General features: G+C 71.9%; 49 protein-coding genes and 2 pseudogenes (1 of these 51 cut by a window edge). 21 read left to right on the top strand and 30 right to left on the bottom strand.

What is annotated here, in order from left to right:
- Positions 1-878, bottom strand: the 5' portion of a protein-coding gene (locus ACFY2Z_RS24425) for an OFA family MFS transporter (RefSeq protein WP_390746228.1). The gene continues 448 nt to the left of window position 1, outside the view; only the first 878 of its 1326 coding nucleotides appear in the window; it begins with the start codon at positions 876-878; the stop codon falls past the left edge of the window.
- 248 nt (positions 879-1126) lie between these two features.
- Between ACFY2Z_RS24425 and ACFY2Z_RS24420 the strand changes: the two genes are divergently transcribed.
- The 6 genes and pseudogenes from ACFY2Z_RS24420 to ACFY2Z_RS24395 all read left to right on the top strand — a co-directional run bounded on the left by ACFY2Z_RS24420 (position 1127) and on the right by ACFY2Z_RS24395 (position 8472).
- Entirely contained in the window at positions 1127-2098 is a 972-nt protein-coding gene (locus ACFY2Z_RS24420; RefSeq protein ID WP_390746227.1) for a 2-dehydropantoate 2-reductase, read from the top strand.
- Positions 2095-4014 carry a molybdopterin oxidoreductase family protein gene (locus ACFY2Z_RS24415; RefSeq protein WP_390746226.1) on the top strand — a complete coding sequence of 640 codons (1920 nt, stop codon included), beginning with the start codon at positions 2095-2097 and terminating at the stop codon, positions 4012-4014. The genes ACFY2Z_RS24420 and ACFY2Z_RS24415 overlap by 4 nt, the downstream gene beginning before the upstream one ends.
- Before the next feature lie 4 nt (positions 4015-4018).
- The gene (locus tag ACFY2Z_RS24410) at positions 4019-5842 is read left to right on the top strand and encodes an NADH-ubiquinone oxidoreductase-F iron-sulfur binding region domain-containing protein (RefSeq protein ID WP_390746225.1); all 1824 of its coding nucleotides are present in this window, start codon (positions 4019-4021) and stop codon (positions 5840-5842) included.
- Positions 5839-6699, top strand: coding sequence for a 2Fe-2S iron-sulfur cluster-binding protein (locus ACFY2Z_RS24405; protein WP_390746224.1), 861 nt, complete (start codon positions 5839-5841; stop codon positions 6697-6699). The genes ACFY2Z_RS24410 and ACFY2Z_RS24405 overlap by 4 nt, the downstream gene beginning before the upstream one ends.
- A 7-nt stretch (positions 6700-6706) precedes the next feature.
- Positions 6707-7555, top strand: coding sequence for a formate dehydrogenase accessory sulfurtransferase FdhD (gene fdhD, locus ACFY2Z_RS24400; RefSeq protein ID WP_390746223.1), 849 nt, complete (start codon positions 6707-6709; stop codon positions 7553-7555).
- Between the two features lie 201 nt (positions 7556-7756).
- Positions 7757-8472 (top strand): annotated as a pseudogene (locus ACFY2Z_RS24395) (SDR family oxidoreductase).
- A gap of 36 nt (positions 8473-8508) precedes the next feature.
- Here ACFY2Z_RS24395 and ACFY2Z_RS24390 read toward each other — a convergent pair.
- Together ACFY2Z_RS24390 and ACFY2Z_RS24385 are read right to left on the bottom strand one after the other, a co-directional pair.
- Positions 8509-9036, bottom strand: a complete 528-nt coding sequence (locus ACFY2Z_RS24390; RefSeq protein ID WP_390746222.1) for an isochorismatase family protein — start codon at positions 9034-9036, stop codon at positions 8509-8511.
- 19 nt (positions 9037-9055) lie between these two features.
- Positions 9056-9496: a MarR family winged helix-turn-helix transcriptional regulator gene (locus ACFY2Z_RS24385; RefSeq protein WP_390746221.1), complete on the bottom strand. Its 441-nt coding sequence runs from the start codon at positions 9494-9496 to the stop codon at positions 9056-9058.
- A gap of 81 nt (positions 9497-9577) precedes the next feature.
- On the opposite strand from ACFY2Z_RS24385, the gene ACFY2Z_RS24380 reads away from it, so the two are divergent.
- The 3 genes from ACFY2Z_RS24380 (at position 9578) to ACFY2Z_RS24370 (ending at position 13777) form a co-directional block, all read left to right on the top strand.
- A complete protein-coding gene (locus ACFY2Z_RS24380; RefSeq protein ID WP_390746220.1) occupies positions 9578-10495 on the top strand; it encodes a zinc-binding alcohol dehydrogenase family protein in 918 nt (305 codons plus the stop codon).
- Positions 10496-10656: 161 nt separating this feature from the next.
- Positions 10657-12534, top strand: coding sequence for an exo-alpha-sialidase (locus ACFY2Z_RS24375; protein WP_390746219.1), 1878 nt, complete (start codon positions 10657-10659; stop codon positions 12532-12534).
- Positions 12535-12544: 10 nt separating this feature from the next.
- Positions 12545-13777: a hypothetical protein gene (locus ACFY2Z_RS24370; protein WP_390746218.1), complete on the top strand. Its 1233-nt coding sequence runs from the start codon at positions 12545-12547 to the stop codon at positions 13775-13777.
- Here the strand turns inward: ACFY2Z_RS24370 and ACFY2Z_RS24365 are convergent.
- On the bottom strand, positions 13716-14756 hold the full coding sequence (locus ACFY2Z_RS24365) for a bile acid:sodium symporter family protein (protein WP_390746217.1): 1041 nt from the start codon (positions 14754-14756) through the stop codon (positions 13716-13718). The genes ACFY2Z_RS24370 and ACFY2Z_RS24365 overlap by 62 nt on opposite strands.
- Positions 14757-14891: 135 nt before the next feature.
- Between ACFY2Z_RS24365 and ACFY2Z_RS24360 the strand changes: the two genes are divergently transcribed.
- From ACFY2Z_RS24360 to ACFY2Z_RS24350, 3 genes are all read left to right on the top strand, one after another.
- A complete protein-coding gene (locus tag ACFY2Z_RS24360) occupies positions 14892-15755 on the top strand; it encodes a LysR substrate-binding domain-containing protein (RefSeq protein ID WP_390746216.1) in 864 nt (287 codons plus the stop codon).
- A 337-nt stretch (positions 15756-16092) separates the two neighbouring features.
- Positions 16093-17919 (top strand): AMP-dependent synthetase/ligase, encoded by a 1827-nt coding sequence (locus tag ACFY2Z_RS24355; protein ID WP_390746215.1) that lies wholly within the window; start codon positions 16093-16095, stop codon positions 17917-17919.
- A gap of 83 nt (positions 17920-18002) precedes the next feature.
- Positions 18003-18875: a helix-turn-helix domain-containing protein gene (locus ACFY2Z_RS24350; protein WP_390746214.1), complete on the top strand. Its 873-nt coding sequence runs from the start codon at positions 18003-18005 to the stop codon at positions 18873-18875.
- A gap of 29 nt (positions 18876-18904) precedes the next feature.
- Here the strand turns inward: ACFY2Z_RS24350 and ACFY2Z_RS24345 are convergent, their stop codons facing one another.
- The 14 genes from ACFY2Z_RS24345 to pqqA all read right to left on the bottom strand — a co-directional run bounded on the left by ACFY2Z_RS24345 (position 18905) and on the right by pqqA (position 36445).
- Positions 18905-20095 carry a thiolase family protein gene (locus ACFY2Z_RS24345; protein WP_390746213.1) on the bottom strand — a complete coding sequence of 397 codons (1191 nt, stop codon included), beginning with the start codon at positions 20093-20095 and terminating at the stop codon, positions 18905-18907.
- Positions 20092-20742 (bottom strand): CoA transferase subunit B, encoded by a 651-nt coding sequence (locus ACFY2Z_RS24340; protein ID WP_390746212.1) that lies wholly within the window; start codon positions 20740-20742, stop codon positions 20092-20094. The genes ACFY2Z_RS24345 and ACFY2Z_RS24340 overlap by 4 nt, the downstream gene beginning before the upstream one ends.
- Before the next feature lie 43 nt (positions 20743-20785).
- Entirely contained in the window at positions 20786-21544 is a 759-nt protein-coding gene (locus ACFY2Z_RS24335; RefSeq protein WP_390746211.1) for a CoA transferase subunit A, read from the bottom strand.
- Positions 21545-21552: 8 nt separating this feature from the next.
- On the bottom strand, positions 21553-23331 hold the full coding sequence (locus tag ACFY2Z_RS24330) for an FAD-dependent oxidoreductase (RefSeq protein ID WP_390746210.1): 1779 nt from the start codon (positions 23329-23331) through the stop codon (positions 21553-21555).
- A 16-nt stretch (positions 23332-23347) separates the two neighbouring features.
- Complete coding sequence (locus ACFY2Z_RS24325; RefSeq protein WP_390746209.1) at positions 23348-25279, bottom strand: maleylacetate reductase and hydroxyquinol 1,2-dioxygenase domain-containing protein; 1932 nt, start codon at positions 25277-25279, stop codon at positions 23348-23350.
- A 232-nt stretch (positions 25280-25511) separates the two neighbouring features.
- A complete protein-coding gene (locus tag ACFY2Z_RS24320) occupies positions 25512-27542 on the bottom strand; it encodes a PQQ-dependent sugar dehydrogenase (protein ID WP_390746208.1) in 2031 nt (676 codons plus the stop codon).
- Positions 27543-27568: 26 nt separating this feature from the next.
- A complete protein-coding gene (locus tag ACFY2Z_RS24315; protein WP_390746207.1) occupies positions 27569-28912 on the bottom strand; it encodes a glycoside hydrolase family 27 protein in 1344 nt (447 codons plus the stop codon).
- Positions 28909-32148: a glycosyl hydrolase family 28 protein gene (locus ACFY2Z_RS24310; protein ID WP_390746206.1), complete on the bottom strand. Its 3240-nt coding sequence runs from the start codon at positions 32146-32148 to the stop codon at positions 28909-28911. Before ACFY2Z_RS24310 ends, ACFY2Z_RS24315 begins: the two co-directional genes overlap by 4 nt.
- An 11-nt stretch (positions 32149-32159) precedes the next feature.
- Entirely contained in the window at positions 32160-32981 is an 822-nt protein-coding gene (locus tag ACFY2Z_RS24305; protein ID WP_390746205.1) for a heparin lyase I family protein, read from the bottom strand.
- The gene (locus ACFY2Z_RS24300; RefSeq protein ID WP_390746204.1) at positions 32978-34195 is read right to left on the bottom strand and encodes a glycoside hydrolase family 105 protein; all 1218 of its coding nucleotides are present in this window, start codon (positions 34193-34195) and stop codon (positions 32978-32980) included. Before ACFY2Z_RS24300 ends, ACFY2Z_RS24305 begins: the two co-directional genes overlap by 4 nt.
- On the bottom strand, positions 34192-35286 hold the full coding sequence (gene pqqE, locus ACFY2Z_RS24295) for a pyrroloquinoline quinone biosynthesis protein PqqE (protein WP_390746203.1): 1095 nt from the start codon (positions 35284-35286) through the stop codon (positions 34192-34194). Before pqqE ends, ACFY2Z_RS24300 begins: the two co-directional genes overlap by 4 nt.
- A complete protein-coding gene (pqqD, locus tag ACFY2Z_RS24290) occupies positions 35283-35537 on the bottom strand; it encodes a pyrroloquinoline quinone biosynthesis peptide chaperone PqqD (protein ID WP_390746202.1) in 255 nt (84 codons plus the stop codon). Before pqqD ends, pqqE begins: the two co-directional genes overlap by 4 nt.
- The gene (pqqC, locus tag ACFY2Z_RS24285; protein ID WP_390746201.1) at positions 35534-36286 is read right to left on the bottom strand and encodes a pyrroloquinoline-quinone synthase PqqC; all 753 of its coding nucleotides are present in this window, start codon (positions 36284-36286) and stop codon (positions 35534-35536) included. Before pqqC ends, pqqD begins: the two co-directional genes overlap by 4 nt.
- Before the next feature lie 18 nt (positions 36287-36304).
- Positions 36305-36445, bottom strand: a complete 141-nt coding sequence (gene pqqA / locus ACFY2Z_RS24280) for a pyrroloquinoline quinone precursor peptide PqqA (RefSeq protein WP_390746200.1) — start codon at positions 36443-36445, stop codon at positions 36305-36307.
- Between the two features lie 294 nt (positions 36446-36739).
- Here pqqA and ACFY2Z_RS24275 point away from each other — a divergent pair, with 294 nt between their 5' ends.
- Entirely contained in the window at positions 36740-37576 is an 837-nt protein-coding gene (locus tag ACFY2Z_RS24275; protein ID WP_390746199.1) for an aldo/keto reductase, read from the top strand.
- Positions 37577-37840: 264 nt separating this feature from the next.
- Positions 37841-38536 carry a glycoside hydrolase family 75 protein gene (locus tag ACFY2Z_RS24270; protein WP_390746198.1) on the top strand — a complete coding sequence of 232 codons (696 nt, stop codon included), beginning with the start codon at positions 37841-37843 and terminating at the stop codon, positions 38534-38536.
- Positions 38537-38653: 117 nt separating this feature from the next.
- On the opposite strand, the gene ACFY2Z_RS24265 is transcribed toward ACFY2Z_RS24270, so the two are convergent.
- Positions 38654-39592: a class I SAM-dependent methyltransferase gene (locus ACFY2Z_RS24265; protein WP_390746197.1), complete on the bottom strand. Its 939-nt coding sequence runs from the start codon at positions 39590-39592 to the stop codon at positions 38654-38656.
- A gap of 169 nt (positions 39593-39761) precedes the next feature.
- On the opposite strand from ACFY2Z_RS24265, the gene ACFY2Z_RS24260 reads away from it, so the two are divergent.
- Positions 39762-40532: a phytanoyl-CoA dioxygenase family protein gene (locus tag ACFY2Z_RS24260; RefSeq protein ID WP_390746196.1), complete on the top strand. Its 771-nt coding sequence runs from the start codon at positions 39762-39764 to the stop codon at positions 40530-40532.
- 381 nt (positions 40533-40913) lie between these two features.
- On the opposite strand, the gene ACFY2Z_RS24255 is transcribed toward ACFY2Z_RS24260, so the two are convergent.
- The 3 genes from ACFY2Z_RS24255 to ACFY2Z_RS24245 form a co-directional block, all read right to left on the bottom strand.
- Positions 40914-41660, bottom strand: a complete 747-nt coding sequence (locus ACFY2Z_RS24255; RefSeq protein WP_390746195.1) for a class I SAM-dependent methyltransferase — start codon at positions 41658-41660, stop codon at positions 40914-40916.
- A 13-nt stretch (positions 41661-41673) separates the two neighbouring features.
- On the bottom strand, positions 41674-41979 hold the full coding sequence (locus tag ACFY2Z_RS24250) for a 4a-hydroxytetrahydrobiopterin dehydratase (protein WP_390746194.1): 306 nt from the start codon (positions 41977-41979) through the stop codon (positions 41674-41676).
- Positions 41980-42070: 91 nt separating this feature from the next.
- The gene (locus tag ACFY2Z_RS24245) at positions 42071-43135 is read right to left on the bottom strand and encodes an ADP-ribosylglycohydrolase family protein (protein ID WP_390746193.1); all 1065 of its coding nucleotides are present in this window, start codon (positions 43133-43135) and stop codon (positions 42071-42073) included.
- Between the two features lie 28 nt (positions 43136-43163).
- On the opposite strand from ACFY2Z_RS24245, the gene ACFY2Z_RS24240 reads away from it, so the two are divergent.
- Positions 43164-44003, top strand: a complete 840-nt coding sequence (locus ACFY2Z_RS24240; RefSeq protein WP_390746192.1) for a helix-turn-helix domain-containing protein — start codon at positions 43164-43166, stop codon at positions 44001-44003.
- Here ACFY2Z_RS24240 and ACFY2Z_RS24235 read toward each other — a convergent pair.
- A complete protein-coding gene (locus tag ACFY2Z_RS24235) occupies positions 43989-44705 on the bottom strand; it encodes a hypothetical protein (RefSeq protein WP_390746191.1) in 717 nt (238 codons plus the stop codon). The two genes, ACFY2Z_RS24240 and ACFY2Z_RS24235, sit on opposite strands and share 15 nt — an antisense overlap.
- A gap of 271 nt (positions 44706-44976) precedes the next feature.
- Here ACFY2Z_RS24235 and ACFY2Z_RS24230 point away from each other — a divergent pair, with 271 nt between their 5' ends.
- Together ACFY2Z_RS24230 and ACFY2Z_RS24225 are read left to right on the top strand one after the other, a co-directional pair.
- The gene (locus ACFY2Z_RS24230; RefSeq protein WP_390746190.1) at positions 44977-45840 is read left to right on the top strand and encodes a helix-turn-helix domain-containing protein; all 864 of its coding nucleotides are present in this window, start codon (positions 44977-44979) and stop codon (positions 45838-45840) included.
- Positions 45841-45898: 58 nt separating this feature from the next.
- A pseudogene (locus ACFY2Z_RS24225) lies at positions 45899-46063 on the top strand (SAM-dependent methyltransferase); the annotation flags it as partial.
- A 24-nt stretch (positions 46064-46087) separates the two neighbouring features.
- Here ACFY2Z_RS24225 and dnaK read toward each other — a convergent pair.
- From dnaK to ACFY2Z_RS24205, 4 genes are all read right to left on the bottom strand, one after another.
- Positions 46088-47959, bottom strand: a complete 1872-nt coding sequence (gene dnaK / locus ACFY2Z_RS24220) for a molecular chaperone DnaK (RefSeq protein WP_390746189.1) — start codon at positions 47957-47959, stop codon at positions 46088-46090.
- A gap of 173 nt (positions 47960-48132) precedes the next feature.
- Positions 48133-48558 (bottom strand): OsmC family protein, encoded by a 426-nt coding sequence (locus ACFY2Z_RS24215; RefSeq protein WP_390746188.1) that lies wholly within the window; start codon positions 48556-48558, stop codon positions 48133-48135.
- Positions 48559-48704: 146 nt separating this feature from the next.
- Positions 48705-50792: an alkaline phosphatase family protein gene (locus ACFY2Z_RS24210; RefSeq protein ID WP_390746187.1), complete on the bottom strand. Its 2088-nt coding sequence runs from the start codon at positions 50790-50792 to the stop codon at positions 48705-48707.
- A gap of 115 nt (positions 50793-50907) precedes the next feature.
- Positions 50908-51360 carry a hypothetical protein gene (locus tag ACFY2Z_RS24205; RefSeq protein ID WP_390746186.1) on the bottom strand — a complete coding sequence of 151 codons (453 nt, stop codon included), beginning with the start codon at positions 51358-51360 and terminating at the stop codon, positions 50908-50910.
- 85 nt (positions 51361-51445) lie between these two features.
- Between ACFY2Z_RS24205 and ACFY2Z_RS24200 the strand changes: the two genes are divergently transcribed.
- Both ACFY2Z_RS24200 and ACFY2Z_RS24195 read left to right on the top strand, forming a co-directional pair.
- Positions 51446-52219: an MBL fold metallo-hydrolase gene (locus ACFY2Z_RS24200; RefSeq protein WP_390746185.1), complete on the top strand. Its 774-nt coding sequence runs from the start codon at positions 51446-51448 to the stop codon at positions 52217-52219.
- A gap of 82 nt (positions 52220-52301) precedes the next feature.
- Complete coding sequence (locus ACFY2Z_RS24195; protein WP_390746184.1) at positions 52302-52925, top strand: DedA family protein; 624 nt, start codon at positions 52302-52304, stop codon at positions 52923-52925.
- Positions 52926-52934: 9 nt separating this feature from the next.
- Here ACFY2Z_RS24195 and ACFY2Z_RS24190 read toward each other — a convergent pair whose 3' ends face one another.
- From ACFY2Z_RS24190 to ACFY2Z_RS24180, 3 genes are all read right to left on the bottom strand, one after another.
- Positions 52935-54014 carry an MBL fold metallo-hydrolase gene (locus tag ACFY2Z_RS24190; protein ID WP_390746183.1) on the bottom strand — a complete coding sequence of 360 codons (1080 nt, stop codon included), beginning with the start codon at positions 54012-54014 and terminating at the stop codon, positions 52935-52937.
- On the bottom strand, positions 54011-55258 hold the full coding sequence (locus ACFY2Z_RS24185) for an aminotransferase class I/II-fold pyridoxal phosphate-dependent enzyme (RefSeq protein WP_390746182.1): 1248 nt from the start codon (positions 55256-55258) through the stop codon (positions 54011-54013). The genes ACFY2Z_RS24190 and ACFY2Z_RS24185 overlap by 4 nt, the downstream gene beginning before the upstream one ends.
- A 192-nt stretch (positions 55259-55450) precedes the next feature.
- The gene (locus ACFY2Z_RS24180) at positions 55451-55588 is read right to left on the bottom strand and encodes a hypothetical protein (RefSeq protein ID WP_390746181.1); all 138 of its coding nucleotides are present in this window, start codon (positions 55586-55588) and stop codon (positions 55451-55453) included.
- Positions 55589-55591: 3 nt separating this feature from the next.
- On the opposite strand from ACFY2Z_RS24180, the gene ACFY2Z_RS24175 reads away from it, so the two are divergent.
- Entirely contained in the window at positions 55592-56167 is a 576-nt protein-coding gene (locus ACFY2Z_RS24175; RefSeq protein ID WP_390746180.1) for a hypothetical protein, read from the top strand.
- The last annotated feature ends 190 nt before the right edge of the window (positions 56168-56357 follow it).

Below are 56357 nucleotides of genomic sequence, written 5' to 3'. Positions count from 1 at the left end.
AGGTCGGAGGCCGAGGACCAGCCGATGCGGCCCGCCATGTTCGCCGCCGACAGCAGGGCGACGAAGCCGGCGGCCGCGGAGACCGACACGGGCGTCGAGGTGTCCGCGAAGAAGTCCGTGATCATGGGGGCGGCCTTCTCCAGGATGCCGATGCCGGCGGTCACGTTCATACAGAGGACGACCCACAGGCACCAGAACTGGGGGGTGCGCACGGCGCTGCGGGCGGAGACCTGCACGCCGTCGACGACGCTCGGCCCGTCCGCCACGGGCTGCTCGGTGCGCGGCACCCGCACCAGCAGCACGCCCAGCGACATGAAGACGGCGTACGCGAGGCCGTGCACCAGGAAGGCGAGCGCGATCCCGGAGTGGTCGGAGCCGAACGACTGCAGCATCTGCGCCGACCAGGGCGAGGCGATGAGCGCGCCGCCGCCGAAGCCCATGATGGCGATGCCGGTGGCCATGCCGGGCCGGTCCGGGAACCACTTGATCAGCGTGGAGACCGGCGAGATGTAGCCGATGCCTAGGCCGATACCGCCGACGAACCCGTAGCCGAGGACGATCAGCCAGTACTGCTCGCTCGCCGCACCGAGCGCGGAGATCAGAAAGCCGGAGGAGAAGCAGACGAGGGCCACGGTCATCGCCCAGCGGGGCCCGTTGCGCTCGACGAGGGTGCCGCCGAACGCGGCGGACAGGCCGAGCATGACGATGGCGAGCTGGAACGGCAGGGCGCTTTCGGTGCCGTTGAGGTGGAGCGCGGATTCCAGGGGCGGCTTGAACACGCTCCAGGCGTACGCCTGGCCGATGGAGAGGTGGACGGACAGAGCGGCGGGCGGCACCAGCCAGCGGCTCCATCCCGGGGGTGCGACGGGAGGGCTCATGGGCTCGAACGGTAGGCAGCCGGACAGGAGTTGAGAACCCGTCGCGTCGACCGTATGCGATGAACGGTATGCGGGCTGCGGCGAACGGTCAGGCGGGAGGATGCGGGTGCGCGGACTCTTGCCGAGGCCAGGTCCATACTGTAGACAATATTTCGTCGACACTCTTCGACGCTCTCTCATCGACGGTCTTCGTCGATCCGATGTTCCCCGCCTCCGCGGTACTCCCTCGACCGAACGGAGCGTTCCCCGTGAAAGTCGCAGTCCTCGGCGCCGGTGCGATCGGCGCCTACGTCGGCGCCGCACTCCACCGTGCGGGCGCCGATGTGCATCTCATCGCCCGTGGACCGCATCTGACGGCCATGAGGCGGCACGGCGTACACGTGCGCAGCCCCCGCGGCGACTTCACCGCGCACGTCCACGCCACCGACGACCCGGCCGACGTCGGCCCGGCCGACTATGTCCTCCTGGGCCTGAAGGCCCACGCGTACGCGGCGTGCGGTCCGCTGATCGCGCCGCTTCTGCACGACAGCACGGCGGTCGTGGCTGCCCAGAACGGCATCCCCTGGTGGTACTTCCACCGGCACGGCGGCCCCCATGACGGCCGCCGGGTCGAGAGCGTGGACCCGGACGGCGCGGTCAGTGCGGTGCTCGCGCCCGAACGGGCCGTCGGCTGCGTCGTCTACGCGGCGACCGAGCTGGACGGCCCGGGGGTCGTACGCCATCTCGAAGGCACCCGGTTCTCCGTCGGCGAGCCCGACCGGAGCGTCTCGGCGCGCTGCGTGGAGTTCAGCGAGGCGATGCGGGCGGGCGGGCTCAAATGCCCGGTGGAGCCCGACCTGCGCAACGACATCTGGCTCAAGCTGCTCGGCAACATCTCCTTCAACCCGATCAGCGCGCTGGCCCGCGCGACCATGCGGCAGATGTGTGTGCACGGCGGCACCCGCAGGGTCATCGAGACCATGATGACCGAGACCCTGGCGGTCGCCGGGGCCCTCGGCTGCACGGTCGGCGTCTCCATCGAACGGCGGCTCGCGGGCGCGGAACGCGTCGGCGACCACCGCACCTCCACACTCCAGGACCTGGAGCGCGGCAGACCGCTCGAACTCGACGTCCTGCTCGCCGCCGTCGTCGAACTGGCAGAGATCACCGGCGTGGAGGTGCCGACCCTGCGCACCGTGCACGCCATCTCGGACCTGCTCGCGCTGAGGAGCGCCGCATGAGGAAACGAGAACCCAGGACCTACACCCGGCTCACCCGCCCGCTCGTCCGGGACTCTCGCGACGAGCCGTTCCGTGAGGCGAGCTGGGACGAGGCGCTGGACCGTACCGCCCGCGGACTCGCGGCGGCCCGCGGCGCGTTCGGCATGTTCTCCTGCGCCCGCGCCACCAACGAGATGAACTACGTGGCACAGAAGTTCGCCCGCGTCGTCATGGGCACCAACAACGTCGACTCCTGCAACCGCACCTGCCACGCCCCGAGCGTCGCGGGCCTGTCGGCCGCCTTCGGTTCGGGCGGGGGGACGTCGTCCTACGAGGAGATCGAGCACACCGACGTCATCGTGATGTGGGGCTCCAACGCCCGCTTCGCGCACCCGATCTTCTTCCAGCACGTGCTGAAGGGGATCGGGAACGGCGCCCGGATGTACGCGGTCGACCCGCGCCGCACCACGACCGCCGAGTGGGCGGACAGCTGGCTCGGGCTGAACGTCGGGACCGACATCCCGATGGCGCACGCGATCGGCCGCGAGATCATCCACGCGGGGCTGGTCAACGAGACGTTCGTCGAGCGGGCGACCTCCGGCTTCGAGGAGTACCGCGCACTGGTCGAGCCGTGGACGCTGTCGCTCGCCGAGAAGGTGACGGGCGTACCGGCCCGCGCCGTCCGCGAGCTGGCGCACGCCTACGCCCGCGCCGAGCGCGCCCAGCTGTGCTGGACCCTCGGCATCACCGAGCACCACAACGGCACCGACAACGTGCGCGCGCTGATCAACCTGTCCCTGCTGACGGGGCATGTCGGCCGCTACGGCTCGGGCCTGCAGCCCCTGCGCGGCCAGAACAACGTGCAGGGCGGCGGCGACATGGGCGCCATCCCCAACCGGCTGCCCGGCTTCCAGGACATCCTTGACCCCGGGACGCGCCACAAGTTCGAGTCCGCCTGGGACACCGTCATCCAGCCGCACTACGGGCTGAACCTCACGGAGATGTTCGAGGCGATGGAGGACGGCTCGCTGAGGGCCGTCTACTGCATCGGCGAGAACCCGGCGCAGTCGGAGGCGGACAGCGAGCAGGCGGTACGGCGGCTGCGGGCGCTCGACTTCCTCGTCGTGCAGGACATCTTCCTCACCAGGACCGCCGAACTGGCGCATGTGGTGCTGCCCGCGACCGCCGGCTGGGCGGAGACGGAGGGCACGACGACCAACAGCGAGCGGCGGGTGCAGCGCGTACGGCGTGCGGTCGCCCCGCCCGGTGCGGCCCGCGAGGACATCGACATCCTCTGCGCCCTGGCGGCACGCCTCGGCCACGACTGGAAGTACGCCGACGCCGAGGCGGTCTGGAACGAGCTGAGGTCGGTGTCCCCGGACCACTACGGGATGACCTACGCGCGTCTGGAGGAGCACCAGGGCATCCAGTGGCCCTGCCCGAGCACCGACGGCCTCGAACCGGGCTATCTGCACGGCAGGTTGTGGGCGGCGGACCCGGCGGAGCGCGGCGCTCTCGCGCCCTTCGGCCTCGTCCAGCACGATCCGCCCGTCGATCTCACGGACGAGGAGTTCCCGATCCGGCTGACGACCGGGCGGCGGCTGGACTCGTACAACACCGGGGTGCAGAGCGGCGGTTTCGCCTCCCCGCTGCGGCGCGGCGAGAGTGTCGAACTGTGCCCGGAGGACGCGGAGCGCTACGGGGTGGCCGTCGGCGAGGAGGTCCGGGTGAGCTCGCGGCGCGGGTCGGTGGTGGCGCCGGTGTGGATCGACCCGGCGCTGCGGCCCGGACTCGCCTTCATGACCATGCACTTTCCCGACGAGGTGGACACCAACCAGCTGACGATCGAGGCCAACTGCCCGATCGCGGGCACGGCGGAGTTCAAGGCGTCGGCGATCCGTGTCGAGAAGCTTCCGGCAACGACCCGCGTGAGGTGATGGCATGGACCTGCACTTCGGCGACAGCGAGCCGACGGACGAGGAACGGGCGGCCGTCGACGCCCTGCTCGGCCCTCCCGAGTCCGCGTGGGAGGGTGCCGACCGCTCCGAGGAGGACCTCAGGTGGGCGCGCGGCGGACGCGCCGCCCGGGACCGCCGTGAGCTGCTGCTGCCGGGGCTGCACGCGATCAACGACCGGATCGGCTGGATCAGCGCGGGCGCCCTCGGCTATCTGTGCCGGCGGCTGACCGTGCCGCCCGCGGAGGCCTACGGGGTCGCCACCTTCTACGCGATGTTCTCGGTCGCGCCCCGGCCCGCGACCGTACTGCACGTCTGCACCGACCTTGCCTGCACGGCCGCCGGGGCTGGCGCGCTGTGCGCGGGGATCGAGGCCCGGCTCGGGCCCGGCAGCGGTGTCGGCGTCGAGCGGAGCCCCTGCCTCGGCCTGTGCGAGCGCGCTCCGGCGACGCTCGCGATCAGGGCCGGGGATCCGGTCCGTACGGCGGTGTCGGCGCCGGCGACGGCGGAGGCCGCGGTGCTCGCCGCGAGCGCCCCCGACTCGGCGCCGCCGGAACCTCCGGCGCAGCGGGCGGTTCCCCAGGCAGGCGACCCCTCGCTGATCCTGCTGCGCCGGGTCGGCGTCGTCGACCCGGCCTCGCTGGACGACTACCGCGCCCACGGCGGCTACACGGCCCTGCGCCGGGCCTTCGCGCTGGGCCCCGCCGGGGTGATACGGGAGGTGACCGACTCGGGTCTGGTCGGGCGCGGCGGCGCCGCCTTCCCCACCGGCCGCAAGTGGCAGGCCACGGCGTCCCAGCCCGGCCGCCCGCATCATCTGGTGTGCAACGCCGACGAGTCGGAGCCGGGCACCTTCAAGGACCGCGTGATCATGGAGGGTGACCCGTACGCGCTGGTGGAGGCGATGACGATCGCGGGCTGTGCGATCGGTGCGCACCGCGGCTGGATCTATCTGCGCGGCGAGTACCCGCGCGCGCTTCAGCGGCTGGAGCACGCGATCGCCCAGGCACGCGCGCGGGGTCTGCTCGGCGACGACATCCTCGGTCAGGGGTACGCCTTCGACATCGAGATCCGCCGGGGCGCGGGCGCTTACATCTGCGGTGAGGAGACCGCCCTGTTCAACTCCATCGAGGGGTACCGGGGCGAGCCGCGCAGCAAGCCGCCGTTCCCGGTGGAGAAAGGGCTGTTCGGCGAGCCCACCGTCGAGAACAACGTGGAGACGCTGGTCAACGTCCTGCCGATCCTGACGCAGGGCGCGGAGGCCTACGCGGCGATCGGCACGGAGCACTCCACGGGGCCCAAGCTGTTCTGTGTCTCGGGGAGCGTCGCGCGGCCGGGCGTCTACGAAGTGCCCTTCGGCGTCACCCTCGGCGAGCTGCTGGCACTGGCCGGGGTGCGGCCGGGGCTGCGGGCCGTGCTGCTGGGCGGTGCGGCCGGTGGCTTCGTACGCCCCGACGAAACGGACATCCCGCTCACCTTCGAAGGCACCCGGCGAGCCGGGACCACGCTCGGCTCCGGGGTCGTCATGGCCTTCGACGACACCGTGCCGCTCCCCCGGCTGCTGCTGCGGATCGCCGAGTTCTTCCGCGACGAGTCCTGCGGACAGTGCGTGCCCTGCCGGGTGGGGACCGTGCGGCAGCAGGAGGCGCTGCAGCGGATCGTGGAGCGCACGGGCGCGGCGGCCGCCGATGACATCGCGCTGCTCAGGGAGGTGGGCCGAGCCCTGCGAGACGCCTCGATCTGCGGTCTCGGACAGACCGCGTGGAACGCCGTGGAATCCGCCGTCGACCGTCTGGGGGCCTACGAATGACCGCGATACCGCTCGGAGTGCCGCGCCGGCTGGTCGAGTTCACCCTCGACGGGCAGACGGTCAGGGTGCCCGAGGGCTCGACGATCCTGGACGCCTGCCGGGATGCCGGGAAGGACGTCCCGACCCTGTGCCAGGGCGACACACTCACCCCGAAGAACGCCTGCCGGTTGTGTGTCGTCGAGGTCGAGGGCGCGCGCACCCTCGTGCCGGCCTGCTCGCGCAGGGCGGAGCCCGGTATGGAGGTCGGGACCGACACCGAGCGCGTGCGTCACAGCCGGAGGCTGGTGCTGGAGCTCCTCGCGTCCTCGGTCGATCTGTCGACGACCCCGAGGGCCGCCGAGTGGCTGAAGGAGTACGGCGCGGAGCCGGACCGCTTCGGCCCCGACGCGGCCCGGCTGGGCGAGCAGCCGCGGATCGACAACGAGCTGTATGTGCGCGACTACGACAAGTGCATCCTGTGCTACAAGTGCGTGGACGCCTGCGGCGAGCAGTGGCAGAACACCTTCGCGATCGCCGTGTCCGGGCGCGGCTTCGACGCCCGTATCGCCGTCGAGCACGACGGTCCGCTGACCGGCTCGGCATGTGTGTACTGCGGCAACTGCATCGAGGTGTGCCCCACCGGGGCGCTGTCCTTCAAGTCGGAGTTCGACCGGCGCGCCGCGGGTACCTGGGACGAGTCGGCGCAGACGCGTACGACGACCGTCTGCGCGTACTGCGGTGTGGGCTGCAATCTCACTCTGCACGTGCAGGACAATGAGATCGTGAAGGTCACCTCCCCGCACGACAACCCGGTGACCCACGGCAACCTCTGCATCAAGGGCCGTTTCGGCTACCAGCACGTACAGAACCGGGGCTGATCAGAACATGGGACGAGTCACGGAACGACGCAAGGTGATCCGCATCCGGGACGGCGCGGTCTCCGCCCGCCCGGACACGCTCGTCGCGGAGGAACCACTGGAGATCAGGCTCAACGGCAAACCGCTCGCGATCACCATGCGCACCCCGGGCGACGACTTCGCGCTCGCGGCCGGATTCCTGGTCAGCGAGGGGGTGCTCGGCGCGGCTGACGAGCTGCGCAACATCGTCTACTGCGCCGGGGCGACCGTCGACGGATCGAACACGTACAACGTGGTGGACGTGCAGACCGCGCCGGGCGTGACCGTCCCCGACATCACCCTCGAACGCAATGTCTACACGACCTCGTCGTGCGGTCTGTGCGGCAAGGCGAGCCTGGACGCGGTCCGTACGACGGCTCGCTGGCCCATCGCCGACAACCCCCCGGTCCGGGTGGACCCGGAGCTGCTCGCGAGCCTCCCCGACCGGCTGCGGGCCGCACAGCGGGTCTTCGACCGGACCGGCGGGCTGCACGCGGCGGCCCTGTTCACCGAGGACGGGGAACTGCTCGACATCCGCGAGGACGTGGGCCGGCACAACGCGGTCGACAAGCTGGTCGGGCGAGCCCTGCAGAACGGGGACCTGCCCCTGTCCCGGACCCTGCTGCTGGTCTCGGGGCGGGCCTCCTTCGAGCTGGCGCAGAAGGCCGTGATGGCGGGCATCCCGGTGCTGGCGGCGGTCTCGGCGCCCTCGTCGCTGGCGGTCGACCTGGCCGCGGAGACGGGTCTGACCCTGGTGGGCTTTCTGCGGGGCAGCTCCATGAACGTGTACGCGGGCGAGGACCGCATCACCCTGCGGACCGCGGCCGCCCAGGGCTGACGGCTCCCCGCGGCACGGCGGCGGGGCCCCGACCGGCGGGGAGCGCCCCCTGCGCCGCAGGGGCCCCGTCTCAGTTCCGCTCCTGGGCCACCTCCCTTCCGTCGCCTTCGGGGGATCGCCACCGTCGGAGGAGGTCTTGGACGGCGGGATGGCGGGGGCGCAGGCCGGATTGCGTCGGACCGGCACGAAAGGGGCACCGGTATGGGCCTGCGAGGACAGCGGATCGTCGTCGGCGGCACGTCGGGCATCGGACTCGCGGTCGCGGAGGCGGCCGCTCGGGAGGGGGCGGAGGTGGTGGTCGCCTCACGGCGGCAGGAGAACGTGGACGCCGCGCTGCGGCGGCTCCCGGAGGGCACCGAGGGCCGGGCGCTCGACGCCACCGACGAGGACGCGGTACGCGCCTTCTTCGAGGCGGTCGGGGACTTCGACCACCTGGTCTGCACGGCCGGTGAGTCGCTGCTCATGGAGAGCCTGGCCGATGCGGATCTGGCGCGGGCGCGGCGTTTTCTGGACACCCGGCTGTGGGGCGCGTACACGGCCGTCATGCACGGGGCGTCCCGGATCCGCCAGGGCGGTTCCGTGGTGCTGACCACGGGGACCGCGGGCCGCAGGCCGCTGCCCGGCACCACCGTGGCCGCGAGCCTGTGCGGCGCGATGGAGTCGCTCACCCGGGCGCTGGCCCTGGAGCTCGCCCCGGTCCGGGTGAACGTGGTCTCCCCGGTCTGGTCCGCACCGAACTGTGGCGGGAGATGACCGGGGAGGACCGGGACGCGCTCTTCGGGGCCGCCACCGCCTCGCTCCCGGTGGGGCGGGTGGGGACGCCGGAGGATGTCGCGGAGGCGTATCTGTATCTGATGCGTGGCGGCTACAGCACCGGCTCGGTGGTGGTCGTGGACGGCGGCGGTCCGCTGGTCTGACGGTCGTGCCTCCGCATGGGGGCGGGGCCCGACCGGTCACCCGGTGGCCAGGCGCACCCGCGAGGCCGTCACGACCGATCCCAGGCGTGGGAAGTCGAGCCGGACCGACGCCTCGTGCTCGGCGGTGGTGAACGCGGCCATGGCGTCCTCGGCGAAGACGAGGGCATAGCCGAGGTCGGCGGCGGCGCGGGCGGTGGACTCCACGCCCAGGTTGGTGGCGATTCCACCGAACACCAGGGTGCTGACGCCCCGTTCCCGCAGGTGCTCGTCGAGACGGGTGCCCTGGAAGCCGCCGATCGTCCCCTTCACGACCTCCAGGTCGCCGTCCCTGAGCAGGCCGTCCGCCAGTCCGCTGCCGGGCGGCTGTTCGGCGACCGAGGGGCGTTCGACGCGGGTGAGCACGACGAGGGCGCCGGCCGCGCGGAACGTCTGCGCCAACTCCTCGGCGGCGTGCAGGACTTCGGTGCCCTTACGGGGCTCCAGGGGCAGCGCGACGATGCGGTCCATCAGATCGACGAGCACGAGCGCGGTGCGCGTGGGATCGAGTGTGAGAGGTGCGGTCATGACGGAACGTTAGCCGTCGTCAGCCCTCCGTGCCCGAGATCCGGATCAGCAGATCCATGAAACGGTCGCGCTCGGCCGCCGAGAGCGGGGCGAGCAGGGTGTCATTCGCCTGGCGGGCGGCCTTCTCACAGCGGTCCAGCAGCCGTGCGCCGTCCGGAGTGAGCGACACGGCGTTCTTGCGCCGGTCCCCGGGGTCCGGCGCGCGCACCACGAGACCCGCGGACTGCAGGTCGTTGAGGATGCCGACCAGGTCCTTCGGGTCGAGCCCGATGCCGCGGCCGAGATCGGCCTGGGCGACCGGGGCGAGGTCGCGGACGGCCGAGAGCACCACGTGGTGCCACATCTTCAGACCTTCGGCGGCGAGCGCCTCGGCCACCAGGGCGCGGCCGCGGGCGGCGGCGCGCCCGAGGAGCCAGCTCGGGAGGGAGCGGATCGCGGTGAGGGGAGGTTCGGCAGCCATGGCGGAAGCCTAGCGAAAAATCGTTGGACTCCCCAATGAAATTGGCTACCGTTGGGATCACCAACGACTTCTGGAGGTGCGATGCGCCGCGTCCGCTACGAATCCACCCACGGCCCCCTGTTCGTCGAGGAGGCCCCGGTGCCCTCTGCGGGCCACGGCGAACTCCTGGTGCGCTGCGAGGCCGTGGGGGTCACCCTGCCGGTCGTGCGCACGGTCACCGAGGCCGCCGAGCCGATCCCGCTCGGCGGGGAGATCGCGGGCGAGGTGGTGGCGGTCGGCGGCGGCGTAAGCCGCTTCCGGGCCGGTGACCGCGTGACGGGACTGTGCTTCGGGCACGGGTACGCCGACTTCGCCGTGCTGCACGAGACCATGGCCTCCCCCGTACCGGACCACGCCACGGCCGTCGACGCCGTCGCCCTGGTCCGCAGCGGACTGGTCGCGCTCGGGGCGCTGACCGCGGCCCGCCCGGAGCCGGGCGAGTCGGCGCTGGTCACGGGGGCCGCGAGCGGTGTCGGTCAGCTCGCGGTCCAACTGGCCCGGACACGCGGTGCGTCCCGCGTCGTGGGCGCGGTGTCGGGCGCATGGAAGGCGGAGTTCGTACGTTCGCTCGGCGCCGACGAGGTGGTCACCTACGACGCCCCCGACTGGGGGGAACCCGTCGACTACGCCCTGGACGCGGTCGGCGGCGCCCTGCTCACCCCGGCTCTGGGTGCCGTGGCCCCGGGCGGGCGGCTCGTGGTGTACAGCTCGGGCGGCGGCACCCTTCAGGCGTACGACCTGCTGGCGGGTGCGAAGACCGTGACCGGGTTCCAGATGGCACGGATCGCCCGGGGGCGGCCGGAGTTGTACGAGCGGTGGCGGCGGGAGCTGTGGCGGCTGTTCGAGGAGGGGGCGCTGCGGCCCGTCGTCCACGGGGTGTTCCCGCTGGAGGAGGCGGCGAAGGCGCACTCGGTGATCGAGTCGCGCGAGAACCTCGGCAAGGTGGTGCTGCGCCCCTGACCTCCTCGACGGTTCCCCGCAGCGGCCGGGGAACATGGGTCCTGCACGCTTCTTGTGGGGCCATTGAGACCCCAAGTACCGTCTGTGGCCTGCACGTTGGACATGGGATGTCCAGTATGTCCAGATGCTTGAGTCCAGACGCATGAAGGGCGGGCCGCACCATGCCGTCAAGTCTCCGTGCACGACTCAGATCGACCCTGACCGCCGTCCTCACCGCCGCCGCGCTGCTCGCGCTGCCCAGCCCGGCGGGTGCGCAACCGGCCCGGAGCGAGGGCCGTTTCGAACAACAGGTGCTCTTCAAGGCCTCCCAGGATCCCGGCTACGCCTGCTTCCGCATCCCGGCCGTCGTGAAGACGAAGAAGGGCACCCTGCTCGCCTTCGCCGAGGGCCGCGTGCTCAACTGCGGTGACGCCGCCGACATCGACATCGTGGTCAAGCGCTCCACCGACGGCGGCCGCACCTGGGGCCCGTTGCAGGTGGTCGACGAGGGCGCCGGGGACACCCACGGCAACCCGGCCCCCATCGTGGACCGGAGGACGGGCCGCATCCTGCTCGCCGAGACCTACAACACGGGCCGTACGGACAGCGCGAGCTGCTCGGTGCCCTGCGACCGCACCCCCCATCTGCAGTACAGCGACGACGACGGGCTGAGCTGGTCGGCGCCGCGGGATCTCAGCCCGCAGATCCTGCCCCCGGACTGGAACTCCTGGTACGCCACCGGGCCCGTGCACGGCATCCAGCTGACGCGCGGCCGGCACGCGGGCCGTCTGGTCTTCGGCGTCAACACCGAGACCTGGAACGGCAGTCGGGTGACCGCGAACCACGCCGCGCTCATCACCAGTGACGACGGCGGCGACCACTGGCACATCGGCGCCACCGACTCCTGGCCGATCGCGGACGACGGCACCTACCGCCAGAAGCCCTCCGAACTCACCCTCGCCGAACGCGAGGACGGCTCGATCCTGGTCAGCGGACGCGAGCAGGACGGCACCGACCTCGGCCACCGCACCCAGACCGTGAGCCGCGACGGCGGCAGCAGCTTCGTCGCCCCCTTCCGCGATCTGCCGGACCTGTACGCACCCCAGGTACAGGGCTCGATGCTGCGTCTCGGCGACCGCATCCTGCTGGCCTGCCCCGGCGACCCCGACCGCCGCCGGACGATGATGATCCGCTCCTCCTACGACGGCGGACGCACCTGGGACAGCGTGGACCGCGGCACCGTCGTCACCACGGACTGGTCCGGTTACTCCGACCTGGTCCGCGCCGAGGGGGACACCGTGGGACTCCTCTACGAGGGGGGCGCGGTCGACGCGCGGGACGAGATCCGCTTCGCCCGCTTCACCGAGGACTGGCTGCAACCGCGCCGCGGCCCCGACCCGACCACCCCCGACCGGGCCCCGGGCACCCGGCCGGCCGCGGTCCTCGGCGGCGCGCGGCAGACGGACGGCGTGTTCGGCGGCGCCCTGGAGTTCGACGGCGCCGACGACGCCGTACGCCTGCCGTACCAGCGGCAACTTCCGCTCGGCAGCAAGGACTTCACCGCCTCGCTGTGGTTCCGGTACACGGCGACGACCGGTGAGCAGCCCCTGCTCTGGATGGGCGGCATCGGCACCTCGCAGCCGCAGGTGTGGCTGCGCGGGGAGCCCGCCTCGAACCGCATCCAGGGCCTGATCACCGTCCGCGACGGTGCCTCGGCCCCGAAGTCCGCGTATGTACGCACGTCCGGCGCGTACAACGACGGCCAGTGGCACCGTCTGGCGCTGCGCCGAGGCGGCGGCCGGCTCACACTGTTCATCGACGACACCGAGCTGAGCAGCGCGGATGTGCCCGGTTCCGTGAGCCGCAACTCCCCCTTCGGGGTGCACGTCGGCCAGCGGATGGACAGCCGGGCCTTCTTCACCGGCGCGATCGACGACGTACGGGTCTACGACAGGGCGCTCGGCGACGACGAGATCACCGCGCTGCGCACCGGCGCCCGGGTCTCCACCCGGGACACGGTGCTGTGGCTGCCCATGGACCAGGTGAGCGGCAGCCACTAACGTCCCCGGCGTGCCCGACGACACCACGGCACGACGGCGGGCCGGGACCGGGCTCGGCCTGGTCCTGGCCCTGGTCTGCGCGGCCGTGCTGCTCACCGCCCTCCCGGACCACGACCGGGAGGGCGGCGGCTGCGCCCCGCGCACCCCCGCGGCCTGGACGGCCGACACCGCGCTGGACGCCGAGTTCACGCGGTACGGCGACGACTCCGCGCGCACGGACGACTGGACCGGCGGCGACGGCACCCATTCGGTGCGGCTGCCGGACGGGCGGGTGCTGTGGCTGTTCTCGGACACCTATCTCGGCCCGGTGCACGGCCCGCCCAACCCGGTCGGCGAGTCGTACGTCTGGCGGGAGGTCTCGACGCCGCTGGTGCGCAACTCCGCGGTCGTGATGTCCCGCGCGGGCCGGCTGGAGCGCACGCTGCCCGCGCCGCTGTTCCCCGACCCCGCGCCCGGTGAGTGGCGCTGGCCGGTGGCGGCACAGGTCGAACCCCGCTCCCCCGGCTCCGCCGAGCAGGTCGTCCGGGTCCTGCTGTGGACCCGGACGACCGGCACCTACCCCTGGATCTACGGGGTCCCCGCCGCCACCGAGGTCGCCACGCTGTCCCTGCCGGATCTGCGGGTCGAGAGCGCCGTGCGGATCCTCGACCAGCGGGGCATCCCCGACCCGTCCCGGCGGGTGCTGTTCGGCACGACGACGACGGCCGACGGAACGTGGACCTATGTCTTCGGCGGCGACGACGCCCGGGCGGCCGGGCGCCCCGCCTCCCGGGCGTATCTGGCCCGGGTGGCGCGCGGCCGGCTGGCCGACCCCACGGCCTGGCAGTACTGGAACGGCTTGGCCTGGACGTCCCGGCCACGGCTCGGGGCCGTGCTGGGAGACGGGCGCGGCACCGGCGTGGCCAGCGCGTTCACGGTGGTGCGCGACCAGGGGACCTATGTGCTGTTCACCATGGCCGCCGGCACCCCGGGGCTGACCACGGTCACCTCCTACTGGGCGTGCGCGCCCACCGGCCCCTGGCACGGGCCGGGGCGGAGGCTGCGCGCGCCGCTCCCCCAGGGCGAGGTGGCCGCGTACAACCCGCAGGCGCATCCGGAGCTGAGCGGTGGTGACGGCAGGCTGGTGCTCAGCTACGACGTCAACTGGCTGGACGCGACGGGGGGCGCGGCGCAGACGAACCTCAGCCGGAACGTGTCCCTGTACCGACCGCGGTTCGTGGCGCTGCGGCTGTCCCGGGGCTGACCGCCGGCCGCTCGGGGTCGTGCGCCCGGCGCTTGGCGATCACCGCGCACACCATGAGCTGCATCTGGTGGAAGAGCATCAGCGGGAGCACGGCCAGGGAGGCGTGCGCGCCGAACAGGACACTCGCCATGGGCAGCCCGGAGGCGAGGGACTTCTTGGACCCGGCGAACTGGATCGCGATCCGGTCCTCGCGGCTGAAGCCCAGCGCCCGGCTGCCGTACCAGGTCAGGACGAGCATCACGGCGAGCAGGGCCGCCTCGACCACGAGCAGCCCGCCCAGCCTGAGCGGGCTCACCTGGTGCCAGATGCCCTGGACCATGCCCTCGCTGAAGGCGGTGTAGACGACCAGCAGGATCGAGCCGCGGTCGACGAGCCCGAGCACCTTCTTGTGCCGGGTGATGAAGCCGCCGACCCAGCGCCGCAGCAGCTGCCCCGCGACGAACGGCACCAGCAGTTGCAGCACGATCGTGACGAGCGAGTCCGCGGAGAAGCCGCCGCCGCTGTTGCCGAGCAGTACCGCCGCGAGCAGCGGGGTGATCACGATCCCGGCGAGGGAGGAGAAGGAGCCCGCGGAGATCGCGGCGGGCACATTGCCCCGGGCGATCGAGGTGAAGGCGATCGACGACTGGATGGTCGACGGGACCAGGGTGAGGAAGAGCAGACCGGTGTAGAGGCTGTGTGTCAGCAGCACCGGCACCAGGCCGCGGGCGGCGAGGCCGAGCAGTGGGAAGACGACGAACGTGCAGGCCAGCACGGTGCCATGGAGGCGCCAGTGCCTCAGTCCGGTCAGCGCCTCCTGGGTGGAGAGCCGCGCGCCGTACAGGAAGAAGAGGAAGGCGATGGCGGCCGTGGACCCACCGGAGGCCACGTGCGCGGCCATGCCCCGTGCCGGGACGAGAGCCGCGAGCCCTACGGTCCCCAGCAGCAGGACGATGTAGGGATCGACGGGCATCCAACGCGGCCATCGCAGGCGTTTCACGGTGCTCCACTTACGTTCGCTGTACGTCCGGGGTCGGACACGGTCGTGCCCTCTCCATCGTCCCCCTGCGCCGATCGATCGGGAATCCCGTACACCGCTCTGACTGTCATCGCGTTCCGCGATAACCTCGAGGATGTGTACGACCCTGCCCGGCTGCGCACCTTCCTGGCGGTGGCCCAGACGCTGAGCTTCACCCAGGCCGCCCGGCGGCTCGGGCTGCGCCAGTCCACGGTGAGCCAGCATGTGCGGCGGCTGGAGGACGCGACCGGGCGCCCGCTGTTCGCCCGGGACACGCACTCGGTCCAGCTGACGGAGGACGGCGAGGCGATGCTCGGCTTCGCACGCCGGATCCTGGAGGTGCACGAGCAGGCCACGGCGTTCTTCACCGGCACCCGGCTGCGGGGCCGACTGCGGTTCGGCGCCTCGGAGGACTTCGTGCTGACCCGGCTGCCGGAGATCCTGGAGCGCTTCCGCTACGACCATCCCGAGGTGGACCTGGAGCTGACGGTCGAGCTGTCGGGCACCCTGCACGAGCTGCTCGCGGCGGGCCGGCTCGATCTGGTGCTGGCCAAGCGGCGCCCCCAGGATCCGCGCGGGCAGCTGGTCTGGCACGACAGGCTGGTGTGGATCGGCGGGGAGCGGCTGCGGCTGGACCCCGACCGCCCGGTGCCGCTGATCGTCTACCCGCCCCCGGGGATCACCCGGGCACGTGCCCTCGAGGCGCTGGAGAAGCAGGGGCGTGCCTGGCGTATCGCATGCACGAGCGGCAGTCTCAACGGTCTGATCGCGGCGGCCCGGGCCGGGCTCGGTGTGATGGCGCACTCCCGGGGGCTGGTCCCGCCGGGTCTGGTGCGGGTGCCGGAGCGGGCGGGGCTGCCGGACCTGGGGGAGATCGACTTCGTTCTGGTCGAGGGTGAGCGGCCGGGCCCGGCGCGGCACACGGCCCGCGCGCTCGCGGCGGCGATCCTGGCGAGCGGGGACCGGCTGCACCGCCGGTAGGGGGGTGACAGAAGCAACGCCGCACACGCTGAGGAAGACAGCGGCACAGGGGGCCGAGCAGCCGGGTCGATGATCGCGGGCCCCGATTGAACCCCCGTACTACTGGCGAGTAGGGTGTGCGGGGCGGTAGCCGCGTCGTACAGATTCCGTGGAGATTGTCGGGCCGGTGACTACGACGCCGTAAGGAATTTCGTCCTCTCCTTACCCTTCTGCACATATTTTCCGGGGCTGACCTGAGCGATTTGTGCCCTGCCCACGGGTTTCCGACCCCCTCCCGCCCCGCCGGGCTCTCAGGTAGCTTTCACGGCGCTGTGCGGAGCGCCACAAGGAGCGGGGATTGCGCGAGTTCACCAACCCTCCGTCGGCGTCGACGCCGCCGGTGGGCGGTCTGGCCGACGTCGTCTTCGAGTATGCCCAGGAAGATCCACTCCGTTTCGCCCTCGGACGCAAGGACGCCGAGGGGCACTGGCGGGATGTGACCGCCGCCGAGTTCCGGGACGAGGTCCTCGCCCTGGCGAAGGGCCTGCTGGCCGAGGGGATCCGGTTCGGGGACCGGGTCGCGATCATGTGCCGTACCCGCTACGAGTGGACGCTGTTCGACTTCGCGCTGTGGACCATCGGCGCCGAGGTGGTGCCGGTCTATCCCACCTCGTCGGCGGAGCAGGTGTTCTGGATGCTGCACGACGCCCAGGTGTCGGCCGCGATGGTGGAGCACGAGGACCACGCGATGACCATCGCGACCGTCATCGACCGCCTTCCGCACCTGCACCGCTTGTGGCAGCTGGACGTCGGCGCCCTGCAGGGACTGTACGACGCGGGCGCCCATCTCGAGGACGAGGTGGTGCACCGGCACCGGCAGGCGGTGACCCCCGAGACCACGGCGACCATCATCTACACCTCCGGCACCACCGGCCGCCCCAAGGGCTGTGTGATCTCGCACGGCAACTTCATGTTCGAGGCCGACACGGTCATCGAGCGCTGGGAGCCGGTCTTCCACTCCCGCAGGGGCGATGAGGCGGCCACCCTGCTGTTCCTGCCGCTCGCGCATGTCTTCGGGCGGATGGTGCAGGTGGCGGCCTTCCGCGGCAGGGTCAAGTTCGGCCATCAGCCCCAGCTCAACGCGGCGGCGCTGCTCCCCGACCTGGCCGCGTTCAAGCCGACGTTCTTCCTGGCTGTGCCGTACATCTTCGAGAAGGTCTTCAACGCGGCCCGCCGCAAGGCCGAGAAGGAGGGCCGCTCCGGGCCCTTCGAGAAGGCGGTCGAGGTCGCCGTGAAGTACGCGGACGCGATCGAGGCGAAGGCGTGGGGCATCGGCCCCGGCCCCTCGGCGGGCCTGCGGATGCAGCACCAGTTCTTCGACAAGGTCGTGTACAGCAAGATCCGTGCGGCGATGGGCGGCCGGGTGCGGCACGCCATGTCCGGCGGCTCGGCGATGGACCGCCGGCTCGGGCTGTTCTTCGCGGGCGCGGGCGTGCAGATCTACGAGGGCTACGGGCTCACGGAGACGACGGCGGCCGCGACCGCGAATCCGCCCGGGCGCACCCGCTACGGCACGGTGGGTCAGGCCATCCCCGGCACCACGGTGCACATCGCGGACGACGGCGAGATCTGGCTGCACGGCGGCCATGTCTTCCAGGGCTATCTCAACAACCAGAAGGCCACGGACGAGTCCCTGCACGACGGCTGGCTCGCCACCGGCGACCTGGGTGTGCTGGACGAGGACGGCTTCCTCACCATCACCGGGCGCAAGAAGGAGATCCTGGTGACCTCCGGCGGCAAGAGTGTCTCGCCGGGGCCGCTGGAGGAGCGGGTACGGGATCATCCGCTGGTCGCGCAGTGCATCGTCGTGGGCAACGACCGCCCCTACGTCGCCGCGCTGGTCACCCTCGACTCCGAGGCCGTGGAGCACTGGCTCGCAATGCGCGGCAAACCGCGGCTCACCCCCGCCCAGCTGGTGCGCGACCCCGATCTGGAGACCGAGGTGCGGCGGGCGGTGGTGGCGGCGAACACGCTGGTCTCGCAGGCCGAGTCGATCCGCACCTTCCGTATCCTCGCGCACCAGTTCACCGAGGAGCACGGGCTGCTCACTCCCTCGCTGAAGCTGAAGCGCAAGGCGATCGAGAAGGCGTACGAGGCCGAGGTGGAGGCGCTGTACCGGAGCTGAGCCCGGTCATGGTGCCCCTCGACGTGTTCACCCCATCGTGATTCAATGTTCAATCAAATGAGGGAGCGCGAGGAGGTCGCACCATGGCGGAACTGGGACTCGCCGACACGGTGGGGATCCTCCGGCAGCCCGGGGTGCGGCCCCGGGGCAGCAGCGCGGGGCTCGGCTGGGAGCGGCTGTATGTGTCGTCCCAGGAGGAGCTGTCCTATCGCGCGGACTTCGAGCCCGCCCCCACTCATCTGGTGATCCTGCACCTCAGCGGGCCCGTCACGGTGCGCCGGGGACGTGGAGCCGCGACCCGCTCGGGGAAGATCCCCGCCGGGGGGCTGTTTCTGCAGCCGGCCGGCCGGACGCTCTCCGTCGAGCTCGACGGCCGGCTCGACACGGTGCACGCGTATGTGGCGGACCAGGCGCTGCGAGAGGCCAATGACGGCCGTCCCGTGGAGCTGTCCGAGGAGCTCGGTGCCACGGATCCGCTCACCGAGCAGCTCGTGCTCGCACTCGACGGCGCGGTGCGGCGCTGGGAGCCGTCCGCCCGGACCTACGTGGACCATCTGACGGGCATGCTCGCCGCACAACTCGTACGGTGCCACGCCGCGCGCCCGGCCGAGCCGCCGTCCGTGCCGTCGGGGCTGTCGGAGCGGCAGCTGTCGGCCGTACGGGACCTCATGCGGGAGCGGCTCGCCGAACCGCTGCCGATCGCGGACCTGGCGGCCGCGGCCTCGCTCAGCCGCAGCCAGTTCACCCGGCAGTTCCGGGCCAGCACGGGACAGTCCCCGCATCAGTACCTCCTGCGGCTGCGCCTGGAGCAGGCGTGCCGGATGCTGCGCACCGGGACCTGGCCGATCGGGCAGATCGCCGCCGACTGCGGGTTCACCCACCAGGAGCATCTGACGCGGGTGATGCGCGCCCGGCTGGGGACGACCCCGGCCGCGGTGCGGCGCGCGGCCGCCTGACCGCGGCCGCAACCCGCGGCGGGACCGGGTCAGCGCTCCAGGACCAGCGCCAGCCCCTGCCCGACACCGATGCACAGCGCCGCCAGCCCCGTCCCGGAGCCCGCCGCGGCCAGCTGGTGGGCCACCGCGCCCGCGATACGGGCACCCGAGGCGCCCAGCGGATGACCGATGGCGATGGCGCCGCCGCGCGGGTTGACGACCGACGGGTCGAGTTCCGGCAGCGCCGCCAGACAGGCCAGCGCCTGGGCCGCGTACGCCTCGTTGAGCTCGATCGTGTGCAGCGCGGCCGCGGCGACGCCCGCCTTGTCGAGCGCCTTGCGGATGGCGTCCACCGGGCCGAGTCCGAAGTACCGGGGATCGATCCCGGTGACCGCCGCCGCCCGTACCCGGGCCAGCGGCTCGCGGCCGATCGCGGCGAGTCCGTCCTCGTCGGCGAGCAGCAGCGCGGCCGCTCCGTCGTTCAGCGGCGAGGAGTTGCCGGCGGTGACGGTGCCGTCCGGGACGAACGCCGGCTTCAGCGCCGCGAGCGCCTCGGCCGAGGTGGTGTCACGGATGTTCTCGTCGCGTGGCAGGTCCACCCCGTCGACGGCCACGACCTCCCCGTCGTAGAGGCCCTCGCGCCAGGCGCGGGCGGCGTTGCGGTGACTGGCGAGCGCGAAGACGTCCTGCTGCTCGCGGGTGATGCCGTGCTTGGCACCGACCAGTTCCGCGCTCTCACCGAGCGGGATGGTCCACTCGCGCGGCATCCTCGGGTTCACCAGGCGCCAGCCGAGGGTGGTCGAGTACAGCTGCTGGTCCCGTGCGGGAAAGCCCCGCTCCGGCTTGGGCAGCACCCAGGGCGCGCGGCTCATGGACTCGACCCCGCCCGCGACCACGACGGACGCGTCGCCGAGGGCGACGGCACGGGCCGCCTGGACGACGGCCTCCATGCCCGAGCCGCAGAGCCGGTTGACGGTGGCGCCGGGCACGCTCACCGGGAGCCCGGCCAGCAGCACGGCCATACGGGCCACGTCGCGGTTCTCCTCGCCGGCGCCGTTGGCGTTGCCGAGCAGCACGTCGTCGATGCGGGCCGGGTCCAGGCCGGGGCTGCGGTCGACGAGGGCGCGCAGCACTCCGGCGGCGAGGTCGTCGGGGCGTACGCCGGACAGGGCGCCGCCGTAGCGGCCGACGGGGGTGCGGACGGCGTCGACGACGTAGACGTCACGAGGTCGCTCGATCATCGTTGCTCCTTGCGGGACTGGTGGCGGACGGCGACGGGTGTCCGGTCGAGCACCTGTTCCACCGTCACTCCGGGGGCCGTCTCGACCAGTTCCAGGCCGGACGGGGTCACATCGAGGACGCACAGATCGGTGATGATCCGGTCCACGCACGCCCGTCCCGTCAGCGGCAGCGTGCACTCCTGGACGATCTTGGGGCTCCCGTCCCGGGCCGAGTGCTCCATCAGCACCACGACCCGGCGGGCCCCGTGGACGAGGTCCATCGCGCCGCCCATTCCCCTGATCATCTTCCCGGGGACCGCCCAGTTGGCCAGGTCGCCCCGCTCCGACACCTGCAGTGCGCCGAGGACGGCCGTGTCGATGTGGCCGCCGCGGATCATGCCGAAGGAGAGCGAGGAGTCGAAGAAGGAGGCCCCCGCCCGGACGGTCACCGTCTCCTTACCCGCGTTGATGAGGTCGGGGTCGACCTCTTCCGGGGACGGATACGGTCCGACCCCGAGCAGCCCGTTCTCCGAGTGCAGGACGACGTCCACGCCCGGGGGCAGGAACTCGGCCACCAGTGTGGGCAGTCCGATGCCGAGGTTGACGTAGTCGCCGTCGCGCAGCTCCTGCGCGGCCCGCGCGGCCATCTGTTCTCTGCTCCAGGTCATGGTCTGCGCACCGCCTTTCCCGGGGACCATGGATGACGCCGTCTCATCGCTCGCGCACCGTCCTCTTCTCGATCGCCTTGTCGGCCGCCTGCTGCGGCGTCAGCGCCACGACCCGCTGCACGAACACTCCGGGCACGTGCACCTCGTCGGGGTCCAGCTCCCCCGGCTCGACCAGCTCCTCCACCTCGGCCACGGTGATCCGGCCTGCCATCGCGGCGAGCGGATTGAAGTTGCGCGCCGCACGATGGAGGACGAGATTGCCGTGACGGTCGCCCCGAGCGGCCCTGACCAGCGCGTAGTCGGTGGTGATGGCCCGCTCCATGACGTACTCGACGCCGTCGAAGACCCGGACCTCCTTGGGCGGCGAGGCCACCGCGATGGAGCCGTCCGCCCCGTACCGCCACGGCAGGCCGCCCTTCTCGACGAGCGTGCCGACCCCGGCCGGAGTGTAGAAGGCCGGGATCCCGCAGCCGCCCGCCCGCAGCCGCTCGGCGAGCGTGCCCTGCGGGATCAGCTCGACCTCCAGTTCGCCCGCGAGGTACTGCCGGGCGAACTCCTTGTTGTCCCCGATGTACGAGCCCGTCACCCGGGCGATCCGGCCCGCTGCGAGCAGGATGCCGAGACCGCGCCCGTCCACACCGCAGTTGTTGGACACGACCGAGAGGTCACGGGCCCCCGACCGGTACAGGGCGCCGACGAGGACCTCGGGCACTCCGCTCAGCCCGAAGCCCCCGACGGCGAAGGACTGCCCGTCCACCACATCCGCCAGAGCCTCCGCGGCCGTCGCCATCTGCTTGTCCATCGTCTCTCCTACCGCCCCAGCACCCGGCTCAGGGCGTCGGTCAGCTCCTGCCGGGCCGTGTCCTCGGCGCCGGGGGCGTCGGTGCGCCGCCAGGCCACATGACCGTCCGGCCGTATCAACAGCATTCCGTCCTCGGCGATCTCACCGACCCGGCGCCATTCGCCGTACGCGTCACGGCAGTCGGCGTCGCCGATCCGCACGAACCGCAGCGGCACGCCGAGTTCGTCGCGGCAGGCGTCGGCCGCCGCCTCCCAGACGCCGCCCGAGAGACCGGTGAGCACGGTGAAGACGCCCTTGCCGACCACGTCGAGTGTGGAGATCCGCTCGCCCCGGGCGTCCACGAGCCAGGCGTGCGGCACCTTGGCGCCGGGCCGGCTCGTCGGCAGGGCCACCAGCTCCGGGTCGTCCTCCCCGGTCTCGGCGGGGCTCTCGTCCGCGAGGACCGCACCGGAGACATAGCGCTGGTTCAGCTCCACACCGTGCGCGTTGAACTCGTAGTTCTTCAGCTGGACGGCCTCCTCCAGCGACTGCCGCCGCTTGGCGCCCTCCGCGGTGGCGGCCCGCACCGCCGCGAGGCCCTCGGCGATGGCTCCCTCGTCGCCCCCGGCGCCGACGCCGAGCACGTCGAAGATCGGCCCGAACTGGTCGCGGCTCAGATTCGCCCGTTCGACGATCTGCCGCCCCACAGGGGCGCGTTCGGCCGTGTAGCTGTCGAGCAGCGAGGGCGCCGCCTCACCGCGGATCACCATGGCCAGCTTCCAGGCCAGGTTGTAGGCGTCCTGCACCGAGGTGTTGGAACCGAGCCCGTTGGACGGCGGGTGCCGGTGCACCGCGTCGCCCGCGCAGAACACCCGGCCGGACGAATACACCGAGGCGTAGGCGTGGTTGACGGTCCACAGCGAGATCGACTCGATCTCCACCGGGAGTTCGGCGTCACCGATCAGATCGCGCACGATCCGCCGTGCCTCCGCCTCGTCCACCTCCGGCTGCGGCTGGTCGATGTCGTAGCCCCACACCAGCAGCCACTCGTTCCAGGGACGGACCATCCGGACCAGGCCCATGCCGATGCCACCCGTCTCCGCGCCGGGCCGCAGCACCCAGTACAGGACGCTGGGGCGGTGGGCGCAGTAGCGGCTCAGATCGGCCTTGAAGACGATGTTCATGCTGCCCGCCTTGGCCATCCGGCCGTCGAACGGGAGGCCCAACTGCTCGGCGACGATGCTGCGTCCGCCGTCCGCGCCGACCAGATAGCGGGCGCGCACGGTGAACTCGTCGCCCCGGACGCGGTCACGCAGGAGCGCCGTGACGCCGTCCGCGTCCTGGGTGAAGCTCAGGAACTGGGTGTCGAAGCGGACCTTGGCGCCGCGGGCCGCCGCGTTGCTCACGAGGATCGGTTCGAGATAGGTCTGCGGCAGGTCGACCATCTCGCAGGGGCTCTTCGAGCCGTACTCGGTCCGCGAGGCGGGGCCCGTGCCCCAGCTGCGGATCCGTCCGATCTCCTCGCCGGCGAGCGCGGTGCACAGCACCGTGTCGCCCATGAGGTGGGACGGGCTGCCGACGGCCAGAGCCTGCGACTCGACGCCGAGGTCGCGCAGCACCTCCATGGTGCGCTGGTTGGTGATGTGCGCGCGGGGGGTGTTGGCGAGCCAGCCGTACTTCGTGACGAGCAGGGTGCGGATGCCGTAGGTGGCCAGGAGCAGGGCGGCCGAACCACCGGCCGGGCCGCTGCCGACGACCAGGACGTCGGTGTCGTAGCCGCCGGATCCGGCGGTGTGGGGGCGGGTCATGAGGGGCACTCCTCGGTCACTCGGCCGACGGGGCGATACGGAAGGTGTGGGACAGACGGCGCCACTCGCCGTCGACCCGGCGGCCGTCGGGGGTGGGGCCGGCCTGCGGGGCGTAGTCGACGACGAGCTCGTCCTTGACGCCGAAGACGGTGTCGCCGTCCAGGTACGCGCCGCCCGCCACGAACAGCTGGGTGACCAGCCTGCGATGGCCGGGCGCGTCGATCATGAAGTGCAGATGGGGCGCGCGGTAGGGATGGCGGCCGACCGCCGCGAGCATCTGCCCGACGGGGCCGTCGTCCGGGATCGGGTACGCCGCGGGCAGGATCGACCAGAAGGTGAGCCGCCCCTCGGCATCGGTGCGCAGCCGGGCCCGCAGCACCGGCCCGTCGAGATCGGGGAGCTGCACGTCGTAGAACCCGTCCTCGTTGGACTGCCATACGTCCACGACCGCGTCCTTGACGGGTCGGCCGGCCGTGTCCGTCACCTGTGTCTCCACCCACAGCGGGGTGCCGGCGAGTCCGCCGGAGATGTCGCTGCCGTGCGGGACCTCGGGCGGGCCCGCCACATAGAAGGGGCCGAGGACCGCGGAGGGAGTGGTGCCCGGGGTGCGGGAGTTGGTCAGCAGGTCCACCGCGCTGGACACGCCCAGCGTGTCGGACAGCAGCACGAACTCCTGACGGGTGGGGCCGCACAGCTGTCCCGTCCGGGTGAGGAAGTCGATCGCGTACTGCCATTCGGACTCGGTGAGGTCGTTGTCGGTCACGAAGGCGTGGAGGTGCCGGACCAGATCGGCGAGCAGGGCACCGACCCGGGGGTCGGGGGCGCCGGCGAAGCTCGCCACGACCTGGCCGGTCAGCCGCGCCAGCCGGGGGTCCGCGCCGGTGTGCCCGGCGGCCGGGCGGCGTCCGTGCCAGGCGTCGGACAGCAGGCCCGCGATGCCGTCGGCGGTCACCTCGCGCGGATTCGGGTACGGCGTCGCGGCGGCCAGCTCGGCCGCGCGGGCCGTCTCGGACTCCGCCATGCCCAGCTCGCGCAGGGAGGTCGGGCCGCCCAGGGACGCGACCAGGTCGTGCACCCCGGCGGGGGCGTCGGGCACACCGAGGGCCTCGGCGATCCTGCGCATCGCGTCGGGGGCCGCGGGCGCGTTGTAGGCCATGGCGTACGGAAGGATCACGGTGTGGGTCTGGGCGTGCGGGAGGCCGAAGCTGCCGCCCAGGGTGTGACAGAGCTTGTGGTGCAGGCCCATCCCGACCGTGGCCAGGCAGGTACCGGCGAGCCAGGCAGCCTGGAGCAGATCGGCGCGTGCGTCCCGGTCGGCCGGGTCGGCCGCGAGGCGGGGCAGCGCCCGCCCGATCCGGGAGATCGCCTCCAGGGCCTGGCCGTCGGTGACCGGGTTGGCGTCGGCGGAGTACAGGGCCTCCACGGCGTGCGCGAGGGCGTTGACACCGCTGGTCACCGACAGGGGCACCGGCAGGCCGAGCGTGAGGTCGACGTCGTAGATCACGGTGCCGGGCAGGATCGCGGGCGAGGAGCGGGTGACCTTCTGCCCGTCCCGGGTCTCGCCGAGCACGGGGGTCACCTCGGAGCCTGCGTAGGTGGTCGGGAGGATCACCTGCGGCAGTCCGGTGCGCAGCGCCAGGGCCTTCGACAGGCCCGTCGTCGATCCCCCGCCGACGGCGACCAGGCAGTCGGCGGACCCCTCACGCAGAACGGCGAGCGCCCGCTCGGTCACCTCCACCGGGGTGTGCATCGCCGCGCCGGTGAACTCGGCGGCCACCAGGTCGCCGAGCGTCTCGTGAATCCTTGCGGAAGCCCACGCGAGGTCCGGGCCGGACAGCAGCAGGACCCGGCGACGGCCGAGCCGCTCGATCTCCTCGCGGAGCCGGTCGACGGTGCCGGAGCCGAAGATCACCCGCGAGGGATGGGATGTGTAGACGAACGTCCGCATGGAGCTCCGCCTTCGCGTCTCGGTCGGTAGGCCTCGTTGCCTGGCCACCGAGTGTGCGAGTCGTGACCCCGTCGCCTCCTGCACGAAAGGCGCGTCGTCGCTGCACGAAAGGCGCGCGGGGGCCGTACGCCGCGGGTGTCGGCGCCCCGGCACACGAAGGCCGCCGCCTCCGAGGAGGCGGCGGCCCGGTCGTGTCGTCGCCGGTGGGCGCGGGTCCCTGCGGGGACGGACCTCAGTCGATCGTCACGCGGAAGAGCTTGTCGGATCCGTCCGCCGCGCCTCCGTTGTTGTCGCAGTTGGTCGTGGACAGCCACAACTGATCGGCGCCGGGCACCTTGGTGACCGTGCGCAGCCGGCCGTAGGTGCCGACGTAGTAGGCGGTGGGGGTGCCCACGCTCTCGTTGTCGCCGTTGATCGGGATCCTCCACAGCCGCTCGCCGCGCAGGGAGGCCATGTAGACGACGTTGCGGACGATGGCGATACCGCTCGGGGAGGCCTCCGAGACGTTCCAGGTGGCCTTGGGGTTGGTCATCCCGGCGACGTTGCAGGCGCCCTCGCAGGTCGGCCAGCCGTAGTCGGCGCCCGGCTTGATGAGGTTCAGCTCGTCCTTGGAGCTGTTGCCGAACTCCGCCTCCCACAGACGGCCGTTGCGGTCGAAGGCGAGGCCCTGCGGGTTGCGGTGGCCGTAGCTGTAGACGTAGTTCCCGAAGGGGTTGCCGGGGGCCGGCTTGCCGTCGGTCGTCATCCGCAGGATCTTGCCGTTCAGGGAGTTCTTGTCCTGGGCGAGGTCGGGTGTCTGGGCCTCGCCGGTGGAGACGTAGAGACAGCCGTCGGGGCCGAAGGCGAGGCGGCCGCCGTTGTGGTAGCGGTTCTTCTTGATGCCCTGGAGCAGGACCGTGTAGTCGGACAGGGTGGTGCCGTCGTAGGTCATGCGGACGACCCGGTTGCCCTCGGCGGCCGTGTGCATGAAGTAGACGTGGTGGTTGGTGTCCCACTTGGGGTCGACCGCGACGCCGAGCAGTCCGCCCTCCCCGTTGGTGGTGACGGCGCCCGGGACCGTGCCGACCTGGGTCCGGCTGCCGTCCTTGGTCACCTTCCAGACCCGGAAGTCGTCCCGCTCGGTGACCAGGGCGGTCTTGCCGTCGGGCATCCAGTAGGTGCCCCAGGGGATGGTCCAGCCCGTCGACAGGGTGGCGATGGAGGAGGGCACCCCGCCGTCCGTCGTGCACGCCTTGGTGGTGAAGGTCACCGAGTTGCTCTGGTCGGAGGTGTTGCCGGCCGCGTCGCGCGCGACGACGTTCAGGGTGTACGCGCTGTCGCACGCCAGCCCGGTGAGCGTGGCCGATGTGCCGCTGGTGACGGTCTGGTAGACGGTGGTGCCGCTGCGGATGTCGTACGCCGTCACCGCCCGGTCGTCCGTCGAGGCGCCCCAGCTCAGGTTGGCGCTGTTCGCGGTGACGCGGGAGACCGCGAGGGTGCCGGGCCTGGTCGGCGGGGTGGTGTCGGAGCTGGGCTTGGTGGTGCAGTCGACGACGGGGCTGGCCGGGGAGGTGTTGCCGGCCGCGTCCCGGGCGATGACGGTGAGGTTGTAGGTGGTGTTCGGGGCGAGTCCGGTCAGTACCTTGCTGGTCGCGTTCCCGGGCGCCTCGCCGATCTTGTTGCCGTGTTCGTAGAGGTCGTACGCCGTCACGCCCACGTTGTCGGTGGCGGCGCCCCAGGCCAGGGTGAGGCCGTCCTCGCCGATGTCGGAGCAACTGGGCTGTCCGGGGCGGGCCGGGGCCTGGGTGTCGGCGGCGGCTGCCACACTCACGCGGTCCAGGTTGGGTCCGCCGTTGGCGGTGGTCGCGGTCGCGCGGATCTTGTTGGTGCCCGCGGTCAGCGGGACGTCGACCGTCTTGGTCGCCCAGGTGTTCCAGTCGGCGGTGGCCGGGAAGGAGACGCCGGAGGCGACGACCGTGCCGTTGACGGAGAGGTCCATGGGCCGGTCGGTGGAGGTGCCGTTGGCGAAGCGGAGGGTGAGGGCCGAGGCACCGGCGGCGCTCGCGCTCACGCTGAATTCCACGTAGGAGCCCTTGACGTTGGTGTAGTCGACGAAGCCGGTGCCGGTGTATCCGGTGTGGTTGGTGGCGACGGTGCCCTGCGAGATGACGGCGTCCTCTGCCTGGTAGTCGGTGGCCGCCCGCGCGGAGGCGGGGGTGAGTCCGACGAGCGGGACGGCGAGCGCCAGGGAAAGGCACCAGGGCAGCAGTGCTTGGGGTCTCATGGTCGGGTTTCTCCTCAGCCTGGGTCTCAGCCGAGCGGCCTGACACGGATCAGCCGGGTCTCGCCCGGCCGCAGGGTCGCGCTGTACGCGTTCGCGACGGCTCCCTTGTGGGAGCCCGACCACAGGTCGGTGACGTCCCCGGAGCCGGTGAAGCCGACCTGCGACCAGTTCACGCCGACCGTCGCGTTGCCGGACGTACCGGTGTTGAACAGGGCCACGACGTAGTCGCCGCTGCTCTCCTTCTTGCTCCACACCTGCTGGACGCCGCTGTTGACGATCCGCTTCGCGGCCACGCCGTCCTGGTCGACACCGATCAGCCGGTCGTTCGTCAGCATCGCCTTGTCGACGGAGTCCAGATGAGTGAGGTCGGTGCCGAGCAGCAGCGGTGCGGCGGCCGTCGCCCACAGGGTGAAGTGGGAGCGGCGCTCGTCGGCCGTGAGGCCGGCCCGGTCGCCGTTGCCGATCTCCAGTGAGTCCAGGTCGTTCCAGCCGCCGGGGCCGGCGTACCGCTGCCAGGAGGCAGGCGAGTCGAAGCGGGCCGAGACGTGCGACCAGTCGGTGAGCGGGTAGCCGCTGCCGTTCGGACCCGGACCGCAGTAGCACTCCACATCGCCCTGGGTGCGCCAGCTGTTGGCCAGTTGCCGCCAGGTCGCCGCGTGGTCGATCGGAAGGTTGTTGGACAGCGCGAAGTCGACGGGCCGTCCGGTCGCGCGCAGCGCCTTGTCCCAGGCCTGGACGTCGGGGACGTCCGCGCTGCCGACCCCGTCGATCTTCAGATAGTCGACGCCCCAGGAGGCGAACTGCCTGGCCCAGGAGTCGACGAACTCCTGCGCGCCCGGCTTCCCGTAGTCGATGTGGTACATGTTCTTGCAGTTGTAGTTCTTCTCGGTCTTCGAGGTGTCCGCAATGTCCTTCGCGTGGTACGAGGTCCCCTCGATCGGCGTGTTGGCGGTGACGGCGTTCTTGGCGATGCCCGGGGTGACGTAGAAACCGAACTTGAGCCCCTTGGCGTGGAGGTAGTCGGCCAGCGCCTTGATGCCGGACGGGAACTTGCCGGTGTCGACGGCCCAGCGTCCGTAGGAGTCGACGACGAAGCCGTTCGCGTCGCACTTCTGCCAGAAGTCGTCGAGGTTGATGTACACGAACCCGTGGCCGGCGAGTCCACTGGCGACCAGTGCGTCGGCCTGCGCCTTGATCTTCGCCTCGGTGGGCTGCCGACGTACGAAGCTCCAGCTGCTCCAGCCCATGGCGGGACGGAGGGCCGAGCCGTTGTCGGAAGCCGCCGCGGGCCGGGAGTCGCCGAGCAGGGGGACCGTCGTGACGATCACCAGGCCGACGGCCGCCAGGGCGAGCGTTCTGCCGCGTGTCATGACCGTCCTCCGTTCGCGGGGGTCGCGTAGGAGGTGCCGATCCACGTCTCGTCGATCCGCAGCCGCCGGTAGCGGGTGGTGTCGGTGGCGGCGGCCCAGGTGCCGTCCACCTCCAGGCGGACATAGCGGGCGTTGACCGCGGTGAGATCGATGCCCTGGATGCCACGGCGGCTCGGCAGCTGCCCGCTCTTCACGGCGCTGCCCCAGGTGCTGCCGTCGTTGCTCACGAAGACCTTGTAGTCCTTGATGCGGGCGGACTGCTCGGTGTCGGAGCGGGCGTAGGAGACGGAGTCCTCCCGCTGGTTGAGGCCGATGTACTGCACCTTCTTCGCCGATCCGAGGTCGAAGGTGAGGCTGACGGGGAGCGTCTTGCCGTTGTCCCAGTACGTGAGGTAGCTGCCGTCGCCGGCCAAGGAGCCGGGATGGCCGCTCGCCGAGGCGCTCGCGCTCACGGTGACCCCGGAGAGGATCCCCTGCCGCCCGGCCGCGACGACCTTGAAGACGGTGTCGTAGGGGTCCCAGCCGCCGAGTCCGTTCAGGGTGAGCACTCCGCCGGACTGGGTCCAGGAGACCGGGGCGCCGGTGCGGAGGTTGGTGACGGCGGCGATCCGGTAGCCGTTGTCGCGGATGCGCAGGGTGCTGGTGGACGGCGGTGTCAGGACATGGACGTACTGGAGGTCGGGGTCGGTCCTGCTGATCGTCGTCACACCGTGCGCTCCGTCGTTCCAGAACCCGGGTTTGAGGCCGCCGTACATGTAGCCGCCGCCCTCGGTGCCGTGCAGTGACTCCCAGATCGGGGTGAGATAGGAGTCGGTGAAGGTGTTGAAGGCGGCCTGGTTGCTCGGGAACTTCCCGTTGACCTGGGCGGTCTCGGCCATCAGCGCTTTCACGGACGATCCGGCGTTGGTGATGAGCCGGCCGAGGGTGAGCGCCTTGTCGACGGTCGGATCGGAGCCGTCGTACCACCAGGAGCCGGTCGAGGGGAGCTTGAAGTCCGCCTCCGTGAGCCGGGGTTGGGCGGTGTAGAGGGCCTGAGGATAGTCGTAGGCGGGAGTCATTCCCGTCTTCTGCTCGTTGCTGATCATGTCCATGATCGGCGTGTCTTCGTTGTTGTTGCTGAGGGTGTAGTTCGGGCGCTTCTGATAGATCTGCTCGTAGAGGTGGTGGCTCTCCCAGTACGCGTTGTCGTTGTCGATCCAGAAGCCGCCGAGGTCCGGATACCGGTCCATGACCTCGAAGAAGTTGTCATAGCTGAACTGGCCGAAGCCGTCCCGGGTGGTCAGGTCGACGTTCTTGCCCTTGTACGCGGAGTACGCGGCCGAGTCGAGCCACTCGTGACCGCCCTCGTCGTGCCACTGGGGGTCGTCGGTCATATAGAGGACGACCTTCAAGCCCTTGCCCTTGGCCGCGTCGATCAGCTCGCCGAGGAAGTCCCGCTTGGTGGAGCAGGAGCCGGGGATCTTCGACGGCCAGGGGCGGGCGTAGCCGAGGCGGCTGTGGAAGGTGGCGAGGACCAGGTACTGGGTGTGCAGTTTGCGGGCCTCGTTCACCCAGTAGTCCGGGCTCCAGCCGCCGCCCGTGACATCGCGCTCCCAGGCGGTGCAGTCGGTGTGGGCGGGGGCGGTGCGCAGACCCCAGTGCAGGAACAGCCCGCCGACGGACCCGCGCAGAAAGGCCTGGCGAGGGTTCTCCAGGTCCAGCGGGCGAGCCGTCCGTGCGACGCAGTTCTCCGTCGAGCCGTCGGCGGCCACCCGCAGGGTCCCGCCCGAAGTGGAGTGACTGTCCGTCAGGCAGTAGCCGGTGACGTTCTGAAAGCCCATGTCGTGCGGGGAGCCGCTGCCGCGCTGGGCCGTGAACCGGGTGAAGCGGAGTCCGCTCGCCGCGTTTGCGATCAGCGCCGGGCGCCCGTCGTCGGCCGCGAACTTCACCGAACTGTCCGTGAAGGTGATGTCGTCGGCGTTGTGGAGGTACCAGCCGTACGCGGGGCGGGCGCCGATGCTCTTCGGGTTGTAGTCGCCCGGGTCGTTGCTCGGCACCCCGGTGGACATGGTGCCGCTGCCGCCGGGCACCGTGATGTTGACGTCGGTGAAACTGACGCCGCTGATGCGGTGACCGTTCTCGCCCCACAGGGTCGGACTGAAGGACGGGCTGTTGCCGGTTGCCGTGATGTCGTCGTACGTGACATCGCTGATCGACCCGACACCCGGGCTGTTGCCGCACCGTTTGCGTGTGCCGATCTTCTCCATGATCGGCGAGTGGACGTTCGTCATGGTGATGTCGCGGTAGTGGACGTCGGAGATCTTCGAGCCGTCCATGGAGACCATGCCGAGTCCGGACTTGTTCGCGCCCTCGATTCGGATCTTCTCAAACTGGTAGTCGTAGAAGTCGCCGCAGGTCTCGGAGCCGAACATCAGGGCGTTGCAGCACACCGCCGACAGCGTCGAGTCGCTGACCCGGACATGGCCGTTGGGGAGCTTGGCACCGAGCGCGTAGTCGCTCTTGAAGACCAGGGCGTCGTCGTTGGCCTTGATGTCGGCGTGGGTGATCGCGACGTTGGTGGTGGAGATGACGTTCCAGCCGTCGCGGTCGCTCGCGGTGTCGATGGTGAGATGGTCGGAGGTGACGTTCTTGCAGCCGTTGACGAGCGCGGCGAAGTGGCCGCCCCTGCGCAGGGTGAGACCGTCTCCGATGTGCAGTCCGTCGCAGCGCGTCAGTGAGATGATCTTGTCTGCCTCGCCCGGCTTGGGATTGCCGGTGATCAGGTTGCCCAGCCCGTCGATGACGCCGCCGCCGACGAAGCCGATGTTGGTCAGCTTGTCGCCGTAGATCATCGCGTTGTGGAAGTGGCTGTGCCCGTAGTCCTGGTACTTGTCGTACGGATTGGACTCGGGGGCGTCATAGGTGTCCGCCGAGGAGCCCTGGATCGTGGCGCCCGTGTCGACCTGGAGCGTCACATTGCTCTTCATATGGATGGTGTTCTTCGACTTGTAGGCGCCGGCCGGGAAGCGGACCGTGCCGCCGCCCGCCGCGTTGGCGGCCGTCACCGCCTTGTTGATGGCCGGGGTGTCGTTGGTGGAGCCGTCGCCCTTGGCGCCGTAGTCCCGTACGTCGAAGACCGTGGCGCGGGGCGCCGGGCGGGCGGCCGCGAGGGCCGAGGGATGGGAGAGACCGAGGACGACGGCGACGACGGCGAACAGGACGGCCGTCGCCCTCGCGAAGGGGGTGGGGGGTCGCATGGGACGGCTCCTCAGACGAGTTGGTAACCGCGAAGGTTGCTGAGCAGGAGGTAGGTGTCCTGCAGGGACCCGGAGGTGTCGCCCAGGGAGCGGTAGATGCCCCACTTGGGCCGTACGCGGTCGGCCAGGAAGGTGTCGACGCCCGTCTTCTGCGCATCGACGACCGTGGTGGAACCGCTCTTGAGGATCCAGCGGACCGAGCCCGCGGAGCCGTTGCCGACCTTGATCTGGAAGTCGACGTCGGTCCAGGTGTCGTGGAGCGGTTCGAGATCGGTCCGGCCCACCAGGATGTCGTCGATGGCGAGCTTCAGCTCGATGGTCTGTCTGCCTGCCCCACGCTCGGCTTCGCGCGCGCGGGAGGTGCCCCCGTCCCGCCGCAGCGACTGCACCACGATCGGCGAGGTGCCGTTCCCCGGCTGCTTCATCTGCATGATGTGGGTGAAGGTGGTGGTCGCCTTCAGCGAGCTGGGGATGTACATCGAGTACGTCACCCGCCAGGTCTGCCCCTGGGTCCACTTGAGATAGCTGCTGCCGCTCGTGCGCAGCCCGGTGACCTCCTGGCGCTGCCGGTCGGCGGAGGTGTCCCGGTCGGCCATGTGCATGTTGAAACGCCAGTTGGCGCCGGTGGCGAAGATGTGCGGATGTCCGGCCGGGTGGGAGTCCGCACGGTCGTCCTCGACGGTCTCGAAGGCGCCGAGACCGTCACCGCCGGCCGACGGGGACCACTTCGACTGCCAGGAGGCGGCGTGTGCGGAGGAGGTGGGAAGACCGACGGCAGCGGCGGCCGTGCCGCCGAGCGCCGCGCCCAGCAGGGTTCTTCTGGTGGGGCTCATGACTGATCACCTCGTTGCGAAGGGTGGGTCGTCCGGAGCTGCTCGTTCATGATCAAGAAGGCGCCCAGGCCGTGGAGGTCGTTGGTGGCCGGGGTGCGGGCGATGTAGTACGCGTAGTCGCCGACGTTGGTGCCGACGGAGATGCCGGCCAGGTCCGTGCGCCCGTCGGAACCGACGGAGAGCTGCGCGAGGACGCCCGCGTAGCCGCGCCGGGCCACCTGGGCGTAGTGCGGGTCCAGACAGCCCTGCTGGACGCCGCGCGAGAGGGCGTAGGTGAACATGCTGGAGCAGGAGGTCTCGGTCCAGTTGCCGACTCGGCCGCCCTTGTCGATCACCTGGAACCAGCGGCCGGTCGCCGGGTCCTGGTACGTCTCCAGTCCGGCCGCCAGCTTGCGCAGGATCGCGAGCAGTTCGGGCCGACGGGGGTGCTGCGCGGGAAGCGCGTCCAGCACATCGGTGACGGCCATGGCGTACCAGCCGACCGCCCGGCACCAGTGCTCCGGCGCGAGGCCCGTCGCGGGGTCGGCCCAGTTCGCCGTCCTCGACTCGTCGTACGCGTGCCGCAGCAGTCCGTTCGGGCTCTGGAGGTGGCTGCCGTAGACGTAGAGCTGCTTGGCCGCCTCGTCGTTCGCGTACGTCGCGTCCCCGAACTCCTTGCCGTACTCGACGAGGAACGGGTTCACCATGTAGACGCCGTCCGACCAGAGCTGGTGCGCCCGGCTGCTGGTGTCGGCGTGCCAGAAGCCGCCGTCGGAGGTCCGGGGGTAGGTGTCGAGCCGGTCGCGGATCTTCCGGGCCGCCTTGCGGTAGCGGTCCTGTCCGGTCTCATGGTGCAGGATGACCAGCAGCCGGCCCGCCTGCATGCTGTCGAGGCTGTTGAAGCTCTGGTCGATCGAGCCGTCGCTCTTCACGAAGCGGTCGACATAGCTCTTGATGTACGAGAGACGGCGGGCGTCGTGCGTGCGCCGATAGGTCAGGTACTGGCCGTAGAGGTACAGGCCGACCGGGTAGGACCAGCCGCCGATGGTGCTCGGTGTGTAGCGGGCCGTCGTCGAGTCGACGACGGCCACCGACCAGTCGGTGGTGCTCCGGGGCCGGGCGGCCGGTGCCGGCGTCCCGGCGGCCGGTGCGGACGGGACGGCCTCGGCCGACCCGGCGAGCAGGGCGGTGGCGAGCGCGCCCGCCGTCAGTGCTGCCCGCAGGCGTCGTCTCATGGTCCTTCCTCTCGGTAGGCACGGTGGACGTGGGTGAGATCGCCGCGCGGCTTCGCCGCCCGGTCGACGAGGGTGCGTACGAGGGCGTGGTCGGGGGCGAGCCGGCAGGCCGGGTCGGTACGGGTGGCGTCGCCGGTGAGCGCGTACGCCTGGCAGCGGCACCCGCCGTGGTCGACGCCCCGCAGGACACAGCCACGGCAGGGGTCGCGCATCCAGCTCTCGCCCCGGTAGGCGGTGAAGGCCGGGGAGCGCCACCAGATCCAGTCGAGCCGGTGTGCCCGGACGTTCGGCGGGTCGAGGCCGGGGAGGGAGGCGGCGGCCGGGCACGGGAGGACCGTTCCGTCCGGGGCGACGGTGAGCGAGACCGCGCCCCAGCCGCCCATGCAGGGTTTCGCCGTGCCGTCCACATAGTCGGGGGCGACCCACACCAACTCCAGGCGCCCAGCGAGGAGTTCGCGGCGGCGGGCCACCACCGAACGCGCCCGGGCGATCTGGTCGCGGCTGGGCAGCAGGGCGGCCCGGTTGCGCAGAGCCCAGCCGTGGAACTGGGTGTTGGCCAGCTCGATCCGGTCGGCGCCCCAGGTCAGGGCCAGATCGATCAGCTCGTCGAGCGCGTCGATGTTCGCCCGGTGCAGGACCGCGTTCAGACCGAACGGCAGTCCGGCCGTGCGGATCAGCCGGGCGGCGCGCTCCTTCGCCGCGAACGAGCGGGCACCCGCGATGCGTTCCGAGGCGTCGGGCCGGGCGTGCTGTACGGAGAGCTGGACACTGCGCAGTCCGGCGGCCACGAGAGTGGCCAGCCGTGGTTCGGTGAGGCCGACGCCGCTGGTGACGAGCTGGGTGTAGAGGCCGGGGGCGTCGGCCGCCCGCACGATCTCCGGCAGATCACGTCTGAGGAGCGGCTCGCCGCCGGACAGATGGGTCTGGACGACGCCCAGGCCGGCGGCCTGACCGAAGACGTCGGCCCACTGCTCACCGGTCAGCTCTGCTGACCGACCGATCAGTTCGACGGGGTTGGAGCAATACCCGCAGCGGAGCGGACATGCATGGGTCAGTTCGGCGAGCAGCGCCCAGGGGGGATCGACGGTCACAGGAGCCAGCCCTCCTTTCGCAGGGCCCAGAGGAACCTCGGTACCTCGCTGTCGACCGGGGCACCGGGGAAGCGGTCGCCGAGCGCGGCGACGATCTCGTCGAGGTCCAGGCCGCCGTCGCACAGCCGCAGGACGGCACCGGCGCTGCCGCGCAGCACGACCACGCGCTCGGGCACGAGCAGCAGATCGGTGTCCCGGACGGGATCGTGCCGCAGCACCGCCGCACGGTGGAGCGTCGGCCGCCAGGTCATGGCGGGCCCGGAGCGGGGCGCTCGGACGTGCCGGCTCCCGCCTGGTCCACCGCGTCCAGCAGAGCCCACAGCACCTCGCACTTGAAGGTGAGTGCGGCGAGCGCCCGCTGCTGCTCCGCTCTGGTCCCGGCCCGGGCCAGCACCAGGGCGAGGGCCTCCTCGCCGTCCCGGCCGCCCTGCCCGACCCGGCCGCGGAAGTAGGCGAGCCCGTCGGCCTCGATCCAGGGGTAGTGGCGCTCGAAGGCGGCGATGCGGGTGCGCATCAGGCTCGGTGCCGACAGTTCGGTCAGGGACGCGGCGACCGCGTCGAGCGCGGGGCGCGAGCGGCAGAAGCTGACATAGCCCTCGACCGCGAACCGCACCCCGGGCAGCACCCGGGAGGCGTCCCACAGCACGGCACGGTCCAGTCCGGTCGCCTCGCCGAGCCGCAGCCAGCGCTCGATCCCGCCCTCGCCCTCGGCCGTGCCGTCGTGGTCGCGGATGCGGCGCAGCCAGGCCCGCCGCAGTGCCGGGTCGTCGAACTTGGCGAGGATCAGGGCGTCCTTGACGGGGATGTGCCGCTGGTAGTGGAAGCGGTTGGCGACCCAGCGGCGCAGTTCGCCGGGGGTCAGCTCGCCCCGGTGCATACGGACGTTGAACGGATGCCGGTCGTGATAGCGCTCCGCGGCGACGGCGCGCAGCCGCTCGGTGAACTCGGCGGTCCCCCACGGGGCCGCGACGCCGTCGTCGCGCACGGGTGTCCCGGTCATGGTGCGCGCGCCGTCCGGCTAGCGGTCGGCGAGCGCGTAGGCGGTGACTTCGAGGGCGGTCTCCACGACCAGATAGGCAGGAGCCTCCCAGGTCCTCTCCTCCGATGTTTCCCGAATGATCTGCTCCGGCTGAGGGGTCTCGGACGCCTTCTCATTCATGTGCGCAAACCTGCTTTCGTACCGGGTGGGGGGTTGGTGAGCACGGCAGAGAGCCAGGTAAGCGGCGCGTTCACATGGATGCACCGGGTTCAGTGACTCGTCTGGTGCCGCGTTACAGAGTTGCGGGATGAGCGGACTCGGTCAATGGTCCGGACCGTGGAGGTCGGATCCATTTCTGGCCAATCTGCGGGTGCGGCCAAGATTCCGTGCGGAAATCCCCGGTCAGGAATGCGCACGCGCCCGTGATCGTTGACCATGGGAGTACCACCCGTCGACTTGAAGGATCGAGAGCTCGTGAGCAGCAAGGTCCCCCCGATCATCCTCAACAACGGCGTCGAGATGCCCCAGCTGGGCTTCGGCGTCTGGCAGGTGCCGGACGACGAGGCGGAGAGCGCCGTCGCCACCGCCCTGGAGGCCGGGTACCGCAGCATCGACACAGCGGCGATCTACGGCAACGAGGAGGGCGTCGGCAAGGCGGTCGCCACCTCCGGCATCCCGCGCCAGGACCTCTTCATCACCACCAAGCTCTGGAACCGCGACCACGGGTACGACTCCACGCTGCGCGCCTTCGACACCTCGCTGACGAAGCTCGGCCTCGAGTACGTCGACCTGTACCTCATCCACTGGCCGCTGCCGTCCCGGGGCACGTTCGTGGACACGTACAAGGCCCTCCAGGCGATCTACGCGGACGGCCGCGCCAAGGCGATCGGCGTGTCCAACTTCCTTCCGGAGCACCTGCGGACACTCATCGAGGAGACGTCCGTCATTCCGGCGGTCGACCAGATCGAGCTGCATCCGCATCTTCAGCAGCACGCGGCGCGCGAGTACCACGCGGAGCAGGGCATCGCCACCGAGGCCTGGTCGCCGCTCGGCCAGGGCAAGGGCCTCCTGGAGGTCCCCGCGATCGTGGCCATCGCACAGAAGCACAACCGGACCCCGGCCCAGGTCGTGCTGCGCTGGCACCTCCAGCTCGGCAACGTCGTGATCCCGAAGTCCGTGACGCCGTCCCGCATCAGGGAGAACATCGACGTCTTCGACTTCACGCTGGACACCGAGGACATGGCGGCGATCAGCGCGCTCAACGAGGATCGGCGCATCGGCCCGGACCCGGCGACGTTCGACATGGTCTGACCCGGCCACCCCCTGCGCGGCGCGTCCCGGATCGCTTCCACGGCGACTTCGGGGCGCGCCGTCGTGTGTGCGGGGTGGTGAGGACCGGGCGCGTTCGGAGCGGCGCGGGCCGGCGGCCCGGGCGAGCCCGAGCTGCGGATTCCCCCCGAAGCGCTCAACTCTCGCCAGCTGCACGGGCATTGGGGGTTGACGCGGCCATGTTGAGGGGTCCACCTTGTACGGCACCCGGTAAGGAAACTTTCCTAACAGAAGGGTCCCCCCACAGTGCGCACTCGAACACTGACCCTCGCCGCCACCGCCGGCGCCGCGCTCCTCGCCACCGCGGTGCTCCCCGCCAACGCCTCGGGCGCGACCACCCCCAAGTCCGCCCAGGAGGGCTCGGTCAGCGCGGCCGCCCTCCTCGCCAAGGTGACGTCCTGTTCGCAGATCTCGAACGGCAAGTACAAGACCGACGACGAGACCTCGGCCACCGTCCCCGTGTGCGGCAAGAACGGCGCGGTGTTCTGGAAGGCCGACATGGACGTCGACTGCGACGGCCAGGTCACCAGCAAGTGCAACGGCGACGCCGACCCCTGGTTCCAGGACGACACCGCCTTCCACCAGTCCGACGGCAAGCCGCTGCGCGCCGACTCGCTCCCCTATGTCGTCGTGCCGAGCGCCAGCAGCATCTGGAAGTACTCCAGCTCCGGCATCAAGGGCGGCGGCGTGGTCGCCGTCATCTACAACAACAAGGTCGAGTACGCGGTCGTCGGCGACACCGGCCCCACGAAGATCATCGGCGAGGCCTCGTACGCCACCGCAAAGGCCCTCGGCATCGACCCCGACCCGGCGACGGGCGGCGCGGACTCGGGCGTGACGTACATCCTGTTCAAGAACTCCCAGGTGTCGCCGATCGAGAGCCACAGCGCGGCGGTCTCGCTCGGCCAGTCGCTGGCCCAGCAGTTCATCAACAGCAACTGATCCGGACGGCCGGCCGCGAGAGGGCTCCGGCCGGACAGGTCCAGTCGTGCGGGGAGCGGGCACGCCCGCTCGGTGCCGCGGGGCACGCGGTACCGGGCGGGCGGGCGGGCGGGCGCGTCAGGCGGGTCGTACCGCCGTGTGGACCGTGTACGCCTTCAGCACGAACACATCCGTCCGGCGGTGCACGCTCGCCTCGTCCTCCGGGTCGAGGAGGCGGTCGAGGGTGGCCCGGTCCTCGGCGTCGAGGCCGTCGTCCAGGGCCTCGCGCAGCCGGGTCAGAACGGCGGCGACATATGTCCGGGCCCGGTCGTCGACCGGGGCGGGCAGGTCCAGCAGGAAGCTGCGCGTGCCGGAGTGCTTCAGGCCGGCGACGGTCAGCAGAGCCGGCCAGTCCTCGACCTCGGCGACGGTGCCGGGAAGTTCGGCCCGCATCCGCGCGAACCACTCCGACTCGACCGCGTCGAGCCGGGCCTGCAGGCCCGGACGGCCGATGCCGATGTCCCTCGGCAGGAACCGGGCGGGCAGACCGCCCTCCAGCAGCGCCAGGGTGCCGCCCGGCGCGAGATGCCCGGCGAACGCGGCGAGGGCGGCCCGCTGGTCGCCCAGGTGGTGCAGGCTGTTGCTGGCCCAGAGGAGGTCGGCCGGGTAGTCCAACTCCGCCAGTACGTCAGGGAGTTCACCGGTGAGGGTGCCGAACCGGTCGGTGAGGCCGAGCCGGGCGGCCCGGGCGCGGGCGCGTTCCAGCAGCGGACCGGAACCGTCCACCGCGACCACCCGCGCACCGGGGAAGGACTCGGCGAAGAGGGCGGAGACGACGCCGGGTCCGCTGCCCGTGTCGACGATCTGGCCGGGTCGCGGCGTCTCCTGCGCCAGCCAGGCCATGACCGTCCGGTACAGGGGGGCGAACAGCTCCGCCTGTGACTCCAGCATCGGCGCCATCACGGCCCAGTCGATGTCGGTCTCACCCTGGTGGCCATGGTGAGCGTGCTGCCCATGGCGGCCCTGGCCGTCGTGTCCGCCGCGTTCCCCGTGTTCGCCGTGGTGCTCGTGCGCCATTGGTCAGCCTCTCTTCTCGGTGCCGTCAGCCTGCGCCGAGCCGCCGTACGAAGGCAACTCCTCTTGCCGGAGCAGCAAAATCCGTGGTGCACGATCCGTGGTGCCGCACGGCCGGTCGGTGCGGCGAAAATCAGGTGCGGCGCGGGCGGGCGGTCGGGACCATGGGCCCATGGACGACCTACTGGTGGAGCGTTTCCTCGAGGACGGGTTCGTGAAGATCGAGGGCGCCTTTCCGCCACGTGTCGCCGAGGACTGCGCCCGGCTGCTGTGGCGGGAGACGGGCTACGCCCCGGAAGACCCCGCCACCTGGAAGGACCCGGTGTACCGGGTGAGCGGCATGGCGCAGGGCCCGTTCGCCGCCGCGGCCAACTCCCCCGCCCTGCACGAGGCCTTCGACCTGCTGGTGGGCGAGCGCCGCTGGGAGCCCCGCTACGCGCTCGGCACCTTTCCGCTGCGCTTCCCGCACCAGGAGGAGCCGGGCGACACGGGCTGGCACATCGAGGGAAGCTATCTCCCCGAGGGCGCCGAGCTGTGGCACGCCAATCTCCGCTCCCGGGAGCGTGCTCTGCTGATGCTCTTCCTGTTCACCGAGGTCACCGAGGACGACGCCCCGACCCGCATCCGCGCCGGCTCGCATCTCGACGTGCCACCGGTCCTCGAGCCCTACGGCGAGGAGGGCGCCTCCTTCCTGGAGCTGGGCCCCCAGGTGGACGCGGCCTCCGCGCACCGCCCGCTCGCGTACGCCACCGGTCGCCCCGGAGACGTCTATCTCTGTCATCCGTTCCTGGTCCATGCCGCCCAGCCGCATCACGGCGCCCGGGCCCGGTTCATGGCGCAGCCGCCCCTGTGTCCGGCGGTGCCCTGCGAGCTGGAGCGGGCGGACGGCAACTACTCGGCGGTGGAGTTCGCGATCCGCCGGGGGCTGGCCGGGCAGGGCTGACCCGGCGGATCACCTCGGCCGGAGCCCCTGGCGTCGGCCGCCGGCCACGGGTGGACCACATCGGCGTGACCTCCCAGGCGCCCGGCGGTTACGCCGGTCATGCGTGCTTCTCGTCCGGGCGGACCGGCCGTCGTCACCCTCGACCTCAACTCAGCTTCCGAGGCCACCGGCACCACCCGGCACTACGACGACGCCGCCCGGCTCAACGAGGACATGGTCGACGCCCGTGTCCGGGCCGGGATCCACTTTCGCTCGGCGGACCTCGCCGGGTGCCGCGCCGGCAGCCGCATCGGGGTCCGGGCGCCCGCCCACTACCTCCGGCCGCTGCGATCACGGCCGGAACCTGCCGCGCCGCGCCCCGCCTGCCCTGCGGATCAGGCGTCAGGATCCGGGCTTGCGAAAGACCCGGAGGGTGAACTCCGGGTCGGGGCGCGGCCGGTCCTGGTCCGGCAGGGCGGCCAGCCGGGCGGTGATCCGTTCCCCGAGCGGATCACCGGGCCTGAGCGTGGTGAACCAGCCACGGCGCAGGTCCGCCGCCGTGCCACGGGCGCTGCGGCCCTGGCCGACGCCGCTGAAGCGGGCCCCTCCGGCCGGCACGAGACCGTACCCGGCGGCGTGCTCCGCGACCGCCTCCGCTGCGTCGGACGCGGGCCGGCGCGGGCGCCGGGCGAGCACGGCGTCGATGTCGCTGCCCACGTCATGGGCGGCGGCCTTGTCCACGGTGGTGACATACACACCGCCCGGCCGCAGCACCCGGGCGCACTCGGCGAGCACGGCCCGCACCTCCGCGGGCCCCTCGACGAGATGCAGCAGCCAAATGCTCGTGACCGCGTCGAACGTCCCGTCCGGGAACGGCAGTCGGCGGCTGTCGGCGAGGACCACGGCGCCGGGCAGCCGGACGGCGGCGCGGCGCACCATCCCGTACGCCAGGTCCGCGCCGGTGACCCGCAGTCCGGGCCGCCCGTCCGCGAGCCGCCGGGTCACGATCCCCGTGCCGCAGCCGACGTCCAGCAGCCGGTGCGCGTCCTCGGGTATCAGCCCGAGCACGGCGTCGGCCGCCGCCGCGGCGCGTGGCTCACCGCCGCGCGAGGAGTCGTAGCCCTCGGCCTCCTTGTCGTAGTCCAGCAAGGCCTGTCCCCGTTCAGTGCGCCCCGTGTCCGGGTGCCAATTTCTCGATGCGGTGGGCGAGGTCGAAGTCCAGCTCGGTGACGGCGCCTCCCACGCTGTGCGTGTTCACCGTGAGGGAGACGGTGTGGTAGCCCAGGGTGCAGTCGGAGTGGTGGTCCAGTTCCTCCTGCACCTGGGCGATGTGGACGACCATGGCGGTCGCCGCGAAGTGCGAGGGGAGCCGGTAGGAGCGGGCGATCCGATCGCCGTCCAGCGACCAGCCGGGCAGCTCCGCCAGCCGGTCCTCGATCTCCTTCTGCGACAGCGGTTCGACGGGCATGACCTGGCTCCTTCCGTACGACGTGGGGCGCGTCCCACCCTGTCACATCCCCTCGGTGGAGCGCCGTACGCACGGCCGGGCCCGTGGGCCGTCAGCTCTGTGTGCACTCCGCCGCGAGATCGTCCGCCACGACGGTGATCTCGGCCCGGCCCTCGATCTGTTCCAGCCAGTCCTGCGGCAGCCCGTGGTCGCCGTGGCGGGCGCCGAGGAGATTGCCGCACAGGGCGCCGGTGGAGTCGCTGTCCCCGGAGTGGTTGACGGACAGCAGCAGGGCGCGCCGGACATCGGGCTCCACCAGGGCGCAGTACACGGCGATGGCGAGAGCCTGTTCGCCGACCCAGCCCGCGCCGAGCGTCTGCACCTTCTCCGCTGTGGGCGCGCCCTCCGCGGCCAGATCGAGGGCGCCCCGCAGCGCGGACGTGGTCTCCTCGTGCCCCAGGTAGCGGGCCAGGAGGCGCAGCGCGCGCAGCACCGCGCCCTCCAGGGACTCCCCCTCGACCAGATGCGCGACGATCGCGGCGAAGGTGCCCGCGGAGTAGTAGCCGGTGGGGTGGCCGTGGGTGGTCTGGGCGCCGCGGGCCGCCCTGGCGAAGGCGGTGTCGGCCGGCACACGGGTCAGCCCGAAGGGCGCCGAGCGCATGACCGCGCCGCAGCCCTTGGAGTCGGAGTTCACCCGGCCGGGGCGGCCGAGTGCGGCCTCCGGGTCGGGAACGAAGTCCTGGGCGAGGCCGGAGAGACAGGCGTTGCCGGGCGCGCGGCGCGCGTACAGCCAGGGCTGGGCCGCGAGGCCCTCGGCGCCCTCGGGTGGCCCGGACAAGCGCTGGGTGTCGAACCAGCGGCCGTAGGCGTCCCGTACCAGCCGGGACCAGTCGTCGTCGGTCCCCCGCTGTCGTTCACGGACGCGTGCCTGCCGGATCCCCTCCACGGTGAACAGGGTCATCTGGGTGTCGTTGGTGATCCGGCCGACGGCTCCCGCTGCGTCCGGCACCAGACGGGTGACGCCCTGCTCGCCGTGCAGGGCCCGGATACGGTCCAGGGAGACGAACTCGACGGGATACCCGAGGGCGTCGCCCACGGCACCGCCGAGCAGGGATCCCCGCACCCGGGCCCGGTAGATCGCCGTGGCCTCCCAGGACGGGTTCAGTCGGTCGTACATGCACCGCTCCTCGACTACGGTCGTCCGTATGACCATTGTCGCGACCGGCGCCGCCGCCTCCCCACCGGCCCCTTCCGACCCGGCCATCGGCCCGCTGCTGCGGGGCTGGCGCGAGCGCAGACGGGTCAGCCAGCTGGAGTTGGCGCTGCGGGCGGGCTCCTCGGCACGGCACATCAGCTTCATCGAGACGGGGCGGTCACGGCCCAGCGAGGAGATGGTGCTGCGGCTCGCCGAGCATCTGGACGTCCCGGTGCGCGAGCGCAACGCGCTGCTGCTGGCGGCCGGTTACGCCCCGCACTACCCGGAGACCCCGCTGGACGACCCGTCGATGGACGCGCTGCGCGCGGGTGTGGAGCGGCTGATCCAGGGCTATGAGCCGTATCCGGCGCTGGTGGTGGACGCGCGGTACGACGTGGTGGCGGCGAACCGCGGCATCGCGCTGCTCCTGGAGGGGGTCCCGGCGCGGCTGCTCACCCCGCCCCTGAACGCGATGCGCCTGACGCTGCATCCCGAGGGGCTGGCGCCGCGCATCCACAATCTCCGTGAGTGGCGCGGGCACTTGCTGGCGCAGATGGAGCGCCAGATCGCGCTGCAGCGATCGTCGGCCCTGCGGTCCCTGTACGAGGAGGTGGCGGCGTATCCGGTCCCGGACCGGGGCGAGCCCGGGGCCGGTGCCGAAACCGACGAGCCCGTACCGTACTTCGCGCTGCCGATGCTGATCGAGCACGACGGCCGGGTGCTGTCCTTCATCTCGTCCATCTCCACCTTCAACACCCCGATGGACGTGACCGTGGCGGAACTGGCCATCGAGACGTTCCTCCCCGCCGACCCGGCGACCGTCAAATACCTTCAGTCACTGCGCTCCTGAGGTGCCGTCGGCCGTCGGCGCGGCATCCTCGGGTGTCGGCGCGGACGGGTCCTCGCCCGTGGCCCGGGGCCGGCGCAGCCGCCGCACGGCCCCGACGACCAGCGACCAGGTGCCCCACACCGCCCCCACTCCGGTCGTGAAGGCGACGAAGACACCCCAGCCGGTGCGCAGCCGGTCCCAGAGGGTCGCGAAGAAGCTCCGGGGCGGCGCCTCGGTGTGCGTCCGCACGTCGATGGTCCTCTTGACGAGGACGGTGGAGGTATTGGTGTAGTACGCGGTGACCGTGACGCTGACGGTCAGGGGGCCGGGCGCGTGCGGTGTGATCCAACAGGTCCAGGGGACGCGGTCCTGCCTGGTCAGGACCGGCTGCAGGGACGACGAGTCGGAGGTGCAGTCCGCGTCGCCGTGGCAGGCGAACCGCACGCCCATCTCAGCCCCGGTGGGCATCGGGGTGTCCGGTTTCCCGTTCGGTGACGCCTTCCAGCTGCCGGAGACGGTCACCAGGAAAGGGATCGGCTCCCCCACCCGGAGACGCCGGTCCCGTAGGTCGTCGTACTCCACGTCGCCCTGGAACAGGGCCCTGCGCGCCTTGTCAAGTGCCGTGACAAAGCCGCGCTGCGGTGGTAATTCGCCGCTGCCGCGGGATCCGTCCGGTGCCCCGCAGGCGACCGCAAGAAACAGCAGGGCTGCGAACACCAGCACGGACGCCGGCACCGCACGGATGAGGGGCGCCGCCCCGATCACCCCTGACGACAATGGCCGTGACCGCGTCGACCGCGACCACGTCGTCCTGCCCCGTCGTAATGTCCCGCCCCTCATGCTTCCCCTCCCGCTGATAAGCATCCCGTGTCCCCCACCGCTGCAACAGGCCCACTCCGGTCACGGGAATCATCCGCTCCCCACGACACCCGTGAGACGCGGGGCCGAACATGCCACACTGCTCACGTACTTCGGCGCGTAGGGGAGGCGTGGCGTGAGTGAGCGGCGAGCTGCGCCCACCGTGGGGCAGGTGGTGCTCGGGCGGCGGCTGCAGGAGTTGCGGGAGGCCGCCGGGCTGAAGCGCGAGGAGGCGGCGCAGGTGCTGCGGGTCGCTCCGGCGACCGTGCGGCGGATGGAGACCGCCGATGTCGCGTTGAAGATCCCGTACGTGCAGGTGCTGCTCACCCGGTACGGCGTGCCCGCCGAGGAGATCACCGCCTTCGTCCGGCTCGCCGAGGAGGCCAACCAGCCGGGCTGGTGGCAGCGTTACCACGACGTGCTGCCCGACTGGTTCAGTCTGCATGTCAGCCTGGAGGGCGCGGCCCTCATCATCCGGTCCTACGAGCCGCATTTCGTGCCCGGGCTGCTGCAGACCGAGGACTACGCGCGCGCCGTTCTGGAGGCCGGGACCGTCGGACAGGTCCGCCCCCAGGACATCGAGCGGCATGTGGCGCTGCGTCTGGCCCGGCAGGAGTTGCTGACCCGCCCGGACGCGCCGCGCCTGTGGGTGATCATGGACGAGACAGTGCTGCGAAGACCGGTGAGCATCCGTGCCGAGGTGATGCGCGAGCAGCTCGACCGGCTCCTGGAGGCCAGTGAGGACCCCGGGATCACCTTGCAGGTGGCCGAGTTCGCCGCCGGGCCGCATCCGGGCACGTACACCCCGTTCGTGCTGTTCCGCTTCCAGGAGCCGGAGCTGCCCGACATGGTCTACAGCGAGTATCTGACCGGCGCCCTCTATCTGGACTCGCGGGCCGAGGTGGCCATGCATCTGGAGGTCCTGGACCACATGTCCGCGAAGGCGGCCTCCGTCCAGCGCACGAGGGCGATGCTGCGCGAGTACCGCGAAGCCTACTGACCCGGCTGACACCGGGGCCCCGCACCGAGCACACACTCCCCCCACCAGGAGCCTGCGCATGACGATCGGACCCGAGGCCGCGCCCACCCGCATCGACACCGGCAAGCCCCATCCCGCCCGGGTGTACGACTGGTGGCTGGGCGGCAAGGACAACTACCCCGACCCGGAGGATGTCGCGGCCCAGGCAGAAGGCATCGTGCCGGTGTACGCCGGGGTCGCGCGCAAGCCCTGAACCGGCCACCACCTCTCAGGCCGCCCCGCCCCGTGTGTCCTTGTCGTCGTCGACGATCTCGGCGTCCACCACGCCCTCCTCGTCCTGGGGTGTGGTGTGCTGCTCGGTGCCCTCGGCGGATGCCTGCTGGGCCCGGGCGTACATCGCCTGTCCCATCCGCTGGCTGACGGAGGCGAGTTTCTCGATGCCGGCCCGCAGCGCCGCCGTGTCGGCCTCGCCCTCCAGCAGGCTCCTCAGCTCGGCGAGGGCGGCCGTCACCTCGCTCCTCGCGTCCGCGGGTACGCGCGCCTCGCTCTCCGGGTTCTCCCGCAGGAACTTCTCGGTCTGGTAGACGCGTTGCTCGGCCTGGTTGCGTGTCTCGGCGGCCTCGCGGCGCTTGCGGTCCTCCTCGGCGTACTGCTCCGCGTCCCGCATCATCCGGTCGATCTGGTCCTTGGGGAGCGCGGAGCCGCCCGTGACCGTCATCTTCTGTTCCCGGCCGGTCGCCAGGTCCTTGGCGGAGACATGCATGATCCCGTTGGCGTCGATGTCGAAGGCCACCTCGATCTGCGGCACCCCACGCGGCGCGGGCGGCAGCCCGGTCAGATCGAAGACACCGAGCTTCTTGTTGTACGCGGCGATCTCACGCTCGCCCTGGTAGACCTGGATCCCGACGGACGGCTGGTTGTCCTCGGCGGTCGTGAAGATCTCCGAACGCCGGGTGGGAATGGTGGTGTTGCGCTCGATCAGCCGGGTCATGATGCCGCCCTTGGTCTCGATGCCCAGGGACAGCGGGGTGACGTCGAGCAGCAGGACGTCCTTGACGTCGCCGCGGATGACACCGGCCTGGAGAGCGGCCCCGACCGCGACGACCTCGTCCGGGTTCACGCCCTTGTGCGGATCCTTGCCGGTGAGGTCCCTGACCAGTTCGGTGACGGCGGGCATCCGGGTCGAGCCGCCGACGAGAATGACATGGTCGATCGCGGAGAGCCTCACACCCGCGTCCTTGACCGCGCGGTCGAACGGCGTCCGGCAGCGGTCGAGCAGATCGGCGGTGAGTTCCTGGAACCGGGCCCGTGTCAGCTGCTCCTCCAGATGCAGCGGGCCCTGGGAAGAGGCCGTGATGTAGGGCAGGTTGACGGTGGTCTCGGTGGAGCTGGACAACTCGATCTTCGCCTTCTCGGCGGCCTCGCGCAGCCGTTGCAGCGCCATCTTGTCGGCTTTCAGGTCGATGCCGTGCTGCCCCTGGAACCGCTGGGTGAGATGGTCCACGATCCGCTGGTCCCAGTCGTCCCCGCCGAGACGGGTGTCGCCGTTGGTGGCCTTGACCTCGATGACCCCGTCGCCGATCTCCAGCAGGGAGACGTCGAAGGTGCCGCCGCCGAGGTCGAAGACGAGCACGGTCTGCTCCTCGGCGCGGTCGAGGCCGTACGCGAGGGCCGCGGCCGTCGGCTCGTTGACGATCCTGAGGACCTTCAGTCCGGCGATCTCCCCCGCCTCCTTGGTGGCCTGGCGCTGGGCGTCGTCGAAGTATGCGGGCACGGTGATCACGGCGTCGGTGACGTCCTCGCCGAGATACGCCTCGGCGTCCCGCTTCAGTTTCTGCAGCACACGGGCCGACAGCTCCTGGGCCCGGAAGCGGGTGCCGTCGACGGACCCATGCTCCGGGAAGTGCCAGTCCGGGTCGCCCATGTGCCGCTTGACCGAGCGCGCGGTGCGCTCGACGTTCGTCACCGCCTGCCGTTTGGCGACCTCGCCGACGAGCACGTCGCCGTTCTTGGCGAAGGCCACGACCGACGGGGTGGTCCGCGCACCCTCCGCGTTGGCGACGACGGTGGGTTCACCGCCCTCCAGAACGGCCACCACCGAGTTCGTCGTACCGAGATCGATCCCGACCGCGCGTGCCATCGCTGTCCCCTTCCGCCAGGGCGCCTGTCGCACTCCATCACAGGACGCGAGCGGCCTGTTGTCCATGACGCCGACTGGGCACCGGTCACCGTCCGCCCCGTCATCGGATACCCGGAAAACGGCGATGCCGCGCCCCCCTCGCGGCGGGCGCGGCACCTGTGGACGGAGGCGCGTCAGGAGAGCTTGGCGTCCAGGGTGATCGTCGTACCGGTGAGGGCCTGGCTGACCGGGCAGTTCTTCTTGGCGTCCTCGGCGGCGGCGACGAACGCGTCGTTGTCCATGCCGGGGACCGTGCCCTCGACGGTGAGGTGGATGCCGGTGATGCCCTCGCCCGGCTGGAAGGTGACATCGGCCTTCGTGTCGAGCTTGGTGGGCGGGGTGCCGGCGCCGGCCAGGGCGTGCGACAGCGCCATGGAGAAGCAGCTGGAGTGGGCGGCGGCGATCAGCTCCTCGGGGCTGGTCTTGCCATTCGCCTCCTGGGAGCGCGAGGCCCACGTCACCGGCTGCTGTCCGATGCCGGAGGAGTCGAAGGTGACGACTCCGTCGCCCTCGAGCAGATTGCCTTCCCAGACGGTGTGTGCGGTGCGCGTGGTTGCCACGATGAGTCCTTTCGCATGCCGTGCGAATTCTCGTCAGGGCGATCCCGTTGCCGGGTGCCGCGCCCTATCCGATCACATTCCGGCGCACGGGGCGCGCAGGACGTCACGGTCGCGGCCTGACTCCCGTTCCGTCCCACGGGCGAGGGTCAGGCGGCGCGCTCGGTCTCGTCCTCGCGTCCGGTCAGGGGCACTTGGGGGCCGTCGCACTCGCGCAGCCAGCGGCGGAACAGCTGGTGGAGCCGCTCGGCGCCGACGAGTTCGGCGCCGTCCCCGGCCGGTGCTGACAGGGTCACCGGCCAGAGCAGGAAGGGGCGGCCCTGGGCGCCGCCGAGTCCGCCGTGCGAGCCGATCTGCTCCTCGAACGCGAGGACTTCGCCGGTGTCCGGGTCGTACCACGAGTTGACCATGATGTCGGCCGTGTGCGGGAAGGAGTGGGTGCGGCGTACGGCGTCGGCGGCGCCGGGACCGAAGTCGGCCAGCGGACCGGTCCCGTCGGCGAGCCGGTCGACCGGGACCTCCGCGCCGTGCGCCCCCAGCACCACCCCGCCGTGTTCCTCGCTGCGGACGAGGACGAAGCCGACCCCGGGGTGCTCGGCGAGCGTCGTCAGCAGCGCGGGGTGACGGTGGTCGATCTCCTCCTTGCTCATCCGGTGCGGCACGTCCGGGAAGGAGACGAGTCCGAGATTGCCGGAGGCGAGCACGACGGGCTCGGAGCGGCGGCGCGTCGCCGGGTGGCCCCCGCCGTCCTCCTCCACCGGCCGGCGCAGTGCGGCCCGTACCGCCGCGCGGGCCTCGGCTCCGCTGTGCGTCCGTTCGACGCGGCGGGGCACGGGCAGTGCGCAGCCGGCCCGCACCAGATGGCCGAGGCTGAGCCCGTAGCGGGTACGGAAGGTCTCGCCGGGGCTCTGGCCGTGGTCGGACAGCACCACGATGCGGTACGGGCGCGGGGCGTGCTCGGCGACCTGGGCCAGCAGCGCCAGCGAGCGGTCCAGTCTCCGCAGGACCTGCTCGGCGTCGCGGCTGTGCGGGCCGGAGTGGTGGGCCACTTCGTCGTACGCCACCAGGTCCGCGTAGACCGCGTTGCGTCCGGCGAGCATGTCGCCGATCACGGCGGCCACGACGACGTCCCGTTCGACGACCGTGGCGAAGGCGCGAACGAACGGGTAGAGGCCGCCGCGGCCGACCCGTGGCCGCTGCTCGGCGAGCCGGGCCCGGGTGGACTGTCCTATCTCGCGGCCGACGTCGGCGACGAACGACATGGCGGTGCGCACGGCGCCCGCGGGATCGCTGAAGTAGGCGAAGTATCCGGCCCGGGAGCGGTTCTCCCGGCCGCGCCGCGCGGCGACGGACAGCACCAGGGCGAGCTGGTCGGCGCCGCCGCTGAACAGATTGCCGCGGCTCGCGCCGTCGACGGTGAGGAGCCCGCCGTCACCGGTCCGCGCGATGGCGCGGCGCTGGAGTTCCGCGGCGCTCGTCGGCCGGTTGCAGACCATGACCTCGCCGCTGTCCTTCTCGTACCACCGGAAGGCCGGCACATCGTGGTTGGAGCCGTGCAGGATGCCGAGCTGGCTGGCGCCGGTCTGGCTGGACCAGTCGGTGCGCCAGGCGGTGAGGCGGTGGGTGGGACCGCGGCCGTCGGACGGCGCGAGCCAGGAGGCGACGGTCGGCATCAGCCCCTTGTCGACGGCTGCCCGCAGCACCTCGTGTCCGACGCCGTCGAGTTGGACGAAGACGGCACCGGGGGTGGCCGGTCCGGCCTGCCCGGAGGCGCGTGCGCGGCGCCGGGCGGCGAGCCGGTAGAGCCGTCTGCGGTACGCGTCGTCGTCCCGGACGGCCAGGGCGGCGCCGGTGGCCGAGGCGACGGCGGACATCACGGCGGCGACCACCACGGCCGTCTCGGGCGCGGCCGCGCCGCGCCCCGAGGGGTTGATGCGCAGGGCGACCAGCAGCAGGGAGCCGTTGAGGAAGAAGACGAGCAGCCCGAGGACGAGGGCGGGCACGAGCAGCAGCAGCCGGACGAGCAGAGGCCACACGAGGGACGACAGCAGACCGAAGACACCGGCGCCGGCCGCGGCGGTGACGGCGATCCGGGTGGCGCTGTCGCCGCTCGCGGACTGGAGCCGGAAGTCCGGGAGGATCCCGGCGAGGACGAGCATGGTGACGGTGGACGCGGCCCACACGGCGATGCTCCGCCCCCCTGCGCTGATCAGGCTCCGCCAACGCCCGCGCCCCACACCACACCTCTCGTTCCGGCCCGTCGTCCGCACCCCGCGGGGCCGCCCCCACCTTGTCACAGCCGCCCAGGACACCCGGCGGGGCCCGGGGAGCGCGGAGGGGCGGAGGGCCGGGTCAGCGGCCGTCGTAGCCCGCGGTCGGCATCGAGAGGCGGCGGTGCACGCGGGCCTTCATCTGGGCGTCGTAGGAGGGTTCCGCGTGCCCGACCGTCTCGATGCGCACGCCCCGCCGAGCGCACTCGGCGGTGAACTCCTCCACGGAGGACAGGGCACGCTCCAGCACCCGGCGGCTCGGGGCGACGAACAGATCGACCAGGCCCGCGTCCACGTCCGACCACAGCGCGCTGTGGTCGGGGCGCAGTCCCCGGACGAGCAGTTCCCGCTTCACCACATAGCCGCGCTCCGCTGCCCAGCGGGCGCACATCGCGTGCTGGCTGCGGGAGTCGACGAGGAAGGGGTCGGCGTCCAGCTCCTCCAGCGGCGTCAGGCTGGCGATCGCCGTGACCCGGACCGTGGCCGGACCGCCCCAGGCGTCGCGTGTGCCGGAGGTGCCGTGCGCATCTCCCATGGGGTCCCCCCTCACCTCAGGGTTTCGCCGCCGACCCTACCCCTGCCCGTAGGCTCGGGGGGAGTCGCACGAAGGAGGCATTGAGGTGCCGGTGGAGATCACGTGGTGGGGACACGCCACCTGCACGGTCGAGGACTCCGGTGTACGGGTCCTGACCGATCCCCTGTTCGCACGGCGCCTGGCTCATCTGCGGCGGCGCCGCGGTGCCCCGCCGCCGCCCGAGGCCGCGGTCGCGGTCCTGGCGCTGGTGTCGCATCTGCACGCCGACCATCTGCATGTACCGTCGCTGGCCCGCCTGGCGCCGGGCACCCGTCTGCTGGTGCCGCGCGGAGCCTCCGGGCAGGTGCCGGGACTGCGGCGGCTGGGCGGCCTGCGGGTCACCGAGGTCGTGCCCGGCGACCGGGTGCAGGTCGGTGACCTGGTGGTACGAGTCGTCTCCGCGCGGCACGACGGACGCCGGCTGCCGGTGGGACCGCACCGTTCCCCCGCCCTGGGGTTCGTCGTCGAGGGCGAGGCCCGGACGTACTTCGCCGGGGACACGGGCCTGTTCCCGGCGATGGCCGAGGAGGTCGGGCCGGTCGACGTGGCGCTGCTGCCGGTCGGCGGCTGGGGGCCCTGTCTGGGGGAAGGGCATCTGGACGCGGGGCGCGCGGCGCAGGCGCTCGCCGGGCTGATGCCGCGCAGTGCGGTGCCGGTGCACTACGGCACGTACTGGCCGATCGGGATGGACGCCGTACGCCCCCATGAATTCCACGCGCCGGGCCAGGAGTTCGTGCGCCTCGCCGCGGAACGTGCGCCGGAGGTCGCGGTGCACCTCCTCGCGCACGGCGAGAGCATACGGCTGGAGACCGCCCGATGACCGCCGCCTGCCGCCCGGGCGCCGGGGGCACCCGCGGGTGTCCGGTTGCCGGCCGCGCCCTCGCCCCGGGGGGCGCCCGGTGATGCTCTTCGCCGTCACGGGCGGCACCGTGCCCACGGAGTCCACGCAGCAGGCCGTGGGTTATCCGACGCTGTTCCTGCTGGTGCTGATCGGCGCGCTGGTGCCGGTCGTGCCCACGGGAGCCCTCGTCAGCTCGGCCGCGGTGGTGGCGTTCCACCAGACCGCGCCGTTCTCGCCGGCGCTGGTCCTCGTCGTGTCCTCGCTCGCGGCCTTCCTCGGGGACGTCGCGCTCTACTGGCTGGGGCGGCGCGGCATGCGGTCGAAGAACGGCTCCCGCTGGCTCCGGACGATCCGCGACCGCGCCCCGGAGGAACGGCTCGCCCAGGCGCAGCAGAAGCTGGACGACCACGGCATCGCGGTGCTCACCCTCTCCCGGCTCGTCCCGGCAGGCCGTATCCCGGTGATGCTCGCCTGTCTGCTGGCCGGGATGCCGCTCAGGGACTTCGCCCGCGGCGACGCCCCGGCCTGTCTCGCCTGGGCGGTGACGTACCAGCTGATCGGCATCCTGGGCGGCTCCCTGTTCCCGAGGCCCTGGGAGGGTGTGGTGGCGGCGGTCGCGCTGACTCTCGTGGTCGGCGCGGCGCCCGGGGTCTGGCGCCGGGTGCGCCGCTCCGCCGCCTCCTGAGCGGCCGGCTCACTCCAGCACCCGGGACGCGCCGATCGGCAGGTCCCACAGGTGCTCTCGGGCCAGTCCCGCCTTCTCCCAGGCCTCCCGGACCCGCGTCAGCGGTTCGAGGACCGGCTCCGCCGACAGCACGAACGTGCCCCAGTGCATGGGTGCCATGCGGCGCGCGCCGAGGTCGGCCGTCGCCCGCACCGCCTCCTCCGGGTCGCAGTGGACGTCGCGGAGCCACCATCGCGGGTCGTAGGCGCCGATCGGCATGAGCGCCAGATCGATCCCCGGATAGCGGAGGCCGATCCGCTCGAACCAGCGGCCGTACCCCGTGTCCCCCGCGAAGTACACGCGCCGTCCGTCGGACGCCGTCAGTATCCAACCGCCCCACAGGGAACGGCAGGTGTCGGTCAGGGTGCGCTTGGACCAGTGGTGGGCGGGGACGAAGTCGAAGCGGACACCGTCGAGTTCGGCGCCCTCCCACCAGTCCAGCTCGGTGACGCAGGTGAATCTGCGCCGCCGGAACCACGGGGCGAGCCCGGCCGGTACGAACACCGGGGTCGTGGCCGGGAGCCGGCGCAGGGTCGGGGCGTCCAGATGGTCGTAGTGGTTGTGGCTGATCACGACGGCGTCGATGCGCGGCAGGGCGTGCCAGTCGATGCCGACGGGGGTGATCCGGGCCGGCGTGCCGAGGATGCGCCGGGACCACACCGGGTCGGTGAGGACGGTCAGCCCGCCGATGCGCACCACCCAACTCGCGTGCCCCGCCCAGGAGACGGCGATCGTGCGGGTGTCGGTCCGGGGCAGCGGCTGCGGCTCGTACGGCAGCAGCGGGACGTCCCTGAGTCCCTCGGGCCCGGGCCGCACGGTGCCCTCGCGGGCGAAGCGGGCCAGGGCCTTGATGCCGGGCAGGGGGGCGGTGAGCCGGTCGACGAAGGAGCGGGGCCAGATGCGGCGCTCGCCCAGCGGACGGGGCTCGGCCAGCGGCGGGAGCGGGGCCGGTCCTCCGGGGACCGGGCTCAGCAGGGACGCGGGCACCGGCTCACCCACGCTCTGGTACGCCGGGGTGGGGGTCGTGGGCGGCTCGGACTGCTGCGTCATCGAGGAGGCTCCCATCGCTGAGCGTCGTCGCGGAGATCGTCGAAGACCGATCCAAGGAGGTTCAACGCGCGTTGCAGATGCGGCAGTTCCAGCGGGGCGGGGAACTGGAGGCACTGCTCGCGTTCCTCGGCGGTGGTGCCGAGGAGGGGGCCGGTGGACAGACGGACGCGGAGCGCCGCCAGATCGTCCCCGAAGCGATGGCCGCCCGGCACGGGCATGCCGAGCCGGGCGGTGAGGAAGTCCTCCAGTTCCTGGGCGTCTCCGACGTCGTGCGCGCCGAGCGCGTGGCGCAGCGGGTCGAGGTCGGCGTAGAGGTGGCGCCCGGCCTGCGGGGGTCGGGCGACCGCACCCGCGGAGACCACGCGCCGGTGCACGGCGTCGGCCACGCGCGTGTGCAGCGCGACGGCGGCGGCGAGACGTCGGGTGATCTCGGGTGGCTCCTCGAGTGCGTATGCGGCCGCGGCGGCGACCGGGTCGGCGACATGGGCGCCGAGCGCGGTGAGCACGTCCAGGACTCGGGCGCGCAGCCCGGCGCCGTCGGCGGTTGCCGGGAAGCGGGCGACGGCCGCGGGCCAGCCCGTCGGCAGAAAGGGTCCGGCGAGGTCGGTGACCACGGTGACCCGTTCGGGCAGCATCTCGGCCGGGCTGAGCAGGACGGTTTCGTGCGGGCGGTGCACGGTGTCGCGCCAGGTCTCGTCGCTCACCAGGTGGAGCCCCTCCCCGGCGGCGGCCTCCACGGTCTCGTGCACCAGCTCGGGCGGCGCCACCGTGGCGGTCGGGTCGTCGGCGACGGCCAGCACCAGCAGTCGTGGGTCGCCGCCCTCCGCGCGGATCCTGCGCACGGTCTCCAGCAGGGCGTACGGGTCGGGGACGCCACCGCACTCGGCGGGTGTCGGCACCGGGAACACGGCCTGTCCGAGTGCCCTGACCTGGGGCACCCACCAGGCGGCACAGGGCCGTGGGACGAGCACGTCACCGCCGAGCGCGGCGGTGACGGCGAGAAGCAGGGAGGCGGCGCCGGGTGCGGCGGCCACCCCCTCGGGACGGGCGGGCAGTCCCCGTCGTGCGAAGTAGCCGCAGGCGGCCTCAGGCAGCCCGGTCACACCGCCGGTGGGCCAGGCGCCGTCATGGCCGGCGGCCCGGGCGAGCGCGGTGGACAGCGCGGGCAGCAGGGGCAGCCCGTCGCCGGGTAGGGGCGGGCCGTAGCGGACGGGGCCGTGCCCTTCCGGATCCGTCCGCCGCATGCCTGCCTCCGCGCAGTCCTTGATGCCGGTCCCCGTCCCCGGCTCGCCACGGGCAGCCGCCGCCCGGCCGACCATCCCCGTACGCCTGTTCGTTACCGTGCCGGTTGTTCCCCTACGGTGCTTGTGGTGCCCCAGGGATTTGAGTACCCAAGGTTCCGGCCGATCATGGGTCTCCGGCGGGGGTTCACCGGATCACGGGTTCAGCCGGGCGCGGCCGCGGCGCGGCCAGAGCCGGTACAGGGCGGCGGCGAGCGCGGCCGCGATCAGGAAGCCTCCGATGACGAGCGCGGGGACGGACGCGGCGTAGGAACCGCCCAGGCCCGCGTTCACCCCGTGCTGCGCACCGACGCCCGTTCGCCCGTTGTTCCTCCCCTGCCCGCGCTGCCCTTGCTGCTGTCCCGACCCGTTCTTCCGGCCCTCGCCCTGCTCTCGGCCCTGGCCCGACTGCTGCCGACGTCCCTGACCGTTGCCCTGAACCTGCTCCCGGCCCTCTTGACGCCCCCGACCGGTGCTGAAGGCCTGGCCCTGGCTCTGTCGCAAACCCTGTCCCTCGTCCCGGGCCTGCTGCTGTCCTTGCTGCTGCCCCTCCCCGTCCGACTCGTCGTCCAGCTCCTCGCCCGACTGCTGCCCATACTGCTGCGCCTGACCCTCGCCCGACTGCTGCCCGAACTGCCGCGCCTGACCCTCGCCCGACTGCTGCCCGAACTGCCGCGCCTCGCCCTCTTCCGGCTGCTGCCCGTACTGCCGCGCCTCGCCCTCTTCCGGCTGCTGCGCGTACTGCCGCGCCTCGCCCTCTTCCGGCTGCTGCGCGTACTGCTGCACCCGGCCCCCGCCCGACTGCCGCCCGAACAGTTGCGACTCGCCGCCCACCGGCCGCCTGCCCAGCCCCGAGCCTTGCAGCCGACCTGACCCGTCGTACCGGCCCTCGTCCGCCTGCCATCCCGGCCCGTCGTCCAGCTGCCCGTACTGCTGCGCCTCGCCCTCCCCCGGCTGCCGCCCGAACTGCTGCACCCGGCCCCCGCCCGACTGCCGCCCGAACAGTTGCGACTCGCCGCCCACCGGCCGCCTGCCCAGCCCCGAGCCTTGCAGCCGACCTGAC

Source organism: Streptomyces sp. NPDC001222 (genome assembly GCF_042896945.1).
Lineage (GTDB): Bacteria > Actinomycetota > Actinomycetes > Streptomycetales > Streptomycetaceae > Streptomyces > Streptomyces gibsoniae.
The sequence above is the reverse complement of the archived record's forward strand: the minus strand, read 5'-3'. Positions and strand labels throughout refer to the sequence as shown.

What these genes read in the sequence shown, in the direction of transcription:
- ACFY2Z_RS24415 (WP_390746226.1), top strand. Translation starts at nt 2,095, where the DNA reads ATGAGGAAACGAGAACCCAGGACCTACACCCGGCTCACCCGCCCGCTC.
- ACFY2Z_RS24410 (WP_390746225.1), top strand. Translation starts at nt 4,019, where the DNA reads ATGGACCTGCACTTCGGCGACAGCGAGCCGACGGACGAGGAACGGGCG.
- ACFY2Z_RS24405 (WP_390746224.1), top strand. Translation starts at nt 5,839, where the DNA reads ATGACCGCGATACCGCTCGGAGTGCCGCGCCGGCTGGTCGAGTTCACC.
- fdhD (WP_390746223.1), top strand. Translation starts at nt 6,707, where the DNA reads ATGGGACGAGTCACGGAACGACGCAAGGTGATCCGCATCCGGGACGGC.
- ACFY2Z_RS24390 (WP_390746222.1), bottom strand. Translation starts at nt 9,036, where the DNA reads ATGACCGCACCTCTCACACTCGATCCCACGCGCACCGCGCTCGTGCTC.
- ACFY2Z_RS24385 (WP_390746221.1), bottom strand. Translation starts at nt 9,496, where the DNA reads ATGGCTGCCGAACCTCCCCTCACCGCGATCCGCTCCCTCCCGAGCTGG.
- ACFY2Z_RS24380 (WP_390746220.1), top strand. Translation starts at nt 9,578, where the DNA reads ATGCGCCGCGTCCGCTACGAATCCACCCACGGCCCCCTGTTCGTCGAG.
- ACFY2Z_RS24375 (WP_390746219.1), top strand. Translation starts at nt 10,657, where the DNA reads ATGCCGTCAAGTCTCCGTGCACGACTCAGATCGACCCTGACCGCCGTC.
- ACFY2Z_RS24350 (WP_390746214.1), top strand. Translation starts at nt 18,003, where the DNA reads ATGGCGGAACTGGGACTCGCCGACACGGTGGGGATCCTCCGGCAGCCC.
- ACFY2Z_RS24345 (WP_390746213.1), bottom strand. Translation starts at nt 20,095, where the DNA reads ATGATCGAGCGACCTCGTGACGTCTACGTCGTCGACGCCGTCCGCACC.
- ACFY2Z_RS24340 (WP_390746212.1), bottom strand. Translation starts at nt 20,742, where the DNA reads ATGACCTGGAGCAGAGAACAGATGGCCGCGCGGGCCGCGCAGGAGCTG.
- ACFY2Z_RS24335 (WP_390746211.1), bottom strand. Translation starts at nt 21,544, where the DNA reads ATGGACAAGCAGATGGCGACGGCCGCGGAGGCTCTGGCGGATGTGGTG.
- ACFY2Z_RS24330 (WP_390746210.1), bottom strand. Translation starts at nt 23,331, where the DNA reads ATGACCCGCCCCCACACCGCCGGATCCGGCGGCTACGACACCGACGTC.
- ACFY2Z_RS24325 (WP_390746209.1), bottom strand. Translation starts at nt 25,279, where the DNA reads ATGCGGACGTTCGTCTACACATCCCATCCCTCGCGGGTGATCTTCGGC.
- ACFY2Z_RS24320 (WP_390746208.1), bottom strand. Translation starts at nt 27,542, where the DNA reads ATGAGACCCCAAGCACTGCTGCCCTGGTGCCTTTCCCTGGCGCTCGCC.
- ACFY2Z_RS24315 (WP_390746207.1), bottom strand. Translation starts at nt 28,912, where the DNA reads ATGACACGCGGCAGAACGCTCGCCCTGGCGGCCGTCGGCCTGGTGATC.
- ACFY2Z_RS24310 (WP_390746206.1), bottom strand. Translation starts at nt 32,148, where the DNA reads ATGCGACCCCCCACCCCCTTCGCGAGGGCGACGGCCGTCCTGTTCGCC.
- ACFY2Z_RS24305 (WP_390746205.1), bottom strand. Translation starts at nt 32,981, where the DNA reads ATGAGCCCCACCAGAAGAACCCTGCTGGGCGCGGCGCTCGGCGGCACG.
- ACFY2Z_RS24300 (WP_390746204.1), bottom strand. Translation starts at nt 34,195, where the DNA reads ATGAGACGACGCCTGCGGGCAGCACTGACGGCGGGCGCGCTCGCCACC.
- pqqD (WP_390746202.1), bottom strand. Translation starts at nt 35,537, where the DNA reads ATGACCTGGCGGCCGACGCTCCACCGTGCGGCGGTGCTGCGGCACGAT.
- pqqC (WP_390746201.1), bottom strand. Translation starts at nt 36,286, where the DNA reads ATGACCGGGACACCCGTGCGCGACGACGGCGTCGCGGCCCCGTGGGGG.
- pqqA (WP_390746200.1), bottom strand. Translation starts at nt 36,445, where the DNA reads ATGAATGAGAAGGCGTCCGAGACCCCTCAGCCGGAGCAGATCATTCGG.
- ACFY2Z_RS24265 (WP_390746197.1), bottom strand. Translation starts at nt 39,592, where the DNA reads ATGGCGCACGAGCACCACGGCGAACACGGGGAACGCGGCGGACACGAC.
- ACFY2Z_RS24260 (WP_390746196.1), top strand. Translation starts at nt 39,762, where the DNA reads ATGGACGACCTACTGGTGGAGCGTTTCCTCGAGGACGGGTTCGTGAAG.
- ACFY2Z_RS24250 (WP_390746194.1), bottom strand. Translation starts at nt 41,979, where the DNA reads ATGCCCGTCGAACCGCTGTCGCAGAAGGAGATCGAGGACCGGCTGGCG.
- ACFY2Z_RS24245 (WP_390746193.1), bottom strand. Translation starts at nt 43,135, where the DNA reads ATGTACGACCGACTGAACCCGTCCTGGGAGGCCACGGCGATCTACCGG.
- ACFY2Z_RS24240 (WP_390746192.1), top strand. Translation starts at nt 43,164, where the DNA reads ATGACCATTGTCGCGACCGGCGCCGCCGCCTCCCCACCGGCCCCTTCC.
- dnaK (WP_390746189.1), bottom strand. Translation starts at nt 47,959, where the DNA reads ATGGCACGCGCGGTCGGGATCGATCTCGGTACGACGAACTCGGTGGTG.
- ACFY2Z_RS24205 (WP_390746186.1), bottom strand. Translation starts at nt 51,360, where the DNA reads ATGGGAGATGCGCACGGCACCTCCGGCACACGCGACGCCTGGGGCGGT.
- ACFY2Z_RS24195 (WP_390746184.1), top strand. Translation starts at nt 52,302, where the DNA reads ATGCTCTTCGCCGTCACGGGCGGCACCGTGCCCACGGAGTCCACGCAG.
- ACFY2Z_RS24190 (WP_390746183.1), bottom strand. Translation starts at nt 54,014, where the DNA reads ATGACGCAGCAGTCCGAGCCGCCCACGACCCCCACCCCGGCGTACCAG.
- ACFY2Z_RS24185 (WP_390746182.1), bottom strand. Translation starts at nt 55,258, where the DNA reads ATGCGGCGGACGGATCCGGAAGGGCACGGCCCCGTCCGCTACGGCCCG.